This window comes from Pseudomonas sp. GW821-FHT05H12 (assembly GCF_059419385.1).
Genome location: NZ_JBWKRS010000025.1, coordinates 54,825 through 107,541 on the forward strand (window position 1 = coordinate 54,825; position 52,717 = coordinate 107,541).

Genomic DNA, 52,717 nt, shown 5'->3' on the forward strand with positions numbered 1-52,717 from the left:
GGTGATGGCCTGGGGCGTGAGGTCCATGTTGCGCGCCTGGTCGGCACTGATACGGCCTTTGCCCTGGGCCGGTACGCCGTTGTGCCAGTCGATGTGGATGGCTTCCATGCCCCCGAGGCTGATGTGCAAGGTGCGGTCCACCGGCGTGCCGGTGCGCTTGAGGATGCCGACCACGGTGAAGGGTTTGTCGTCGTGTTTCACCAGGCTGACCACGGCGACACCGTGGGCCAGCACGAGCTTGTCGCCGAGTTTATAGTGCAGCGCGTCGGCCACTTCGGCACCGAGCACCACCTCGAAAGGGTCGGTAGCGAAGGCGCGGCCGCTGGCCAGTTCGAGGTTTTGCTTGCGGCCGTACTGGTAATGCTCGAAGTAGGACTCGTTGGTGCCCATCACGCGGTAGCCGCGGTGGGAGTCGCCGAGGGAAATCGGGATCGCCCATTTCACCTGGGGGCTGGCGGCGAAATGCTCGAAGCTGTCCCAGCGAATGTTGTTGGTGGCGTTACCGATGCGGAACACCGAGTACAGCAGCAGGTTCACCGAGCCGGAGCGCGCGCCGACGATCAGGTCGGTGCCGCTGATGGTGCTGGCGAAACTGTTGCGCGCCTCAGTGCGCACACGCTCCACGGCGAGCAGCAAACAGACTGACAGCGCGATGGCGAACGCGGTGAGGATCGCGGTAAAACGGCGGTTAGCCAGGCTGGCCATGGCTAGACGGAACAGATACATCTCAAACCTCTGCGGGCGTGGCGGCGCGATTGAGTTCGGCCAGCGACAGGTTACGGTCGAACAGCGAGGCCAGGCTCTGGTCGTGGCTGACAAACAAGAGGCTGGCGCCGGCTTCGCGGCATTCGGCGAACAACAGTTGCAGGAAGGCTTCGCGGGCGTCGTAGTCCAGGGCCGAGGTGGGCTCGTCGGCGATCACCAGTTCCGGCTGGCCGATCAACGCACGGGCGGCGGCCACCCGTTGTTGCTGGCCGATGGACAGCGAGTCGGCGCGGCGCTCCAGCAGGTCCTTGTCCTTCAAACCCAAGTGCGCCAGCAAGGCAGCGGCAGCTTTGTCGACACTGCCGTGACGCTGCTTTGCCCGTTGTGCGCGCAGCTTGGAGAAGTGACACGGCAATTCGACGTTCTCACGTACTGACAGAAACGGCAGCAGGTTGAACTGTTGGAAGATGTAGCCGGTGTGGTCGACGCGAAAGCGGTCGCGGGCGCCGGCCGACAGCTCGGTCAACTGCTGGCCGAGCAGGCGGATGCTGCCTCGCGTAGGTTTTTGCACGCCACCGAGCAAGCCCAGCAGCGTGGTTTTGCCACTGCCGCTGGGGCCTTTGAGAAACAGGGTTTCCCCGGCTTCCAGGCGGAACGCGGGGATGTCCAGCAACTGGGGGTGACCGGGCCAGTTGAAGGCCAGGTCAGACAGTTCGATCAGTGCTTGAGTCATGTGAAATCAAATTCGCCTGCTGGCTAAATTGGACCCCTGTGGGAGCTGGCTTGCCTGCGATGGCATCGCTGCGATGTGTCTGCTGTACCGAGGCGTCTGTATCGCAGGCAAGCCAGCTCCCACAGGGGTTTACATCAGAATTTCAGGGTAGCGGCCTGTGCCGTGGCTTGCACACCTTGCTGGCCGCTTGGGCCGATCAGTTGTACCTGAATTTTCTGGGTGGCGGGGAAGGTCTTGAACACCTGGGTCAGGTCGAGGTTGCTCAGTGCAGTTGGCGTCGCGCAGGTGAATTGGTAGTGGGCGTGGATTTCGCTGTGATCGTGATGATGCTCGTGGGCGCCGTCTTTGGCGTCGTGATCGTGGTCATCGTCGTCGTCATGGTCGGCTTCCGGCTTGTCACCGAACAGCGGGCTGTTGAGCTCCTGGGTGCTGACCACGCAACCGGCGCCCTTGGGCAGGTTGAACAGGGCGAGCGGGTTTTCCAGTTGTTTGCGCGCGGCGGCGACTTTGGCTTTGTCGGCCGGGGTGGTGGCCAGGTGTTCGAAGCCCACCAGGTTCATCGCCGGGCTGTCCAGTTCAAGCTCCAGGGCCTGGCCATCGAGCACGGCATTCAGGCGACCAACGCCGTGTTCGTGGGCGCCGAGGCTGCCGTGCTCGTGTTCATGTTCGTCAGCGGCGTGGGCGATAGCCAGTGGCAGGAGGGCAAACGGCAAAGCGAGCAACAGACGGCGCATGAGAAGGCTCCAGAACATGAAAGTTTTGTTATGTGATCTTATAACAATAGTGCCAGAGTTTGACCGCCCGCTTGGCGTTGCGCAAGCCGCGTGGGAGCATGCCTGTCAGAAAACTGCAGGAGGAAGGACGATGTTGCGAATCCGTGGAACCGTCGGCGACTGGCCGGTGGACTTGACCCTGGAGCTGGACGAAGGCGATTGGGCACGCCTGGGCGCACAATTGCAGGCGGCACCCGTTCCCGCCGCAACGGCAGCCGCACCGGTCAAGCAGAATGACGGCGTGTGGCAGAGCGCCCAGGATCTGTTGCGCAAGGCTGGGCAACTCACGGGCCTGGAACTGCTGGATCAGTTGGAAGGCTTAGCCGGTGACGCCGCGTCAGGCAAGCGCCTGCTGGTGCGCCTGCGCCACAGTTCAAGCGTGAAAGTGGCCAGCGGCGCAGACACGCCGCTGTACAGCTGGGTCGGCGATTAGTACAGCGCGGCAAACAACTTGCGGCGGTACACGGTCACCAACGGGTGATCATTGCCCAGCAGTTCGAACACCTGCAGCAAGGTCTTGTGCGGCAAACCTTCGCTGTAGCTGCGGTTGCGGATGAACAGCTTGAGCAGGCCTTCCAGCGCCGCGTCGTACTGCTGGCGCGCCAATTGCTGGATGCTCAACTGATAGGCCGCTTCGTCGTCTTGCGGGTTTTGCGCCAGGCGGCTTTTCAAGTCGGCGGCGTCTGGCAGGTCGGCCGCCTGGCGCAGGAAGGTGATCTGCGCCTTGGCGCCGGCGAGGGCGGCTTTGTGATCGTCGCTCTTCACTGCGTCCAGCACGGTCTTGGCTTCGCCCAATTCACCGCGTTCAGCCAGGCAGCGTGCGTACAGGATCAACGCGCCGGCGTTGGTGTTGTCCTCACCCAGCAAGGCCACCAGCACGGCTTCGGCATCGCTGATGCGGCCGTCGGCGAACAGCGCCTGGGCCTGCTCCAGCGGGTCCGCCGCTGCCGGTGGTGGCATCTGTACATGGGGCTCCAGCATCGCCCGCACCGCCGACTCCGGCTGCGCCCCGGCAAACCCGTCCACCGGCTGGCCGTCCTTGAACAGCACCACCGTCGGCAGGCTGCGAATACCGAAGCGCGCAACGATGTCCTGCTCGGCCTCGCAATCGACCTTGGCCAGCAACAACTCGCCTTGATAACTCTCGGCAATCTGCGCCAGCAACGGCATCAACGCCTTGCACGGCGCGCACCACTCGGCCCAGAAATCCACCAGCACAGGTTTGTGGAACGAATTCTCGATCACCGCCTGATCGAAGGTGGCGGTGGTGACATCGAAGATGTACGGCGTGGGCTCACTCATGGGGCGTCTCGAATAAAGCGGGAATGGGGCAACTATAAGGGCTGGCGCAGCTAGCTGAAAGCGTGGCGGTTTCAAGACCGCTATCGCAGGCAAGCCAGCTCCCACAGGGGAGCGCGATCACGCGTAGGAGCCGGCTTGCCGGCGATGCCTTTAAAGGCGGCGCGAATGGTACAGGCTCACCTTGCGAAACTCCCAAGGCTCGGCCAGATCCGGCAACGTCAGCGCATCCAGGATCTCCAGCCGCCGATAATCCGGGTGCTGAAAGTCCCGCACCCGTGAATCCGCCACCAGCGCCTCTCGGCCGCGAGTGAGAAACTGATCCAGCAGCGGCAGGTTCGCCCGGTCATAAAGCACGTCAGCCACCAGGATCAAATCGAAGCGGTCAGCCTCGGCAAAAAAATCTTCCGAGTAACCCAGCGCCACACCGTTAAGCTCGGCATTCGCCCGGCAAGACGCCAGCGCCAACGGGTCCAGATCGCAAGCCACCACTTCCAGCGCACCGGCTTTGACGGCAGCAATCCCCGCCACGCCGGAACCCGCGCCGAAATCCAGCACGCGTTTGCCGGCGACCCACTCAGGATTCGCCGCCAGATACCTCGCCAACGCCAAGCCACTGGCCCAGCAAAAGCTCCAATAGGGCGGCTCGTGCAGGATGCGCCGGGTTTCTTCGGGGCTGAAGGCGCGGTCCATGTTGTCGGCGTCCAGCAGCCACAACGACAGCTCGGTGCCCGGCAGCGGGCAGGGCACCAGGTGCGCATCGCCGATCAGCTCACTGAGCGCGGCTTGCAGGCCCAGCGGTGGCGTCATGGTGCCGGGACGAGTTGCAGAGGGCCGGTGCTCTGGGTGATCGCCTGGGTGATGCGCACCGCAGGCAGGTGCAGGATCAACTGGCCCGACTGGCTGGCGCGGCCGCGCAACTCCACCCGCGCACCGGCCGGGAAGGCCTCGGGGTTAAAGCGCAAACGAAAGGCCAGGGGTTGGTTGTTGCCGCTCAGCACGCTGCTGGCGAGCAGTTGTTGCGGGCGCGAGCGGTCATCGATCACCAGCAGCGCCAGCTCAACTTCGGCACCGGCAGGTACGCCGTTGAGGGTGCCGTTGATTTCACGCTGATACGCCGGCAGCGGGCCGAGGTCTTCAATGCCCGGGACTTTTTTCTCCTGGGCGGGCGTCGGTTGAGGGGTGGTTGGCTTGGGGGCTTCGCTGCTGCAGGCGACCAGGACACTGAACAGGGCGAGCAAAACAAGTGGTCGTAACTGCATGTACGGCTCCAGAAAGGGCAAAATCCGTGACTTGAACACAAAGAAACATATAAGCCAGCCTATATACCGTAAAGGCTATGGCTTGTCTTGCCACAGGGATGCGCTACCATGGCCCTCCCTTTTTTTGTTGCCTGCCAACCATGCACTGTCCCTTCTGCGGTGCCAACGACACCAAGGTCATTGACTCGCGTCTGGTCGCCGAGGGCGATCAAGTGCGTCGCCGGCGCGAATGCCTGGCCTGCGGTGAGCGTTTCACCACCTTCGAAACCGCCGAACTGGTGTTGCCCCGCCTGATCAAGTCCGACGGCAGCCGCCAACCTTTCGACGAAGAAAAACTGCGTGCCGGTATGCAGCGCGCCCTGGAAAAACGCCCGGTGAGTGTCGAGCGCCTGGAAGCGGCGCTGGTGCACATCAAGCACAAACTGCGTGCGACCGGCGAGCGCGAGGTCAAGAGCCTGGTGGTTGGAGAGCTGGTGATGGGCGAGCTGCAAAAGCTCGACGAAGTTGCCTACATCCGTTTCGCCTCGGTGTATCGACGCTTCCAGGACCTCAATGAGTTCCGCGAAGAGATCGACCGCCTGGCCCGTGAGCCTGCCAAAGAATGAATTCGCCTAGCGCTGAACAAGCTGTCCTCGACGCCCACTACATGGCCCGTGCCCTGGAACTGGCCCGTAAAGGCCTGTACACCACCCACCCCAACCCTCGGGTGGGCTGCGTGATTGTGCGGGATGGGCAGATTGTCGGCGAAGGCTGGCATGAACGTACCGGCGAGCCCCATGCCGAGCCCAATGCCCTGCGCGCCGCTGGCGACAAGGCACGCGGCGCCACGGTGTACGTGACCCTTGAGCCCTGCAGCCACCACGGCCGCACGCCGCCATGCGCCGATGCGCTGGTGAGTGCGGGTGTGGCGCGTGTGGTCGCCGGCATGCAGGATCCCAACCCGGAAGTGGCGGGGCGCGGCATGCAGCGTCTGGCCCTGGCGGGTATCGAGACTCGCAGCGGCGTGCTGGAACAAGAAGCGCGGGCGCTGAACCCGGGCTTCCTCAAACGTATGGAACACGGCTTGCCGTTTGTGCGGGTCAAGCTGGCGATGAGCCTGGACGGGCGCACTGCGATGGCCAGCGGCGAAAGCCAATGGATCACCGGCCCCGACGCCCGCGCAGCGGTGCAACGCCTGCGCGCCGAGGCGAGTGTGGTGCTGACCGGTGCCGACACCGTGTTGGCCGACGGTGCTCGCCTGACCGTACGCGCCGCCGAGCTGGGCCTGGATGAAGCAACCACCGCCCTGGCCATGTCGCGTCCGCCCTTGCGCGTGTTGATCGATGGCCGCCTGCGCGTGCCGCTCAACGCGCCGTTCTTCAAGGCTGGCCCAGCGCTGGTCATCACTTGCGTCACCCCGGAAAATCAGTTCCCCCGTGGCCCTGAATGCCTGGTGGTGCCGGGCGTGGATGGCCAGGTCGACCTGCGCTCGGCGTTGGTTGCGCTGGCAGCCCGTGGCGTCAACGAAGTGCTGGTGGAGGCCGGCCCGAGCCTGGCAGGTGCGTTTGCCCAACAGGGCCTGGTGGACGAGTACGTGATATTCGTCGCCGGCAAGTTCCTCGGTTCCGCTGCCCGGCCTTTGCTCGACTGGCCGCTTGAGAAACTGGCCGACGCCCCCCACCTCAAGATCACTGAAATGCGCGCTGTAGGCGACGACTGGCGAGTCACTGCCATCCCTGTGCCAGCAGCGAGCGTATAATTCTGACCGGACGCTCAAGTGTCCCGTACCGTTTTCCAGGAGAAGGCCATGTTCACCGGCATCATCGAATCCATCGGCAGCATCCGCGCCATGACCCCCAAAGGCGGCGACGTTCGCCTGCTGGTTGAAACCGGCAAGCTGGACCTGGGCGACGTCAAGCTGGGCGACAGCATCGCCGTCAGCGGCGTGTGCCTCACCGTCATCGAACTGCCAGGCAACGGTTTCGCCGCCGACGTCAGCCGGGAAACCCTGGACTGCACCGCGATGAACGACCTTAAAGCTGGCAGCCCGGTCAACCTGGAAAAAGCCCTGACCCCGACCACCCGCCTGGGCGGCCACCTGGTCAGCGGCCATGTCGATGGCGTCGGCGAAGTTGTCTCGCGCAGCGAAAACGCGCGTGCCGTGGAATTCCGCATCCGCGCACCCAAAGAGCTGGCCAAGTACATCGCCCACAAAGGCTCGATCACCGTCGACGGCACCAGCCTCACCGTGAACGCCGTGAACGGCGCCGAATTTGAACTGACCATCATTCCCCACACCCTCAGCGAAACCATCATGGCGTCTTACCAGCCGGGTCGCCGGGTGAACCTGGAAGTGGACTTGCTGGCCCGTTACCTGGAGCGCCTGTTGCTGGGCGAAAAGGCCGCAGAGCCTACTGCCGGTAACATCACTGAAAGTTTTCTGGCCGCTAACGGCTACCTGAAATCCTGACCAAGGGGGTGCCACGTGGCGCTCAATAGCATCGAAGAACTGGTTGAAGACATCCGCCAAGGCAAGATGGTCATCCTGATGGATGACGAAGACCGCGAGAACGAAGGCGACATCATCATGGCCGCCGAGGCCTGCAAGCCTGAGCACATCAACTTCATGGCCAAGCACGCCCGTGGGCTGATCTGCATGCCCATGAGCCGCGAGCGTTGCGAGTTGCTCAAGCTGCCGCTGATGGCGCCGCGCAATGGGTCGGGTTTTGGCACCAAGTTCACCGTGTCTATTGAAGCGACCACCGGCGTCACCACCGGTATCTCCGCCGCTGACCGCGCGCGCACCGTGCAAGCCGCCGCCGCGAAAGACGCCAAGGCCGAAGACATCGTCAGCCCTGGCCATATCTTCCCGCTGATGGCCCAACCGGGCGGCACCCTGGCCCGTGCCGGCCACACCGAAGCGGCCTGCGACCTGGCGCGCATGGCCGGTTTCGAGCCGAGCGGCGTGATCTGCGAAGTGATGAACGACGACGGCACCATGGCCCGTCGCGCCGAACTCGAAGCCTTTGCCGCTGAACACGACATCAAGATCGGCACCATTGCCGACCTGATCCACTACCGCATGATCCACGAACGTACCGTTCAGCGGATTGCCGAGCAGCCGCTGGACAGCGAACTGGGCCAATTCAATTTGGTGACCTACCGTGATTCAGTGGAAGGCGACGTGCACATGGCCCTGACCCTGGGCACCATTTGCGCCGAAGAGCCGACCCTGGTGCGCGTGCATAACATGGACCCCTTGCGTGACCTGTTGATGGTCAAGCAACCGGGCCGTTGGAGCCTGCGAGCCGCCATGGCCGCGGTTTCCGAGGCGGGCAGTGGTGTGGTGCTGTTGCTGGGCAACCCGGTGGATGGTGATGTGCTGCTGGCGCATATCCGTGAAACCGCCGAGCACACCCAGGTCAAGACACCGACCACCTACAGCATCGTCGGTGCCGGTTCGCAGATACTGCGCGACCTCGGCGTGCGCAAAATGCGCCTGATGAGTGCGCCAATGAAATTTAATGCGATATCCGGTTTCGACCTGGAAGTAGTAGAATACGTGCCCTCCGAATAAAGGCTGGCGATTTTTGCCCCTTGTTCGCGGTTAACACATCACTGAGGGACGCACTTTTCGCGTCCCTGCTCTTTAAGAGATTTGTCGAATGACCCTGAAGACCATCGAAGGTACCTTCATCGCCCCCAAAGGCCGCTATGCCCTGGTGGTTGGCCGCTTCAACAGCTTCGTCGTTGAAAGCCTGGTAAGCGGTGCTGTGGACGCCCTGGTTCGCCACGGTGTGAGCGAAAGCGATATCACCCTTATCCGTGCCCCTGGCGCCTTCGAGATTCCACTGGTTGCGCAAAAAGTTGCTCAACAGGGTGAATACGCGGCAATCATCGCCCTGGGCGCGGTCATTCGTGGCGGTACTCCGCACTTCGAATACGTGGCAGGCGAATGCACCAAGGGCCTGGCCCAGGTGTCCATGGAGTTCGGTGTGCCGGTAGCATTCGGCGTGCTGACCGTTGATTCCATCGAGCAAGCCATCGAGCGTTCCGGCACCAAAGCCGGTAACAAAGGCGCTGAAGCTGCCCTGTCCGCCCTGGAAATGGTCAGCCTGCTGTCGCAGTTGGAGGCCAAGTGATTTCCGACGAGAGCGACAACTTCAACCCGCGTGAGCCACGCCCTGCCGATGCTGGCAAACCGTCCAAGAACGAGAAGCGTCGCGCTGCTCGTCAACTGGCGACCCAGGCGCTGTACCAGCGTCACCTGGCCGGCGCTTCGTTGAACGAGATCGAAGCACAGTTTCGCGTCGACAACGATTTCACCTTTGCCGACCTGCCGTACTTCCACGACATCCTGCACGGTGTGCATGCCCACCTGACCGAGATCGACACGGCCCTGGCACCTTGCCTGGACCTGACCATCGAAGAGCTGGACCCGGTTGAACTGTGCGTGATGCGCCTGTCGGCCTGGGAACTGCTGTATCGCGTCGACGTGCCGTACCGCGTGGTGATCAACGAAGGCATCGAACTGGCGAAAGTCTACGGTTCGACCGACGGCCACAAGTTCGTCAACGGCGTGCTCGACAAGCTGGCCCCGCGCCTGCGTGAAGCCGAAGTGAAGGCGTACAAGCGCTAAGCGCTTGAGTCCTGAATGGGCGAGTTTGAGCTGATCCGCAACTACTTCGCCGCCGCGCCTTGTGCGCAAGGCGGCGAAGGCATTGCGTTGGGGATCGGCGATGACTGCGCCTTGCTGGCGCTCCCCGCCGGGGAGCAGTTGGCAATCTCCACGGATACCCTGGTAGCCGGCGTACACTTTGCCGACCCTTGTGATCCGTACCTGCTCGGCCAGCGCTCGCTGGCCGTGGCGGTGAGCGACCTGGCCGCCATGGGCGCCCACCCTCTCGCGTTCACCCTTGCCCTGACTACCCCAACGGTCGATGCCGATTGGCTGCAACGCTATGCCCAGGGTTTGAACGCCATGGCGCAAAGCTGCGGCGTGGGCTTGGTAGGCGGGGACACCACGCGCGGCCCGTTGAGCCTGACCCTGACCGTGTTCGGCCGCGTGCCGGCCGGGCAGGCGCTGACGCGCAGCGGTGCACAGCCGGGTGACCTGCTGTGTGTCGGTGGTGAGCTGGGCAATGCGGCCGGCGCCTTGCCGTTGGTCTTGGGGCAGCGCAGCGCCGATGCCGCCGTCGCCGAGCCGCTGCTGGCCCATTACTGGTCACCGCAGCCGCAGTTGGCCCTGGGGCTGGCGCTGCGGGGCAGGGCGACGTCTGCAATGGACATCTCCGACGGGCTGTTGGCCGATTGCGGGCATATCGCCAAGGCGTCGGCTGTCCGCCTGTTGATCGAGCGCCAGGCCTTGCCGTTGTCCCAGGCCTTGCTGGCGTTTGTCGGGGATGAGGCCGCCCGCGTGGCTGCGCTGAGCGGCGGGGATGACTACGTGCTGGCGTTTACCCTGCCGCCGGCCGAACTGGCGCCCTTGTTGGCGGGCGGTTGGCCGGTGCATGTGATCGGCCGGGTCGAGGCGGGGCAGGGCGTGACATTGCTCGATGCCCAAGGGCAGGACATCACCCCGGCCGTGCGCGGCTATCAGCACTTCAGCGAGACGCCCTGATTCGGCGAGCTGCGCTACCCTCTATACGGTTCTCAAGGTGTAGGAGGTTGTCATCATGGATGTGCGCCGTTGGCTGCTGATTGTGCTGTGCGCGGTCGCGACACTTGTGCACGCGGACGAAGCCCCGGTACCTGGCAAGATCATGCTGGCCAGCGAAGAGTGGAACGACTACACCAACAAAGACGGCAGCGGCCTGGCGTGGGATGTGTTGCGTCAGGTGTTCGAGCCGGCCGGAATCACCCTGCAAACCCGCAGCGTGCCCTATACCCGTTCGGTCGGCTTGGCCCAGCGCGGCGAAGTGGATGGCTGGGTCGGTTCCTACCGTGACGAAGCGACTGGCGTGCTGTACCCCCACTGGAACTTCGACTCCGACCACATCTACGCCCTCGGACTGGCCACTGCGCCGACGCCCAGCGTGGCCACGCTGGGCAACTACCGCCTGGCCTGGGTGCGCGGCTACAAGTACGAGGAGTACTTGCCCAACGTGCACCGCTTCAACCAGATCGAACGCCGCGACGGCATCCTGCCGATGCTGCAGCACGGCCGCGCAGACTTCTACATCGACGCCCTCAGCGAAGCCCAGTACGTGCTTGGCCAGGCCGATGACCCGACGCAATTCACGCTCACCCACATCGCCGAACTGCCGCTGTACCTAGGGTTTGCTGATACCGAGCGCGGCCGGGCATTGATGGCTGTATACGACCAGCGCATGGCGGCGCTGGTGAAAAACGGCGAGTTGAAGCCGATTTTCGAGCGCTGGAAACAGCCCTATCCGTTCTGATGGGCATAGAACCGGGATGAAGGCCAATCGAACCGATTGATCTTTATCAGCGATAATTCAGCTTAAGCGTCTGTAGGAACCTGCTGTTACAATGCCCGTCATCGTAAAAACTGAAATCAGGAGCACACGGTGCCCGTCGTTTTCGTCGCCGCTTCCAAGCTGCCTACCCCTTTTGCCACGTTCACCATGAATGGCTTTCTCGAAGAAGCCACCGGCCGCGAGCACGTTGTGCTCAGCCTGGGCGACATCGCTGACGGCGCGCCGGTGCTGGGCCGTGTGCATTCCGAATGCCTGACCGGTGACGCGTTGTTCAGCCAGCGTTGCGACTGCGGTTCGCAACTGGAAGCCGCGATGCGTGCCATCGCCCGCGAAGGCCGGGGCGTTCTGCTCTACCTGCGCCAGGAAGGCCGTGGTATCGGCCTGATGAACAAGATCCGTGCGTATGAGCTGCAAGACGGCGGCGCCGACACCGTTGAAGCCAACGAGCGCCTGGGCTTTGCCGCTGACCAGCGCGACTACGCGATCTGCCTGCCGATGCTGGAGCACCTGGGCGTCAAATCCCTGCGCCTGATGACCAACAACCCACGCAAAGTCAAAGCCTTGACCGACATGGGCATCACCGTGGCCGAGCGCGTGCCGCTGCACACCGGGCACAACCCGCACAACAAACTGTACCTGGCCACCAAGGCCAGCAAGCTCGACCACATGATGGGCAACGAGCATCAGGGCGAGGTCGACCGCGCGTGACCCGTGGCCAGGTGAAACGGAGACTGTCCTTCAATTGGTGGCAGTACCTGGCCCTGGCACTGCTCCCGCTGTTTGTGATCAACCTGGTGTTTGGCCAGGCTGAATCATTGCTTCCCGTATTGGCCATGCCGTTCTTCATTGCCGGCGTGGCCTCTATGTTTCTGAGCCTGCGTTATTTCCATGGCTATAAACACGCACTGATCGCCACCTCCAAAGCCCTCGATACCCCTGAAGAACCGGCGGCCTGGATCACCCTGGCGGCCCGTCGGCGCACGGCGTTGCTGGTTGCCGCCATTCCTGCGTGGATCGGCGCGCTGGCGGTGTTTGTCGGACTGGAAGCGGTGCCGCTGTTTCTGTTGGCCCTGTCGACGCAGGTGTTGTTCTACCTCTATCGCATTCCGCGTCAGCTGGGATGAGGCGTTACTGGCTGGCGCTTCTGCTGGCATTAAGCACCCAGGCGTTGGCGGCCGAACGTGTGATCAGCCTGGCGCCGTCCCTCTCTGAAATCGTGGTTGAACTGGGCGCTGCCGACCTGCTGGTGGGCGTGCTCGACGGCGGCGATCGGCCTGCGGCTTTGGCGAATGTGCCGTCAGTGGGGCATTACGGCCAGTTGGACATGGAGCGCCTGCTCAGCCTTAAACCGGACCTGATCCTGCTCTGGCCGGGCAGCGTTGGCCCGGCCCAGCGCGAACAACTGCAGCACCTGAATATCCCGGTGTACGTCGCCGAACCCCACAGCCTTGAGCAACTGACTACCCAGGTCCAGGCCATCGCCGACCAATTGGGGCGTGCTGAGGCGGGTCGACAACTGGCCGCACAACTGCGCCAGCGACTGGCTGAGTTGCGCCAGCGCTATCAGCGCGCCGAGCCCTTGCGCGTGTTTTACCAGGTGTGGAACCAGCCGCTGTATACCGTGGGCGGCGGGCAAATCATCAGCGATGCGTTGAGGGTGTGCGGCGCGCGTAATGTGTTCGATGACCTCAAGCTACCGGCGCCGCAGGTGAGTATCGAGTCGGTGTTGCAGCGTGATCCCGAGATGATTCTGGTGGGCGATCAGGTGCAGAAGGAGGCCTGGAAGGTGTGGACGGCGATGGCTGGGCGGGTGCGGCTGGTGCCAGACAAGGGCCTGGAGCGACCCAGCGGGCAGATGTTGGAGGCGGTGGGGCGGTTGTGTCAGGTCATAGCGCCGGGCCTGTAATACCGCTATCGCAGGCAAGCCAGCTCCCACATTTGGAACGCGTTCCCCCTGTGGGAGCTGGCTTGCCTGCGATGAGGCCGGACCTGCCAACTCAGATCTCAGGTGTCCAAGTCACCCCAACCCTCCAAACCCGACCCTCTTCACGATAATACTGGTTGTTCTCGAAATCCGGGTCCTGATAGCTGTACATCGCCCGCGCATAGGCCTTGTCCAACACATTATCGACCTTGAACGACACCAGCACCTCGCGGTTCAACACCCAACTGCTGCGCAGCCCCAATAAGGCATACCCGCCGAGGCGATTCCGATTCTCTTCATCGTCATAGCTGCGGCTGATCGCTTGCCAGCTGGCACCCACCCCCAGCTTGTCGAACTGCCGATCCACATCCAGGTTCAGCGTGCGCCGCGCCCGACGGGCCAGGGTATGGCCGCTGTCACGGTCGCGAGGGTCTATGATCGAGACGCCCAGGTTGCCTTGCCAGCCGAACACCTGCTGCTTGAGCGCCGCTTCAAACCCGTTGATCCGTGCGGACGCCACGTTGTGCGGGATGTAGAGGTCCGCCGGCTGGGCGACGATGGCGTCTTTCAGGTCGGTGCGATACAGCGAGGTTTCCAGGCGCGTGGTGTCGCTCAGCTGGCTGCGCCACTGCACCTCATAGGTTTTTGAATGTTCGGGCTTGAGGTCGGGGTTGCTGCTGCCGGGGTAGTACAAGTCATTGAAACTTGGCGCACGGAAGCCTTCGCTGTAGGACAGCAGTACGTCGTTGTCCGGGTTCAGCGGCACGGTCAGGGTGCCACTCCACGTATTCTGGCTGCCGAACTGCTGGTTGGTGTCGTGACGCAGGCCCAGCTCGGTGGAAAACCGCTCGGCCGCGAAGCGATGCTGGATGAACACCGCACGGTTCCAGCGGCTGTCTTCGTCGAAGTCAGTGGTGGCGCGCACGCGGTCTTCATACCAGTCGCCACCGAGGATCAGGCTGTTGCGGTCATCCAGGGTCAGGTCGTTCTGCCAGTTCACCGAGTCGCGGTAGGTGTTGAAGGCGCTGCCCTCATCGCTGAGATGGTCGCGCTTCTTGTCGCGGTTCTCGCTGTGGCCCAGTTCCAGGCGGGTTTGCCAGCGCTCGTTGAGCTTGGCGTCGACATAACCGCTGGCACTGCTCACGGTGTAGTCGGTGTAGGGTTTCTGGCCGACGGTTTCGAAAAAGCTGACGTAGCGCCCGAACGGGTTGTCGTATTCCGACCTACCCCGGCCATCCAACAGGTTGAAGCCGACTTCGAGGTCATCGCTCAACGAGTGGCTGAGGTTCAGGCTCAAGGACTTGTTGCGATAGGCATCATGATCGCCATCGCTGGCAAACGACTCATGGGTCCAGTTGATGCCCTGGGTTTCATCCAGGCTGGCGCCGAGGTTGAAGCGCGTGCGCTCGTCGCCGCCCGACAGGCCGAGGCTGCGTTCCCACGTCTGGTTGCTGCCAAAGCCTACGTGCAGACGCGGATGAACGCCGGCCTGGGCGTTGCGCCGGGTGAAAATCTGGATGACCCCGCCGATGGCATCGCTGCCGTAGATCACCGAGCGCGAACCGCGCAGCACTTCTACCCGCTCAATCTGGTCGACGCTGAGGAACTGCAACCCGCTGTCGCCCGAGGTGGCGTTGGCGATGCGCTGGCCATCCACCAGCACCAGGCTTTGGGCTGATTTGGTGCCGCGAATGAACACCCCCGGCAAACTGCCGCGCCCACCGGTTTGTGCGATTTGCACGCCGGGCACGCGGCTCAGCAGGTCGGTGACGCTGGTGGGTTGCAGGCGGTCGATGTCGTCGCGGGTAAACACAGTGTTGGCGGCGCTGCTGTCATTGCGCGCCTGCACCTGGCGGTTGGCGGTGATGACCACGTCGGGGAGGCTCAGGGCCTGGTCGCGGGTGTCGGCGAGCAGTTCGGGGGCGGGGAGAAGCAGGAGGGGCAGGGCGAGGCGAAGGCGATTCATGAGCTGTCCATAGCATTCAAATGCAATGCAAAACCACTGTGGGAGCTGGCTCGTCGGGTCGCCGCACCGCTGCGATGCAGGCACCTCGGTTTTTCAGGGTGACCGGGGTGATGCTATCGCCGGCAAGCCGGCTCCTACAGGTATGGTGTTTACAGGTTGAGCAAGCCCAGGCGTTCGCGAACCGACGCCTCGATCCCGGCCTCGTCCAACCCGCATTCGGCCAGCATCTGCGCCGGCTTGGCGTGTTCGACGTACACATCCGGCAAGCCCAGGTGCAGCACCGACTTGAGGATGTTCTCCCGCGCCAGGAACTCGCTGACGGCCGCACCGGCGCCGCCCATGATGGCGTTCTCTTCGACGGTCACCAGCAGCTCATGGCTGCCGGCAATCTCACGCACCAGGTCTTCATCCAGGGGTTTGACGAAACGCATGTCGACCACGGTGGCGTCGAGCTTCTCGGCGACTTTCATGGCTTCGGCCAATTGCACGCCGAACACCAGGAACGCGGTCTTGCTGCCTTGGCGACGCACGATGCCTTTGCCGATCTCGATAGGTTCAAGGTCCTTCTCGATCACCGCATTCGGGCCGTTGCCGCGTGGGTAGCGCACGGCGGCCGGGCCGTTGTACAGGTGGCCGGTGCTGAGCATCTTGCGCAGTTCGTTTTCATCGCTCGGCGTCATCACCAGCATGCCGGGGATGCAGCGCAGGTAGGACAAATCGAAGCTGCCGGCGTGGGTCGGGCCGTCTTCGCCTACCAGGCCTGCGCGGTCGATGGCGAACAGCACATCAAGGTTCTGTACCGCCACGTCGTGGACCAATTGGTCGTAGCCGCGCTGCAGGAAGGTGGAGTAGATCGCCACCACCGGCTTGGCGCCTTCGCAGGCCATGCCGGCCGCAAAGGTCACCGCGTGCTGTTCGGCAATCGCCACGTCGAAGTAGCGCAGCGGGAAACGCTCGCTGAAGGCCACCAGGTCGGAGCCTTCCTTCATCGCCGGGGTAATCCCCACCAGGCGCGGGTCGGCCGCAGCCATGTCGCAGAGCCATTCGCCGAATACACCGGAATACTTAGGCCCGCTGGCCTTTTTCGGCGCAGCGGCGGGGGCGTCCAGGGGTTCCAGCTTGGTGATGGCGTGGTAGCCAATCGGGTCGACTTCCGCCGGGGCGAAGCCTTTGCCTTTCTTGGTGACGATGTGCAGGAACTGCGGGCCCTTGAGGTCACGCATGTTGCGCAGCGTGGCGATCAGGGTGGGCAGGTCGTGGCCGTCGATCGGGCCGATGTAGTTCCAGCCCAGCTCTTCGAACAGGGTGCCGGGCACCAGCATGCCCTTGGCGTACTCTTCGGTACGACGGGCAATTTCCCACGCGCCGGGCAGACGCGAGAGCACCTTCTTGCTGCCTTCACGCATGCTGGCATAGGTGCGGCTGGAGAGGATTTTTGCCAGGTAATTGGACAGGCCACCGACATTGCGCGAGATCGACATGTCGTTGTCGTTGAGGATCACCAGCATGTTGGCGTCCACTTCCGGCGCATGGTTCAGCGCTTCGAACGCCATGCCGGCGGTCAACGCGCCGTCGCCAATCACCGCAATCGCCTTGCGATCGCTGCCTTGCAGGCGGGCGGCAATGGCCATGCCCAGCGCTGCACTGATGGACGTGCTGGAGTGGCCGACGCCAAAGGTGTCGTACTCGCTCTCGGAGCGACGCGGGAAGGCGGCAATGCCGTCCTTCTGGCGCAGGGTGCCCATCTGCTCGCGGCGACCGGTGAGGATCTTGTGCGGATACGCCTGATGGCCCACGTCCCACACCAGCCGGTCATCCGGGGTGTCGAACACGTAATGCAGGGCGATGGTCAGCTCGATGACGCCCAGGCCGGCACCGAAATGCCCACCGGTCTGGCCGACCGTGTAGAGCAATTCCAGGCGCAACTCATCGGCCAGGGTTTCCAGCTCGGCTTCACCCAGTCGACGCAGGCCGGCCGGCGTGACAGCACGGTCAAGCAGGGGCGTGGACGGGCGCTTGCGGGGAATCTCTTGAAACGTCGTGGGCATCAGGCGAATCGTTATAGGTATAGAAGAGGCGGCAGTTTACCTCAAGCATCGCAAACTGCCCACGCAGAGCGCCGAACTTGGCCGATATGCGGCCGTAAAGGCCACCGTTATCAGTGGCGGCGTTCGACGATATACCGCGCCAGGTCACGCAGTGGCTCGGCCGCCGCGTCGAAAGGTCGCAGGGCGTCCAGGGCCTGGTCGCGCAGTTCCAGGGCGTAGGCCTTGGCCGCGTCCAGCCCAAGCAGCGCAGGATAAGTCGGTTTGTCCCGTGCGATGTCGGCACCTTGGCGTTTGCCCAGGGTGGCGGTGTCACTTTCTACGTCGAGAATGTCGTCCTGCACCTGGAAGGCCAGGCCGATGGCGCGGGAGTAGGTCTGCAGGGCGGCCAATTGCGCAGCGGTCGCTTGGCCGCTGGCCAGTGCGCCCAGCTCCACGGCGGCTTCGATCAGCGCGCCGGTCTTGTGGCGATGCATGTACTCCAGGGCTTGCTGGTCGAGCTTGAGGCTGACCGAACCCATGTCGATGGCCTGGCCGCCGACCATACCGGCCGGGCCCGCTGCGTGAGCCAACTTGGTGACCATGCGCAGGCGAATCTCGGCATTGACGCTGCTCAAGGCCGGGTCCAGCAACGCGCTGAACGCCAGGCTCTGCAGACCGTCGCCGGCCAGGATCGCATAGGCTTCATCAAAGGCTTTGTGGGTGGTGGGCTGGCCGCGACGCAGGTCGTCATCGTCCATCGCCGGCAGGTCGTCATGCACCAGGGAATAGGCGTGAATCAGCTCCACTGCACAGGCGGCGCCATTGGCCTCTTCGGCCGGCGCACCCAGGGCTTCGCACGCGGCATAGGCCAGCAACGGGCGCACGCGCTTGCCGCCGTTCATCACGCTGTAGCGCATGGCCTCATAGAGGCGGTTCATTTCCGGGCTTGGCGGAACAAACAAGGGCGCAAGCGCCGCATTGACCCGGGCTTGGCTACTGGCCTGATACGCGTCGATCATTCTGGCTGTTCCGCATCGAAAGGTTCTTCGGCCAACTCCCCGTCACGTTCGAGCAGTACTTGCACCTTCTGCTCCGCCTGCGCCAGGGCACTTTGACAGTCACGGGTCAGGCCGATGCCTTGCTCAAACGCTGTCAACGAGTCTTCCAGCGACAACTCGCCGTTCTCCAGACGCTCGACCAGGGTTTGCAGGTCGGCGAGGGATTGTTCGAAATCGAGTGCAACTTTTTTGCGGGCCATGGCGGCTATTCCGGTAGACGGTAAACGGGCGCGACACTAGCAGACATGGGGGTTCTGGGCAAATGAGCGGGGTGGTCGAGCAAGGTCATGAGCCGAATAAAAAAGTTATTCGGCTCACTAAATGAGCCGATTAGCGACTTTATTCGGCTCACGGTTCTTTCAGGCGCTGGTCCGAAATCGTACTTGAAACCCGTCATCAAGTTACGCGGCGCGAATACACCCCGGCGCGTGTGCAGGCCGTTCGAGCAAGCGCCAGAGCATCTCGGCATTTTTGTAGGCGTTGGCAATCAGAGGGGCCACGCGCCACAGCTCGAACGCATTGCGCTCGTGGGCGGTGACGTCATCGTTGCGCAGTCGTGTCCACCAATCCAATGCTTGCTGATCGCGTTCGGAGGTTGGGGGGGGGCTTGGCTGACTGCTCATCGGGACTCGTTGGCTTGCATAACCACCGCGCAATGGGCCATGGCCTTATTGCCCTGCAGCGCGGTTGGCGTCGAGTGTTGCCCTTGCGCATCCTTAAGTTGTGCCTCAAAGGCCTGTAACCCTTCGTGCATTTTCTGCAAGGTCGCAATCTGCGTGGCCAACGCTTGTTTCTTGGCAGCGATGGCCTGGTCGGCACGTTCCCATGGCAGCACATCGCCCGGGTGGTCCTGCAGGGTTTGCTGCAACTCCTTGAGCTTGAAGCCCAGTTGCTGCGCACACTTGATAAACATCAACCGCTCGACACTCTGCGCAGAATACACCCGGTACTGCCCCTGGCGTTGCGGCGTGGGCAGCAGCCCGATCGCCTCATAGTGACGGATCGCCTTGACGGTCGTGCCCGACAGTTGCGCGGCTTTGCCGATGTACATGAAAACTCCCTTTTTCAACGAGTGTGCCCGCTTGCTTCAACCACTTTGTTCGCTGCGCCGGCGTAGAGCCCAGCACCGGCCCGAACAGCAGCGTCTTGACTGGCTTGATGCCACAAAACGCCAGGGTGGTCTTGCGCATCTGGTGGACGCCCGGCATGCGATAGAACCAGCGGTAATACCACGGCGGCGTGTCCAGGGTCACCAACAAATGTGCAGTGCGGCCGAGCAACAGCTTGTCGGGGAAAGCCTTGCCCTTGCGGTATTTGAAGGCGAAGCCGGGTAGGAAGATTCGGTCAATGAAACCCTTCATCAACGCCGGAATACCGCCCCACCAGATGGGATAGATGAAGGTCAGGTGGCTCGCCCATAGGATGTCGGCTTGGGCGCTGAGCAGGTCGGGTTCCAACGGTTGGAGTTGGGTGTAGCCGCTGTGCAGATTGGGGTCGAAAACCAGCTCGCCCAAGCGTAGGACGCGGACTTCATGGCCGGCGATTTTTGCGGCCTGGATGTAGGTATCGGCCAGTGCGGAACACAAGCTGGACGTTGAAGGATGGCCAAGGATAACCAGGGTGCGCGGCGTCATGGGTGGATCCTGAAATAGAGTATTTCAGGGTAAGGGCTGCCGTATAGGGGAGAGTCAAGGCGTAGGGCCGCCATGGCCAGCAGGGCATTTCGGTATTGTTTGAAAGGTTCTTCCTTGAGCGTTCTTGGCCCCTTGTGGCCGTCAATGCCCCTGACTAGCCTGCCTCAACACTCAAAGAGCGAAACGGCATGAGCGAACCCGGTATCGGCTTGACCACACCGCCTGCGGGCTACAGCGACTGGTTGACGGACTTGAAAGGCCGAATTCACACGGCGCAACAACGTGCAACACTGGCCGTGAATCGGGAATTGGTGTTGCTCTATTGGCAGATTGGCCACGACATTTTGACCCGCCAGGCGGAGCAGGGCTGGGGTAGCAAAGTTATTGATCGACTTGCCCAGGATTTGCGCGTGGCGTTTCCCAACATGAAGGGGTTTTCGCCGCGTAACCTCAAGTACATGCGCGCTTTTGCCGAGGCGTGGCCAGACCCTGAATTTGTGCAAGAGGTGCTTGCACAATTGCCCTGGTATCACCATCTGGCATTGCTCGACAAACTCCCAGGCCCCGAAACCCGCCGCTGGTACATCGCCCAGGCGATAGAAAACAATTGGTCGCGTAACTCGCTGGTGGTGCACATCGAAAACCGCTTGCTGGAGCACAGCGGCAAAGCTGTCAGCAATTTTGAAAGTCCCCCCAATTTGCCAAGCATCGAGCAGATTGCGCGGGAGTTGGCGGCGCACTAAACAAAAAGCCTGCTTTTCAGGGCAGGCTTTGTGTGCGGTTTTTAATCAGTCCTTACGCGCCGTCAGCGCCGCGTACCCATTCATCAAGTTGCGATAGTTGGGAATACGTTGGGACAACAGGTTCCCCAAGCCTTCGATGTCGTTGCGCCAGTCGCGGTGCAGCTCACAGGCCACCGAGAACCAGTTCATCAGTTGCGCGCCCGCTTGGGTCATCCGGCTCCAGGCCGCCTGTTGCACCGTGGTGTTGAAGGTGCCCGAGGCGTCAGTCACCACGAACACTTCGAACCCTTCCGCCAGCGCCGACAAGGTTGGGAACGCTACGCACACATCGGTGACCACACCGGCAATGATGATCTGCTTACGGCCGGTGGCCTTGATCGCCTTGACGAAGTCTTCGTTGTCCCATGCGTTGATCTGGCCAGGGCGGGCGATGTACGGCGCGTCCGGGAACATCTCTTTCAGCTCGGGCACCAGCGGGCCGTTGGGGCCTTGTTCGAAGCTGGTGGTGAGGATGGTCGGCAGGTTGAAGAACTTGGCCAGGTCCGCCAGGGCCAGCACGTTGTTCTTGAATTCGTTTGGCGAGAAGTCCTGCACCAGTGAGATCAGGCCGGTTTGGTGGTCGACCAGCAATACGATGGCGTCGTCTTTGTTCAAGCGGTTGTAGGTTGGAGTGCTCATGGTTGAAATCCTTTTTTGTTTAAGTGGGTTTGGCGTTGCGTTCAACATGGGCACAGATTAATGGGCAGGCGATGAGGGATAAATCGGCTGGAACAGGTAATATCGTCAACTCAGAAGAGACAATTGCCAGGCTACTAGCGGTTCTGATGGTGTTCGTCGCGGGGAAATGTGAGACAAAAAATCTCACGCGTGAGCTATTGAGCATTGTAAAAATTGCCTGTAGATTTTCTCACGCGTGAGTTTTTCACAACGAGGTCAGCACCATGAAAAGCAGCTCTCCATCGGGCCAGCCCGCAGGGCCCGATACCGATTCAGCAAGCCTTCAGGGAGAGCGCTTGAAACCGTCCGCGAAAAAACCATCGAGCTTCTACATGAAGCAGATGCGCGCGGGCCTGGCGGCCGCCGGTTATGTGAAACACGAGACTTGGGTGCTTCCCGAAAACCGAAGCCTGCTCAAGCAGATGGAGAAACAGCTCCGCCAGCCGATTCTGGCTGGCTCAATCATGTCGGAGATTTACATGAGCGCAGGCACTAACTGGAACATCGATCGACTGTTCACGGCGCTGCAGGCCCTGGACGAAGTGGTTTCCAACGACATCACGCTTTCTCTGGTTCAAGGCTCGGAGTCCAGCATCAAGCTGGAAATGAACGACTTCGGCGGCTTGCCGATTTATATCGCGGTGGTGGGTGAGCAGATCATCGTCGACACCGTGCTGGTCGACGTCGAGTCCATCAACAACGTCGAAAAATTCAATGACGCCGTGCTGCGCAGCCGGGAAATGTTCCCGCTGTCGTCGATCGGCATCGAGTCCATGCCCAACGGGCAAGTGGTTTACAACATGTTCGGTGCGCTGAGTTCTGACTCCAGCCTCACCAACATCGTGACCGAGGTGAAAACCCTCGTCGACAACGTGCAGCGCGCCAGCGAAGCCTTCGAACGTTTCTTCAATTAAGTATTCGGGAGTATCTGATGACTCAGTCCATCTGGAGCAAACTGTTCACCGCGCTGCGTGGCGGTGCCAGCGAAGTCGGCGAAGCGATCGTCGACCAACAAGCCCTGCGCATCCTCGACCAGGAAATCCGCGATGCCGACACCGCGCTGGCCAACGCCAAGCGTGAGCTGGTCAGCATCATGGCCAAGCACAAGTTGGCCAATGACCGCGTCGGCGAGTACGACGCCAAGATCACGGACCTGGAGACCAAGGCGATGGCCGCCATCCAGGCCAACCGCGAAGACCTGGCCCTCGAAGTGGCCGAAGCCATTTCGACCCTGACCAACGAGCGCGACGCCGAGCAGAAGCAAGCCGCCGAATTCGGTGGTTACGCCGACAGCATGCGTAAGGACATCACCAAGGCCGAAAGCCGGATCAAAAGCCTGCGCCAGCAAGTGGACATGGCCAAGGCGCGTGAAAGCGTGCAAAAGGCTCAGGTCAGCGCGTCCATCGCCAGTGGCGGCGCCAACGGCAAGTTGGAGACGGCCGTTGGCACGCTGAACCGCTTGCAAGCCAAGCAGCAGCAACGCGCCGCTGAACTGGAAGCCCAGGACGAACTGGCCGAGGCCTCGACGGGGACTGACCTGGAACGCAAGTTGCGCGAAGCCGGCATCACGCCGAACGAAGGCAGCGCCAATGCGATTCTGGAGCGCCTGAAGCAGAAGTCGGCTGAGTAAATAATGCCGCAACAGGGAGGGCCTATTCTCGGCCCTTTCTTTTTACGTCGAGGTCAGGATGGACGCCCTCAAGGGTTTCAAGATGATCGCAGGCCTTGCCCTGCTGATGGTCGCACTGCAGCTGTTCAATGTGGCGACCGGTTACAGCCTCATGGCCTTTGGCTTGATCCCCAGGACGGTGCCGGGCCTGTTCGGCATCCTCACTTCACCGTTTTTACACGGGTCCTTGGCTCACCTGAGCGCGAACCTGATTGCCTTTTTGGTACTGGGCACGCTGGTGATGATCGAAGGGTTCAACCGATTCGTGACCGTCAGCATGATCATCATTCTGCTCGGCGGCGCGCTGGTCTGGCTGTTCGGTTTCAGTGGCGTGCACATCGGCGCCAGCGGCTGGGTATTCGGGCTGTGGGCCTACCTGTTGTCGCGTGCCTGGTTCCACAGGAGCTGGACCAACCTGATCACGGCCGGGGTCGTGGCACTGCTGTATGGCGGGCTGGTCTTTGGCTTCCTGCCGCGCCAGGGCGTTTCGTTCGAGGGGCATCTGTTTGGTGCGCTCGCCGGATTTATTGCAGCCAAGGTACTTCTCTCTGCACCGCGCAGCAGGTTTAATGCCGGCTGAGCGCACTGGAGCATCCAGGCGCCGAGACGATGGCAACTACCCAGGGAATCAGGGGCAAAATGTCGATTTTTCTTTTGTTGCGCCTGTACGCCTCCTCCCTCTTTCACCGTTTCGGCTGGGCAGGTCTGGTCATCGCCTTGGGCGTACACCTGAGCACCGCGTACCTGGGCCTGGTGCTACTGGGCGAACGGCACCTCACCACGCTCGCTACGTTTATTTACTTCTATCTCACCACCACCCTCACCGTCGGTTATGGCGACCTCGCGCCGCAGACCTCAGCCGGACGAGTGTTCGTGGCCGCCTGGATCATGCTCGGCGGCATTGCGCTGCTGACGGCGGCCATCGGCAAAACCACCAGCAGTGTCATCGATGCATGGAGAAAAGGCATGAAGGGCAAAGGCGATTTCACCGGCAAGATCGGCCACACGGTGCTCATCGGCTGGGAAGGCGCGCCCAGCGAGCGGGTCATCGAGTTGTTGCTGCAAGACGAAACCTCGAACGACAACCTGATCGTCATTTGCGACTGCACCCTCGAAGAAAACCCCATGCCCGGCAAAGCGGCGTTCATCCGTGGTGAAAGCCTGTCGTCCACCGCGTTATTGCTGCGTGCGGGTGTGCCCGGTGCCGAACGTGTGCTGGTGCGAACCCCGTCGGACGACCTGACACTCGCCACCGTGCTGGCGGTGAACCAACTCAGCCCCGTCGGCCATGTGGTCGCCCACTTCAATGAAAGTGAAATCGCCGCACTCGCCAGCTCCTACGCGCCGCGCCTGGAGTGCACCTCAAGCATGGCCATCGAGATGTTGGTGCGTGCTTCCCAGGACCCGGGCTCGTCAGTCGTCATCAATGAGCTGTTGTGCGTAGGCCAAGGCGCCACCCAATACCTGATGAAATTGCCCGAGGCCTTCGAAGCCACGTTCGGCGATCTTTACAGCCGCATGAAGGAGCATCACAACGCCACCCTCATCGGCTACCGCGCCAAAGGCGCCCAGCAACCTTCGATCAACCCGCCCAGCGCCACACGCGTTGAGGGCGGCGAACTCTTTTACATCGCCTCCACCCGCCTCAAGGACATTTCCAATGGGATGGTTTAAACAGTTGATGGGGCTTGAAGCCCCGAACGCGCGTCCTGAGTCGCACCAGGCGGCCGGCCAAACCCTGCCGAACACCGGCCCGCTGGGCCTGGCACCGGGCAAAGGCGTGATGTTCGACTCCAGCCTCAAATTGCTGCTCGACGAGAAAACCTCGGTCGTCATCCCCGGCTCCCAGGAAATCTGGAGCAACGGCACCGTCGACCTCGGGCAATCGACCTGGCTGTCGCGCTATTACATGAACGACGAAGACTACTGGCTGCAAGTGCACACCACCGGCGAAATCGCCGGGCAGGTGGAGTCGGTTATCCTGTTCAACTACCTGAGCTACGTCACCCTCAGCAGCGAAGCGGAACTGCGCCGGCTGGCCGGCCCACAAAGCCCGATCGGGCTGCCGACCTACACCCACAACGGCGTCGAGTTCACCCGTGTGTGGGGCAGCGAAGCGGGCCAGACCGAACTGGTGGCGATGACCGAACACGTGGTCAATCCCGAAGAGGCCTACAGCGTCGAGCACCGTTCGATGCTATACGCCCGTGACACCGGCCTGACGGACCGCCGCGAGTTCCTGCTGTTTTCCGTCGAAGAAGACGCCGAAGGCACCATCAGCCTGAGCACGTCGCTGGGCATTTCGCTGTACACAACCGACCTGACCGCGCTCTAAACAAGGAAGCCATTCATGCTAGAAGCTCTCTCCATCTCCCTGAACAAAGCCGCCGTGCTCGGGTTTGTCCTCTACATCCTCGGGGCTGCCGTCCTGTTCGTGCTGTTCCAGTTCCTCTACACCCGCATCACCCCGCACAAAGAGTTCGAGCTGATCCGTGCGGGCAACGTGTCTGCGGCGGTCGCCCTGGGCGGCGCCATCGTCGGCTTCGCCATTCCGGCCAGCAACGTGATCGCCTACTCGATCAGCCTCCTCGACTTCGTCGTCTGGGCGGTGATCGCGGCGGTCGTGCAACTGCTGGCGTTCCTGCTGACCAGCCTGGTGCTCAAGGGCACGTCCGAGCGCATCAAGAACGGCGAGCTGGCGGCCGGCATCTACGTGGCGGCCGTGGCCATCAGCGTCGGCATGTTGAATGCCGCGTGCATGACGCCAACCTCGAACTGATCGCCCACGGAGCTCCCGATGAAACGAAGCAAGTACGTCCAGCTGTCGCTGGCAGCGTCGGTCGCCATGGCGATATCCGGCTGTGGGCCAACGGAAAAAACCTACGATTTGCAGAAGAAGTACAACTTTCAGTCGGTGCAGCAATGCGCCGATGAAAAACTGCCGGTGGACGTCTGCTCGGACGCCTACATGACCGCCATGGCCGAACACCGCCGCATTGCGCCGGTGTACGACAACCAGGCCGATTGCGATGCCGACTTTGTCGCCGACTGGTGCCAGCAAGACTCCACCGGCAAATTCATCCCCCGGCTGGGCGGTTTTGAACTGACCGCCGAAGGTCGGGTGACGCAGTCCCAGGTCGACGCGGCCAACGCCCAAGTCGGCGGCGCGCAAGCCAACAGCGGCGGCTCGGGCTTCTCCACCAGCAGCCTGCTGACCGGCCTGCTGATCGGCAACATGCTGAGCAACAACCGCAACAGCTACCGCTCCGAGCCGGTGTACCGCTACCGCGATGACCGTGGCGACTACGGTTCTTCAACGCTCAGCCAGCGCGTCTCCAAAGGCTCGACCTTCAGCCGCTCGAACCAGGCCCGATACGGCAGCAGCAGCTACTCGAACACCCTGCGCTCCTCCAACAAATCCAGCACCGTTGCGTCGGCCACTTCCCGTGGCGGCTTCGGCAGCAAGGCCAGCGCACGCAGCGGCTGGGGCGGCGGCGGGTCGAGCAGCTAAGGAAAGCGAGCCATGAAGAAAATCCACTGCGCAGAACGTCACGACTGGAAACAGACCGCCGACAGCCTCGGCTTTCTGTTCCACACCATCGACGACGAACCCTACTGGGACGAAAGCGCGTACTACCAGTTCACGCTCAAGCAAATCGAGCACGACCTGGAAGACCCAACCACCGAGATCCATGACATGTGCATGGACCTCGTCGCCCGCGTGGTCCAAAGCGAAGAACTGTTGGAACGCCTGAGCATTCCCGCGCCGTTCTACGACATGATCCGCACCTCATGGCGCGAAGGCCACCCGCACCTGTACGGGCGCATGGACTTCTCCTACAACGGCGCCGGCCCCGCCAAACTGCTCGAACTCAACTACGACACCCCCACCAGCCTCTACGAAGCTGCCGCGTTCCAATGGGGCTGGCTGGAACAATGCATCGAACGCGGCCTGCTGCCCAAACACGCCGACCAGTTCAACAGCATCGACACCAAACTGCACCAAGCCTTCGCCCAACTGCAGATCAACCAACCGTTCTACTTCGCCTCGATGAAAGACTCGGTCGAAGACAAAGGCACCACCGACTACCTGCGCCTCGTCGCCGAAAAAGTCGGCATCGAATCCCGCCACATCGACATCGAAGACATCGGCCTCACCGCCGAAGGCCGCTTCGTCGACCTCGAAGATCGCTGGATCCCCCACCTGTTCAAACTGCACGCCTGGGAATTCATCTTCCACGAACCCTTCGGCACCGCGATCGCCCAGAGCGACACACAGTTCTTCGAACCCGCGTGGAAATCCATCCTCTCCAACAAAGGCATCCTGCCGCTGCTGTGGGAATACAACAAAGGCCACCCCAACCTACTCGCGTCGCACCTGGATACCGACCCGGGCAAAGCCGTGCCGAAAGGCTGGGTGCGCAAGCCGTTCTTCTCACGGGAAGGGGCGAACATTGAACTGCAAACGGCAGACGGGCTGATCGTGAAAGAGGACGGGCCTTACACCGATGCGCCGTTCATCCTGCAGGAGTTTGCTCCGCTGCCGAAGTTTGGGGACAGCTATACGCTGATTGGGTCTTGGGTGATTGGGGACCAGGCGGCGGGGATTGGCGTGCGAGAAGACAATAGTTTGATCACCAAGGATTCGAGCCGGTTTTTGCCGCATTTGATATTGGATTGAGGACGTTAGTAAGGATTATTTCGGACATTAAAAAGCCGGCTTGTGGCCGGCTTCTCGGGGACTGCTTCAGCTTGTTTTTGACAAACCTCACCAGCCTTCAAATCGCTCAGCCCACGTTGCGTCGGGCTGAATAGTAAGGGCATCCGCGGGAACTCCTCCGCTTCGCCGAGCAGGGTGGATAGCGCAAAGTCACCCCCTGCCAAAGGTGGGCCGCATGATACCCACATTCACCTCAAATGCCCACCTCCGGATCCGATTTAGAGCCTTCCCAGCCCAATAAATGCTCATCCAGCGGCACGGGTGGGCGGCGGTTATTCAGCGTGGACCACCAGAACACCCAGCCCACGATCTGGAAGTTCTGTTCGAAGCGTTGCTCGTAGGTAAGGTATTCGTCGGGGTGTTCGCCGGCGTTGTGGCTGCGCATGCGCAGGCCACCGCCTGGGCGGTTGTAGAGGTATTTGATGCGCAGCATGCCGTCGTGTTCTACGGCGTAGATTTCGCCGTCGATGATTTGGGTGCGGCCTCGGTCGATGGCGAGGGTGGCACCTTGTTGGATGATGTCGATCATGCTGTTGTCGACCATATAAGCGCCCAGGGCGCGGTCGGGGTTTACGTTGAGGGCCTGAAGGGTGTGCAGGGTGACGCGGATGCATTCGGTGGAGGTGAAGGAGGGGTGGAGGTCGATCTCCACGTCGATTTTTTCCGGGCTGGGGGCGGGGCCTGTGAGGTATTTGCCGGCGTCTTCGCGGGCAGAGAGCGCGTTCCTTGCGTTGGGGCCTTCCAGCAAAAAGTTGGCCGGTGGGTGTTTGGGGCCTTCGCCGGTGCGCAGCCAACGGCTGGAGATGCACAGCAGTTCTGCGATCTCGTTGAGTCGGCCCATGGGCACGCCGCGCTTGAACCAGTTGTTCACGTGTTGGGGCGTGACGCCGCGGTTCTTGGCGAAGTCGGAGGCGGAAAGGTGGACTTCCCGTAGTAGCGCTTTTAAGCGATCACCTGATGTATTCATAAACGCAGAGCTTACTGACCGGGGGAACAGATCAAATAAACCATGCGTTGAGCGGCGCCTGTAGGTCTTTGCTTAGTTGTAGCCCGATACTTCTATTTGAGATGGCAATTAAACATCATCTATAAAATGTTGAACTTGCCGTTTAATTTTTCCCACAAAAAAAGCCCCGAATGATCGGAGCTTTTTTTATTGCCGGGGCAATGAGGAGCGGGTATCAGCCTTTGTAGGCAGCGACCGACTTCAGGATCTCGGCGCGGGCGGCGTCTGCGTTGCCCCAGCCTTCGATTTTCACCCATTTGCCTTTTTCGAGGTCTTTGTAGTTCTCGAAGAAGTGCTTGATCTGTTCCAGCAGCAGTGGCGGCAGGTCGGTGTATTCCTTCACGTCCACGTACAGCTGGGACAGCTTGTCGTGTGGTACCGCGATAACCTTGGCGTCGCCGCCGCCGTCGTCGGTCATGTTCAGGATGCCGACTGGACGTGCGCGGATCACCGAGCCTGGCGCAACCGGGTAAGGGGTTACGACCAGTACGTCGAGGGGGTCACCGTCGTCGGCCAGGGTGTTTGGGATGAAACCGTAGTTGGCCGGGTAGAACATTGGGGTGGCCATGAAACGGTCAACGAACAGGCAATCGCTGTCTTTGTCGATTTCGTATTTGATCGGCGCGTGGTTGGCCGGAATCTCGATGGCGACGTAGATGTCGTTCGGCAGGTCTTTGCCAGCCGGAATCTTGCTGTAGCTCATTGGGCGTTGCCCCCGTTAATTGGCCATGAAACATGGCCGGATTGGCCTAAAAGTGGCGGCGATTATAGGCATATTCTAACGCCGATGCCATGCGTCAGACGTCGTACGGCGCCTGGGGTTCAGTCCGGTACCGCGCGTCGCTGGCTTGCAGTTGGGTCAAGCGGGCCAGGGGATCCTGGCGGTAAAAGCGGCTGAGCTGCGCGTACACCTGTGGATAACTATTGACCAGTAAATCCGGGGCGCTGAAGAAGTATTCGCTGGTGACGGCAAAGAACTCGGCCGGGTTTTCGGCGGCGTAGGGGTCGATCTCGGTTTCGACGTCCGGGTTGGCGTCGAGCTGGCGATTGAGGTCGTCGTAGGCGCTCTGCATCACGCTGGCCCACTCTTGCACGCGCATGTCGCTGTGCAGCGGCGGCAGGCCGTTGGCGTCGCCGTTGAGCATGTCCAGCTTGTGGGCCAGCTCGTGGATGACCAGGTTGTAGCCTTCCCACTGGCCGCTTGCTAGCACGCCGGGCCAGGCCAGGATCACCGGGCCTTGTTGCCAGGCTTCGCCGCTGTGTTCGCCGTCCCACTCGTGTTCGATACCGCTGCTGTCGCGGTGGCGTTGTGGGCTTAAGAAGTCGTCGGGGTACAGCACGATTTCGTGGAAGCCCTGGTACCAGTCGAGGTCGCCCAGGTTCATCAGCGGCAGTTGCGCTTGGGCGGCGAGCAGCAGGCGTTGTTCCTGATGCAGCTCGACGCCGGGCAGGGCGGTGAGGTGTTTTTCGTCGAGGAATACCACGCAGGCTTCACGCAACCAATGGTCTTGCTCGGCGCTGATGCCGTCGAGGAAGGTCAGGTGGTGGCGCACCCGCTGCCAGGTGTCCTCGGCAATCGGGTGCTTGGCCAGCAGGCGCCGGCGACGCCAGGCGCTGAGGGACCACATCGTAAAATTACTGCGACTTGGCTTCGGAGGACGCGCGACCAAAGCGGCTGCGGGCCACGCCAATGATCATCGGCACCAGGGACAGCAGGATGATGAACACCACCAGCAGCGACAGGTTTTTCTTGATGAACGGCACGTTGCCGAAGAAGTAACCCAGGGTCACCAGGCCGCCGACCCAGATGATGGTGCCGAACACGCTGAAGCCGAAGAAGCGTGGGTAGGGCATTTTGGCGATGCCGGCGACGAACGGGGCAAAGGTGCGCAGGATCGGCAGGAAACGCGCCAGGGTCACGGTTTTGCCGCCGTGTTTGTCGTAGAAGTCGTGGGTCTTCTGCAGGTAGTCGCGGCGGAAAATTTTCGAGTTCGGGTTACTGAACAGCCGTTCTCCGGCCGTTCGGCCTATCACGTAGTTGGTACTGTCCCCGAGGATCGCCGCCAACATCAACAGACCGCCCAGCAGGATCGGGTCCATGCCGCCGCCCGCGGCGATGGCGCCTGCAATAAACAGCAACGAATCACCCGGCAGGAACGGCATGACCACCAGGCCGGTCTCGCAAAAAATCACCAGGAACAGGATGGCGTAGATCCACACGCCGTAATTCCTCACCAGCGTATCGAGATACACGTCGAGATGCAGGATAAGGTCTAGCGGGTTGAAATCCATGGATGGCACCTGTGTGAATGGCCCGGCTCAGCAGGCCTGTGCGGGGGCGTCGGGAAATAAGGCTACAAGTCTATGTCGCGATTCTTACAACCCTGAGAGGTCCGCATTATACGGATTGAGAGGTGAAAAGCGTGTTGGTTTTGTAGCGGGGGATGTCGCGATGCAGCGGCTGTCACCGTTCACCTGTCGGCATTGGTTTGTGTAGGAGCTGGCTTGCCAGCGATGCAGGCACTTCGGTGTATCGGTGAGACCGAGGTGATGCTATCGCCGGCAAGCCAGCTCCTACAAAAGCCAGTTCGCCCAGGGGATTTGCGGTGTTTGGGCTTAGTCTTCGCTGATCGGCAACACGTAGTTCTTGAACTCCGTGTCCTCGCGAAACCCGATCGACTCGTACGTCTTCTGCGCCACTTCGTTGTCACTGCTGGTCGACACCCGCAGCCGTACCGCGTGGGTTTCCTTGGCCATCTTCTTCGCCGTGCGCATCAGGTTGTCTGCCACCAATTGGCGGCGGGCGTCTTCGGCCACGTAGATGTCGTTGAGGATCCACACGCGCTTGAGCGACAGCGACGAATAGCTCGGGTACAACTGGCAGAAGCCGAGCAGCTTCTTGTCGTCATCATCAGCCAGGGCCAGGTAGATCACCGATTCCTTGCGGCGCAGGCGCTTTTCCAGAAAGGCCCGCGACGAGTCCGGAAAGGGCAGGGCACCATAAAACTCTCGGTATTTGACGAACAGCGGGGTCAACAGGTCCAGGTGTTCCAGGGTCGCTTGAGTAATCCGCATGCCAGGCCTCAACTTCCAAAGGGGGAATGACCACACAAGCGGCCGTGACTCGATGCTGCCTAATGGCGCGAAAAAGCGCAATCATGCAGCAATCAGTCATCCGGTGAACTGAGCAGGAAATTGCCTTTCATCAGGTCAGGATCATCCGATTCGATGGTCTGAACCTGCGCCTCGTCCTTGAGATTGACCCCCGACAGCTGCCGACGACACGCCTCTCGCATCAAGTAAAGCAGGCGATGCGCGGCCATGCCGTAGCTCAGGCCTTCCAGGCGCACATTGGAGATGCAGTTGCGGTAGGCGTCGGTGAGGCCGACCTTGGGGTTATAGGTGAAATACAGGCCCAGGCTGTCCGGTGAGCTGAGCCCCGGCCGTTCGCCGATCAGAATGACGGTCATCTTGGCCCCCAGCAGCTGGCCCACTTCATCCGCCACCGCCACGCGGCCCTGTTCCACCAGGATGACCGGCGACAACGACCAACCGTCGGCGCTGCTCTGTTCCTCCAGGCGCGTCAGAAACGGCAAGGTGTGTTTATGCACCGCCAGTGCCGACAGGCCATCCGCGACCACCACCGCCAAGTCCACGCCACCGGGATTGGCCGACGCATGATCGCGCAGTAACTGGGCCGACTCATCGCTCAAGCGCCGCCCCAGGTCTGGGCGTTGCAGGTACAGGTGACGGTCAGTGGCCGCACTGTGCAGCAACAGGCTGTCGCGCCCGCGCTCGGCCAACTGGCTGCTGAGGCCGGCATGGTCGAAGGGCAAATGCACTGCGTCCCGCGCCTGGGCGTGGGCAAACTGGAAGTCCAGCTGTGCGCTGGTGGGAATGCTGGTGCCGGTGCGGCCCAGGGCAATACGCGCCGGGGTCAGGCGGCGCAGTTCCAGCCACGGGTTGTCAGGCAGGTCGAGTTGCACGGGCGGCTCCTTCATCCCAGTTGCGCCAAGGCTTGGCGGAAGGCCGGTGGCAGGCTGTTGCCAAACTGCACCTTACCGTCGGCTTGCGTGAAAATGCCCATTTTGGCCAGCCACTGTTCAAACTCCGGCGCCGGCTTTAAACCCAATGTTTGGCGGGCGTATAGGGCGTCGTGAAACGAGGTGGTCTGGTAGTTGAGCATGATGTCATCGGAGCCCGGGATGCCCATGATGAAGTTGATCCCGGCAACCCCCAGCAGGGTCAGCAGGGTGTCCATGTCGTCCTGGTCGGCTTCGGCATGGTTGGTGTAGCAGATGTCACAACCCATCGGCACGCCGAGCAACTTGCCGCAGAAGTGGTCCTCAAGGCCGGCGCGGATGATCTGCTTGCCGTTGTACAGGTACTCGGGGCCGATAAAGCCTACGACCGTATTCACCAAAAACGGTTTGAAATGCCGCGCCACCGCGTAGGCGCGGGTCTCACAGGTTTGCTGGTCGACGCCAAAGTGCGCGTTGGCCGACAAGGCGCTGCCCTGGCCGGTTTCGAAGTACATCAGGTTCTGGCCCAACGTGCCGCGCTTGAGGCTCAAGCCCGCGTCGTAACCTTCCTGCAGTACGCTCAGGCTGATGCCGAAACTGGCGTTGGCCGCTTCAGTGCCAGCAATCGACTGAAACACCAGGTCCAGCGGTACGCCGCGGTTGATCGCCTCGATCGAGGTGGTGACGTGGGTCAGCACGCACGCCTGGGTCGGGATCTCATAACGCTGGATGATCGCGTCGAGCATCTCCAGCATGGCGCAGATCGAGGCGATGCTGTCGGTGGCCGGGTTGATGCCGATCATGGCGTCGCCGTTGCCGTAGAGCAGGCCATCGAGAATGCTCGCGGCGATGCCGGCCGGTTCGTCCGTCGGGTGGTTGGGTTGCAGGCGCGTGGATAAACGCCCGCGCAGGCCGAGGGTGCCGCGAAACTGCGTGACCACGCGGATCTTCTGCGCCACCAGCACCAGGTCCTGCACGCGCATGATCTTGGACACGGCGGCGGCTATTTCCGGTGTCAGCCCGGGCGCCAAGGCGCGTAGGGAATGTTCGTCAGCCGCGTCACTGAGCAGCCAGTCGCGCAGGCCGCCGACGGTCAAATGGCTGACCACCGCAAACGCCTGTTTATCATGGGTATCGATGATCAGCCGAGTGACTTCGTCGCTTTCATAGGGGATCAGCGCTTCTTCGAGGAAGTGCTTGAGCGGGATATTCGCCAGCGCCATCTGCGCCGCCACCCGCTCACCGTCGTTCTGCGCGGCGACGCCGGCCAGGAAGTCCCCCGAACGTGCGGGGCTGGCCTTGGCCATCACGTCCTTGAGGCTGTCGAAGCGGTAGGTTTGAGCGCCTACCGCGTGGGAAAAGCTTGCCATACAGTGTCTCCTTGGCGATGCGGGCCCAATGTGATCAAGGGGCCCGCGTCGAGGTTTACGGCATTCAGTGCAAGGCGGCCTCTGCGGCCTGGATCGCCGCGAATTCCTCTTCGGGCGTGCCTGCTACCAAGTGATGCCGGCTGTAGAAAGCAAAGTAAGCAATTAATACTCCATAGATGATCGCGGCGCCAATCACCACCCGTGGGTCCACCAGAAAGCCCGCCACCACGGCCACGCAGGCCAGTACCAGGGCGATGCCGGACGTAAAGATACCGCCTGGCGTGCGGTACGGACGCTCCATTTTGGGGCGACGGATACGCAGCGTGATGTGCGCGGCCATCATCAGCACGTAGGAAATGGTCGCGCCAAACACCGCCACCAGGATCAGCAGGTCGCCCTGGCCGGTCAGCGACAGGCCAAAGCCGATGATGCCGGGGATCACCAGGGCCAGTACCGGCGCCTTGCTCTTGTTGGTCTGCGACAGTTTGCGCGGCAGGTAGCCCGCGCGGGACAAGGCGAAGATCTGCCGCGAATAGGCGTAGATGATCGAGAAAAAGCTCGCGATCAGGCCGGCCAGGCCCACCAGGTTGACGAAGCTGCCCATCCACGTTGAACCGCCGTAGGACAAGGCCAGCGCTTCAACCAGCGGGTTGCCGGATTTGACCAGTGCGTAGGTGCCGGCGCCGCCCGGTGCGATCACCAGGATCAACAGGGCAAAACTGGTCAGCACCACAATGGCGCCGATCAGGCCGCGGGGCAGGTCGCGCTTGGGGTTCTTGGTTTCTTCGGCAGCCAATGGCACGCCTTCCACCGCCAGGAAAAACCAGATGGCGTAGGGAATCGCCGCCCACACGCCGACATAACCGAACGGCAGGAAGGTGCTGGCGCCCTTAGCCTCGGTCACTGGAATGTCCAGCAGGTTGGCCACGTTGAAGTGCGGCACCATCGACACCAGGAACACGCCCAGCGCAATCGCTGCAATGGCGGTAATCACAAACATCAGCTTCAAGGCTTCACCGACGCCGAAGATGTGGATGCCGATAAAGATGATGTAGAACGCCAGGTAGATCATCCAGCCGCCGATACCGAACAGCGACTCACAATACGCGCCGATAAACACCGCGATGGCGGCGGGGGCGATGGCGTATTCGATCAGGATGGCGGTGCCCGTGAGGAACCCGCCCCAGGGGCCAAAGGCGCTGCGGGCAAAGCCGTAGCCGCCACCGGCGGTAGGAATCATGGAAGACAGTTCGGCCAGGGAAAAACACATGCACAGGTACATGGTGGCCATCAGCAATGTGGCGAGGAACATCCCGCCCCAGCCGCCTTGGGCCAGGCCGAAGTTCCAACCGGCGTAGTCGCCGGAGATCACGTAGGCAACGCCAAGGCCTACCAACAGCACCCAGCCGGCGGCGCCTTTTTTAAGTTCGCGTTGTTGGAAGTAGTGGGAGTCAACTTTTTCGAAGTCGACAGAAGATCCAGTCGGTTCGCTAGGCATGGGAAAGTACCGTCCGTTGTTATTGTTTTATTCCGGCCTCTTTGTGCCGAATGCGTTTTGCAAGTACTTATGAAGATCTAAAACTGTGGGAGCTGGCTTGCCTGCGATAGCGGAGTGTCAGCCAATGCATGGCCAACTGGCCCGCCGTTATCGCAGGCAAGCCAGCTCCCACATTTGATTGCATTTCAAATGTGGGAGGGGTTATTGGTTAGAAGAACCCGAGTGGATTAATGTCGTAGCTCACCAGCAGGTTCTTGGTCTGCTGGTAGTGATCCAACATCATCTTGTGGGTCTCACGGCCCACGCCGGACTTCTTGTAACCCCCGAACGCGGCATGCGCCGGGTACAGGTGGTAGCAGTTGGTCCATACGCGGCCGGCCTTGATCGCCCGGCCCATGCGGTAGGCGCGGTTGATGTCACGGGTCCACACGCCGGCACCCAGGCCGAACTCGGTGTCGTTGGCAATCGCCAGGGCTTCGGCTTCGTCCTTGAAGGTGGTGATGCTCACCACTGGGCCGAAGATTTCCTCCTGGAACACGCGCATTTCATTGGTGCCCTTGAGCAGGGTCGGCTGGATGTAATAACCACCCGCCATGTCGCCTTCGAGCTTCTCGACCTTGCCACCGGTGAGCAGCTGCGCGCCTTCGCCTTTGGCGATTTCCAGGTAGGACAGGATCTTGTCGAATTGCTGCTCGGATGCCTGGGCGCCGACCATGGTGTCGGTGTCCAGCGGGTCGCCGCGTTTGATCGACTCGATCTTCTTCATGACCACTTTCATGAACTCGGGGTAGATCGACTCCTGCACCAGCGCGCGGGATGGGCAGGTGCACACTTCGCCCTGGTTGAAGAACGCCAGTACCAGGCCTTCGGCGGCTTTCTCGATGAAGGACGGCTCGGCCTTCATGATGTCGTCGAAGAAGATATTCGGCGACTTGCCGCCCAGCTCAACAGTGGACGGAATGATGTTCTCGGCCGCCGCATGCATGATGTGCGAGCCCACTGGCGTGGAGCCGGTGAAGGCAATCTTGGCGATGCGTTTGCTGGTGGCCAGGGCTTCGCCGGCTTCTTTGCCGAAACCGTGCACCACGTTCAGCACGCCCGGTGGCAGCAGGTCGCCGATCACTTCCAGCAGCACGTTGATGCCCAGCGGGGTTTGCTCGGCAGGCTTGAGCACCACGCAGTTGCCCGCCGCCAGGGCCGGCGCGAGTTTCCAGGCGGCCATCAGCAGTGGGAAGTTCCACGGGATGATCTGGCCCACCACGCCCAGCGGTTCGTGGAAGTGGTACGAGGCGGTGTGTTCGTTGATCTCGGCGCTGGTGCCTTCCTGGGCGCGGATGCAACCGGCGAAGTAGCGGAAGTGGTCGGCGGCCAGCGGGATGTCGGCGTTGAGGGTTTCACGCACGGCCTTGCCGTTGTCCCAGGTTTCGGTGATGGCCAGCAGTTCGAGGTTCTGTTCGATGCGGTCGGCGATTTTCAGCAGCACCAGCGAGCGGTCCTGGGCCGAGGTCTTGCCCCAGGCGTCAGCGGCGGCATGGGCGGCGTCCAGCGCCTTGTCGATGTCTTTGGCCGTGGAGCGAGGGAATTCTGCGATGGGCTTGCCGTTGACCGGCGAGGTGTTGGTGAAATAGTTGCCATCGACCGGCGCAACGAATTCGCCACCGATGTAGTTGCCGTACTTGGCCTTGAACGAAACGATGGCGCCTTCAGTACCGGGGTGTGCGTAACGCATGGTGGGTATCTCCTGGCTCTTATGTTTATTGGGAGTGCAGCGCAACGAGCGCGTTATCAAGCGTAGAGCAAAGGTTGGGCCACCGCTTTGCAGGCCAGGTAAATCAAGGGGTTAGGGTTTGTTGCAAAGGTCTGCTGTGGCAGGGCTGGTACAACGGGTGTGACAGTTTGTGCCACCTTCGGTACAGCTCGTGACCGGTGAGTCCATCCGGGATTGCATTGGCTCAAGGCCTGGGGGATGCTGGGGGTTCTCACGCAGGGAGAATAATAAGAAATGCACAACGATCATTTCAGTCGCCATGCCCAGCAAGTCCTCACTGTGGCCCATGGTCGCGACCCGTCCAGCGATCCCTCCATTGCCCGGTCCTGGCTGCGTTGCCTGGAGGACTACCACCTCGACCCTGCGCAAACCATTGCCCCCACCGTGCTTGAGCATGGCCGCCTGCTGGAAAGCCGCGAGCGCCTGCAACAGGTGCTGCACATTGCCGGCAGCGAGATGAACAGCCTGCATCAGCAACTCTCGGGCGCCGGTCATGCGGTATTGCTGACCGATGCACGGGGCGTGATCCTCAACTGTGTCACCGCGCCGTCCGAGCGCAAGATCTTCGAGCGCGCCGGGCTGTGGCTGGGCGCTGACTGGAGCGAGGCGTGCGAGGGCACCAACGGCATCGGCACTTGCCTGGTGGAACGCCAGTCCCTGACCATTCACCGTGATGAGCATTTTCGCGGACGACATACTGGCTTGACCTGTTCGGCCAGCCCGGTGTTCGACCCCCATGGCGAATTGCTGGCGGTGCTGGATGTGTCCTCGGCTCGCGAGGCGGTGTCGCGCCAGAGCCAGTTCCATACCATGGCACTGGTGAACCTGTCGGCGAAGATGATTGAGAGCTGCTACTTCCTGCGTCACTTCGAAAACCACTGGCTGCTGCGTTTTCACCTGCAGGCCGAGTCGGTCGGGTTGTTCAGCGAAGGGTTGCTGGCGTTCGACGGCGAAGGGCGGATCTGCGCGGTAAACCAGAGCGCCCTGAACCTGCTGGGGCAACTGCGCGGCGGTTTGCTGGGGCAACCGGTGGAAGCGTTTTTCGACTGCTCCCTGGACCAATTGCTCGGCCGCGCCAGCGCCAATGCCACGGCCAGTTGGCCGCTGCGCACCCGCGATGGACGGCCATTGTTCGCTGCATTGCGCGGTCAGCCGCGCAGCGTGCCTGCCCCCATCATGGCCAAGCCGGCGCCGCCTCAGTTGTCCGGCATTTGCCTGGGCGATCCGGCGCTGCAAAATGACTTCCGCAAGGCGTTGCGGGTGTTTGAGCGTGATGTGCCACTGCTGATCAATGGCGAAACCGGCTCCGGTAAAGAAGCCTTCGCCAAGGCTGTGCACCGCGCCAGTCAGCGCGCCGATAAAGCGTTTGTGGCGCTCAATTGCGCGGCCATTCCGGAAAGCCTGATCGAAAGCGAGTTATTCGGCTATCGTGGCGGCAGCTTTACTGGTGCCCTCAAGGATGGCATGCGCGGCAAGCTCCAACAGGCCGACGGTGGCACGTTGTTCCTTGACGAAATTGGCGATATGCCACTGGCTTTGCAGACCCGTCTATTAAGGGTGCTGGAAGATCGCCTGGTGGTCCCCATCGGCGGCGAGCCTCAAGCCGTGAATGTCCGAATTATCAGCGCTACGCACCGTAATTTGCATGAACGCGTACGGGACGGCAGCTTTCGCGAAGACCTGTATTACCGGCTTAACGGCCTGGAAATCGGCCTGCCGGCGTTGCGCGAGCGCAGTGACAAGTCGCAACTGCTGGACTTCCTGCTGGGGGAGGAGGCCGGAGATCAGTCGATCAGTGTGGAGCCCGAAGCGCGCGAGGCATTGCTGGCCTTCGCCTGGCCGGGCAATGTCCGTCAGTTGCGCACGGTATTGCGCACACTGGTGGCACTCAGCGATGACGGGCGGATAGAGTTGTTGGATCTGCCCGCTATGGTGCAATGCCCCCCTGTTCAACACGCCAGCGAGTCACTCCTAGATAATGCCGAGCGCCAGACGTTGCTGACAGCATTGGAGCAACGGCACTGGCATATGACGTACACGGCGCAAGCGCTGGGTATCAGTCGTAATACGCTTTATAGGAAATTGCGAAAATATAAAATTAAACGGTGTGCGGCAGTGCCTAGTTAATGTGAGCGTGCCCTGAGGTCTTTAAGGCAGTATTTAAACTCGGGTGGAGGGGGCTTTTCAAAAGGCTGTAGGGAACTGTTTTGTTTTTGGTGACCACGTAATGAGCAGAAGCCATGAGGCTTCACTGTTGGGTTTAATGCCCGTTCATTATGAGGTGACTATATGCCGATAATCAAACCGCCTACCGTTCATGTACCTAAATCTATACCGGCGCCGGCTAGACCGATTCCGCATTACGCGCCTTCAGGCAGTTATTATAATAAGCAAGGGCACCTGGTCAATAAGCAGGGTCAGTTGCTCAATGACAAAGGGCAGGCGGTTAACAAACAAGGGTTTCTGGTTAATCCGAATAACCAGCGGATTAATGAGCAGGGGCAGCGGGTTAATAACAGCGGTCAGGCAATCGATAATAAGGGCCGTCTGATCGATGAAAAGGGGCGATTGATAAATACCCAAGGAAAACTTATCAATGAGAACAATCATCTCGTCGATACCCAAGGCCGCTTGGTCAATCACTCGGGCCGCTTGGTCAACGCTCAGGGGCACTTGGTCGATAAGGACGGAAAGCGTGTCAATCGAGAAGGCCTTCTGATTGATGGCACTGGAAGACCGCTCGATAAGAACGGCAAGGTAGCAAGGGATCAGGCCAGTGCGGTCAAGGGCAATAACGAACCTCATGAGCAACTGCTTTCGCCAAAAATCAACCAAAAGATTCTCGATTGGAAGAACAAGGTCCCAGCGCCCGCGGCTACGCCTAAAATGACGATTGCGGAAGCCACGACCCGGATGATGAATGCCGAAAAAATGGTCAAGTCGGGCGTGATTCCATCGTCGCCATCTGCGGCGCGTACTGCGCGCGATGCGGCGATCAGTGCCGGGATAACGGGGGTAGTGTCTGCGCCAATTAACATTGGGGCATATGCCGGGTCTACGGCGGCTTCCGAACAAATCAAGGCGTCGTATCTGCCTCAACCCATGATTCCTCCGACGCCGATCGGTAAGTCATCGGTCGAACGTCCAGAGGCGCCGGCGGCCCCAGAACTCAATAAGCTCTACGCAAGAATGGATGACGCTCAGATCCAGGCGTTCACGTTGGCGAATCAGTCGATGGTGCTCAAGTTTGGGGATACCGAAACGGGTTTTGTGCCGAGTCAAAATTGGTCGAAAGACCCGCTTGAACGCATGAGCCAACTTGAGAATCTGTTGGACTTCGCTGAACAACATACGAAGGACGTTGCCGATCAATATGAGGTTTTCTTCAAGCCTCATCTGGCTGCTCAACCGGCTGCCCAAGGCCTTGATGGGCTGGAAAGTCGTATGGCTACACTCGAACAGCGAATAGCAAAGGTGAATAAGGCACAAGCTGATATTTTGCTGAAAATGGAAAAATCCGTGACTAAACAGTGAGCGGGTCAGTGCCAAGTTTCATAGTTGGCTTTTGCAGTGCATGTTAATTCTCAATGTCGATAGGGGGTAGTCGACGGATATTGGTAATAAGCCTGGCGCTGAATGGAGTATCTGTGACAGGCTTTTCTGAAAGGTTGCCCGGTAACGCGCAATAGCTTTCGGGGTATTGCAATGATTTCCAATCATTTGAGTTCATCACGTTTTATATCGTTCTACCCTCAGTCTGAATCGCCGATAGATAATAAGTCTAACAGTGCAACTCCTCCAAATATATCCACAGCTTTCCCACCTTCACGCTATCGACGCAGTGCGGCGTCTTCTTCATCTCCACACGCGGCTGATTATGGCGGGCTGCTAACTAAAGACGTCCCTTTGGCGGCTGACGCCCAGGCCAAATTACGCCAGGTAGTTGCCACTTGGAAAGCCGCTCAACCCAAAGCAAACACCGATGATGCCAGCGGTGTGCCGAGTCTAATCGAATGCTTGCGGCTTACCCTTCCTGAGCCTTTACGGTCTGGTAAGGATGAACCTGAAAAAACCCTTAAAGCCATTCTCGATTCTCCAGAAGGCCTTGCGTTGGCCAGGTTACTCCAGGACAGCATCGACGCAGTACCTACGGCCACCAGCCTGCAGGAAGTACTGCTTAGCGCGCTATTGTTGGATGTGGATTCGGCAGGAGGCCTGGAGCGTAATAATCTGGCTGGGTACGCGTTGCGTCAGCCAGGTAACTGGGGTTACAGCGCAGCGCAAATGGTCACGCGTTTTGAAGCGCACCTGGCCACCCGCTTCGGCGACGCCAATGCCAAAATCATCGCTTTTCAACTGTTGTCGGTTTCCGCCCCCGAGTTTCTGGTAAAGGATCTGCCCTCATCGCTGGTGTATGGTTCCCACCAATGGGCCTCCTTCAGTGCAGCGGTGGCTCGCCAAGAGGCGAGTCACCCGGGATCAACGCATGCGAAAACCTATGCACAGATCATGAAACTCGATGAGATAGCGCCTGTTTCTGAATTTGAAAAGCGTCAGCAACAACTCGCTCAGATGACGGCCGTTATCGACTGGGGTATTGCCAACGGCGTCATTGTTGAAAAAAACGATGATGCGTACACCCCCGAAGAAGTCGAAAGCGCGTTGAAGGCCATGCAAGCACAGCATAAGACCTTGGCTGATTCCGTTGATGCATTGTCGACGCCGATGCCAACCCGGCGAGAGTTGGCGCTCGTTGAGCTGCGGCGCGTGTATGGCGTCGAAAATGAAGCTTTTTTTGAGCAGAAGCTGCTGGGGAATATCCCGCCGGGGTCGCCCGGCCGAAAAGCCTATTCGCTGCTGGACATTTACATGTCAGGCGACCTGGGTAAGCACTTCTGGATATCCAGCGACCCTGACTTCAATACCGTCAAAGTGAATCTGGGTTTTCCGAAGTTGCCAAACATCAAACAGCAGTTTGATGAAAGCTTCGACAAATACACCCAAGGGCTCAAAGATGGTTTTGCCGCGCAGTTCAAGTATCAACTCTCATTGCTTGCGCTCGAAGACCGGCGGCTGATTGAGTACGGCAAGGTCACGACATTCAACCTCCAGACGCCCAGTGCCAATCAGGGCCCTGTCAGCGCCGATCATAAAATTCAAGCGTATATAGGCAGCGGTGCAGTAATTATCAGGGCTGAACGTGATGGGAAGGTTTGTCATTATCTGTATTCACCGGCGCAGGGCCGAATCATCAAGGACGCCGACCCTTCCAGGCCTGGCCTGCAGTTTCCAGGCTCTCGTTTGTACTTCTCCATGTCGCTGCCTGATTCGCCGGGCGGTAAAGAACCGCCGGTCACTATCCTGTGGCAGACAGTCGGTAGTGCATCGCCGAAAAACGATCCGGTGAACTTTTTCGCCTATCGTATCTACCCGTCCAAATCGTTGGAGGCCGGTATACCCGGAGAGCATCCCTCCCCGCCGCCGACTTTTTTTTCGCCTAAAACCGATGAACTGTCAGCCGCTGTCGGTGCTTATTTCACGCGAGGTTTGGATGAGGCGAAAGCAACGGCCAATGGCAGCACAGAGCAAGAGCGGGAAAGCGCGCGTTCAAAGGCCGTCAATGCGTTCTTTTTAGGACTGATTCCTTTCTACAATGCGGTTGAAAGTTTTATTAATGGCAGGCCCGCTGAAGGTTTTTTCAATGTGGTGCTGGATGTGTTTGGCTTTTTTATTCCGGGGCTAAAAGGCGGGGTCCAAGGCGTCAAGCAGGGTGTCAGAGCCGGATTGGGCACGACGCTGAACTTCATCAAGGGGGTTGGCAAGGCCGGTGTGAAGGCGCTTAACCCTCTAGCAGGTATTTATGACGTGGGCCGTGGTGTATTTAAACTGGGTAAAGCAGGCTTTAAAAAAATAAGCCGTCTTGGCGGGCGTGGGCGCAGTTTTGATCTTCCCCAACTAGGCAACAAAGACGGGATTGCCGAGGGCCTCTACAGGCCGTTGGGCGCTAATAGCGATGCGGTTCACGTCACCGCCGTGGAACGCAACGGAAAATGGTATGCCTTCGACCCTGCGACTCAAACGCCATACGGCGCGCCATTGAAAGGTTTTGCCCAGTACCCTTCTTCCGATTTTGTCGGTCAGGTCAAGCAGTGGGCAATGGAGGCGGTGACCGATGTTGGCATTGGGGCTGCTGTCATTGCGACGCAAAAAGCGCTTCAAAAACACTATGAGCGTCCTGCTGCTCCTGGCGGCGGTGTTAACCCCGGCGACGTAGAAGTCGCGGACCTGGGGCCGGTAGTTGAACCCGTTGATCCTGCCCTTCGAGTTCGCCTCGACGCTGCAACGCGGGGCGCCAATGAGTTGGGTAAGTTATCGTTGCAATTGGCGCCGGGTGCTGTGGTGGACATCCCGAAATGGTCCAGCGAGCCGCAGCAGGTCGTCAACCAGCTGGAGGCTTTCCTGGCGTTGCTCGAGGAACTCACCATTGATCTTGCACAGGCTTATGAGGTTTTTTTCAAACCGTACACACACGAAGGCTCCGTCAGTCAGGGCGACGGGGGTGTTGCGGATCGATTGAACACCATTGAGAAAAAAATAGCTGCCATACGTGGTGCGTTGACGCAGGTGTCGGCTCGGCATAAACAGGCCGTCGCATAGTGGGGGCGGCTCACCTAAAGAGTGCGATTTCCCCCTCCCTGCGCTAACCTGCCTCGATGTTTTACGAGGTCGACTATGCACATTCATATTCTTGGTATCTGCGGCACTTTCATGGGTTCGATGGCGGTTCTGGCCAAAGAACTGGGCCATCACGTCACCGGCTCCGATGCCAATGTCTACCCGCCCATGAGCACGCAGTTGCAGGCCCAGGGCATTGAGCTGACCCAAGGTTACGACCCGTCGCAGTTCGACCCGGTGCCGGACCTGGTGGTGATTGGTAATGCCATGTCCCGTGGCAACCCGGCCGTCGAGTATGTGCTCAACAAAGGTTTGCCTTATGTGTCTGGCCCGCAGTGGCTGGCAGACCACGTACTGCAAGGCCGTTGGGTGCTCGCTGTTGCCGGTACCCATGGCAAGACCACCACCAGCAGCATGCTGGCCTGGGTGCTGGAACATGCTGGCATGGCCCCGGGCTTCCTGATTGGTGGCGTGCCGCAGAACTTCTCGGTCTCGGCGCGCCTGGGCGACACGCCGTTTTTTGTGATCGAGGCGGATGAATACGACAGTGCCTTCTTCGACAAACGTTCCAAGTTCGTTCACTACCGCCCACGCACGGCGATCCTGAACAACCTGGAATTCGATCACGCCGACATCTTCCCCGATCTGCCGGCCATCGAGCGGCAGTTCCACCACCTGGTGCGTACCATTCCAAGCGAAGGCCTGGTGATCCACCCGACCACCGAGCCCGCCTTGCAGCGGGTGATTGAGATGGGCTGCTGGACCCCGGTGCAAACCACCGGCGCGGGCGGGCAGTGGCAGGTCAAGTTGCTCAGCGACGACGGCTCCAAGTTCGAAGTGCTGTTTGAAGGCGAGCCCCAAGGCATTGTCGAGTGGGGCATGACCGGCCAGCACAACGTGGCCAACGCCCTGGTCACCCTGGCGGCCGCACGGCATGTGGGCGTTGTGCCGTCCATGGGCATCGCCGCCTTGAGCGCCTTCAAGAGCGTGAAACGCCGCATGGAAAAAGTCGCCGACGTGAATGGCATTACTATCTACGACGACTTTGCCCACCACCCGACGGCAATCGCCACCACCCTGGATGGCCTGCGCAAGCAGGTGGGCGATGCGCCGATCATTGCGATCATCGAGCCGCGTTCCAACTCCATGAAACTGGGCGCGCACCGCGATGGTTTGCCGGAAAGCGTCAACGATGCCAACGAGGCCGTCTGGTACGCACCGGCCAACCTCGGCTGGGACCTGCCGGGCATTGCCGCGCGGTGTACGGTGCCGTCCACGGTGTGTGATTCCATCGAAGGCATCATCGAACACGTCAAGCGCCAGGCCAAGCCGGGCACTCACGTAGTGGTCATGAGCAACGGCGGCTTCGGCGGCCTGCATGGCAAGTTGGCCGAGGCGCTGAAATGAGCGGCCCGGAACGCGTCACCCTGGCGATGACCGGCGCATCGGGCGCGCCTTATGGGTTGCGCCTGCTCGATTGCCTGGTGCGCGAAGACCGCGAGGTGCATTTTTTGATCTCCAAGGCCGCGCAGTTGGTACTGGCCACCGAGACCGACGTCGCGCTGCCGGCCAAGGTGCAGATGATGCAAGCCTTCCTCACCGAGTACACCGGTGCGGCGGCGGGGCAGATCCGGGTGTACGGCAAGGAAGACTGGATGTCGCCGGTGGCCTCGGGCTCGGGCGCACCGGCGGCGATGGTGGTGGTGCCATGTTCCACCGGCACCTTGTCGGCGATCGCCACCGGTGCGTGCAACAACCTGATCGAGCGCGCGGCGGACGTGACCCTCAAGGAGCGTCGCCAGTTGATCCTGGTGCCGCGTGAAGCGCCGTATTCGAGCATTCACCTGGAGCACATGCTCAAGCTGTCGAACATGGGCGTGACCATTTTGCCGGCATCGCCGGGCTTCTATCACCAGCCGCAGACCATCGATGACCTGGTGGACTTTGTGGTGGCGCGCATTCTCAACCTGCTGAACATCCCTCAGGACATGCTGCCACGTTGGGGCGAACACCATTTGAGCAGCGATGAATAAACTCGTGATGGTACTGGTGGCGCTGCAACTCGCCGGCTGCGCGACCGCCCGCACGCTGGACGCCGCGCAACCTGGTGCACCCGTGGTGTATGCCGGTACGCGGCTCGACTTGTATGCGATCAACGGCGGCTGCTGCGCCAAAGACCGCTTCGGTGCCGAGGCGCCGAGCTATCCCCATGTCGACCTGCCAGCCAGCGTGTTGCTCGACACGCTGCTGTTGCCGCTGTCGGTGTTGACGGTGTTGGGGGTAGGGTTTAACGCCACGGGCGGGCTATAGACCCATTTTGAATGCATTCCAACGTTTGGGCTGATGGTGCCGGGGCTGGCCTCATCGCCGGCAAGCCGGCTCCTACAATTGGAATGCATTCCCCTGTAGGAGCTGGCTTGCCAGCGATAGCGCCAGTCCAGTCAGCAAAGAATTATTTGCCGAGCTTGCGCAACTCATCCGACTCCACCACCCGCACCCCGTCCTGCTCTTCCAGCGCCAGGCGCCACATGGCCCGGGCCAGTTCGCACACTTCGATGCCGCGGTACTTGCCGGGGATCAACTTCGACAACGGCCCCGCCAGTTGCTCGGCCAGACGCGGCTCCAACCGCTCGCCCAGCAGCAGCGAAGGCCGCACGATGGTCAGTTGCGGCCAGTCTTGCGCCTTCAGCGCCTGCTCCATTTCGCCCTTGACCCGGTTGTAGAAGATCGAGGATTTCGGATCGGCGCCAATTGCGCTGATCACGATCAGGTGGCGTGCGCCCATTTCCCGTGCGCGCTTGGCAAAGGCCACGACCATGTCCAGGTCCACGGCGCGAAACGCTTCTTCAGAGCCCGCTTGTTTGATGGTGGTGCCCAGGCAGCAGAAGGCAATGTCCACGCGGCCGCTCAGTTGCGGCAGGAAGACCGCCGGGTCGCCCACCGGGTTTTCCAGGTGCGGGTGTTCGGCCAGCGGCTTGCGGCTTGGTGCCAGTACGCGGGTCACCGTGGGTTCGTTGAGCAGGCGGTCGAGCAGGTGTTCGCCGGTCAGGCCGGAGGCGCCAGCGAGCAGGATATGCTGAGGTGTCAGGTACATGGTGTTTCCCCCTTGTTACACAGTTCAGCTTAGTTGCCTTTGGCTTCCTTGCTATTCATTGAGACGCTTTCGAGCGCCTTTCGTGCCTGCTGTTTGCGTAAAAGTTGCCAGTGGGCGATCACGCCCTTGGGGGCCCAGATCTGCGGCTCGGAGGCTTCGAAGTTGTCCGCCTGTTCGCGTTCGGCCACGTGCTGCTGCGCCAGCTTGAAGGCTTGCTGCAAGTCGTCGGTCTGGTTGAAGGCTTGGGCGAAGAGGGCGTCGCCGAAGTAGGTGAAGTCGGCCTCTTCGGAGCAGCCGAAGGACACGCGGTCGGCGCGCGAGGCGGTCATGATCAGGGTGCGCTCGTCTTTGAGCGCCGGGATGAAACCCCCGGAGTAGCAGGCGGAAATCACGATGATCTTGTCGCGGTTCTTCAACGGCGCGAGCACGGCGGCCAGTTCGTCGGCGGGCAGGTCGGCCAGCTCCATGCGTGGCTGGTCCAGCACCAATTCGTGTTCGTGGGTGCCGTGGCTGGTCATATAAATGAACACCAGGTCTTCCGGGCCGGTGCGTTCGGCCAGGGTTTGCACGGCGCGGCGCAGGCTTTCGCGGGTCGCGAGGGGGCGGTCGGCGATATGGTCGCGGTGGTTGACCAGGCGGATCTGCCCACGCGCACCAAAACGGGTGGCGAGCATGTTGCTGACGTAATCGGCTTCGCGCAGGAACACGCTTTGCTTGCCATCACCGGCCAGCACCAGGGTGTACAGCTCGACAGCAGGGGTGGACGGAGGCACCGCGGCGAGGGCGGCCTCCAACAGGCGGCCTTGAGCCAGTATTCCGGTTTCCAGCGGATCGGGCAGCAGCTTGCCGTCGGCATCGCGCACGCGCATGCCATTGACCCAGGTGCCTGCTTGCACCGTGCCATCGGTGAGCACCAGGGTGCCCTTGCCTTGGTAGCTGTCGCTGTCGAAACCGCCGATATAGAAGCTGCCGTCGGTAAGGTTCAGGCGGCCTTCGCCGGTAAAGCGCCAATCGCTGAATTGGCCCACATAGTGGCTGCCGTCGATGCCAATCAACTCGCCTTTGCCGCTGAGGGCGCCTTCCTTGAACTGGCCGATCCACACGTCGCCGTCGGCGTTTTCGTAGCGGCCCTTGCCGTTGAGCTGGTTTTGTTTGAACTGGCCGACATAGATGTCGCCATCGGCGCTGTTGAACGTGCCGTTGCCTTCAAGCTGGCCATCGACGAAGTGGCCGCTGAACTGGTTGCCGCTGTCGTCATTGCGCTGGCCTTCGCCATTGGGCTTGCCGTGGGCGAACTGGCCCTGGTACTGGCTGCCGTCGGCCAGCTCCAGGCGGCCGAGGCCGGAATACTGATCGTCCTTGAACTCGCCGCGATAGGTCATCGCCCCTTCCTTGAGGGTGCCTTCGCCATTGCGTCGACCGTTCTTGAAGCCGCCCACATAGCTGCTGCCCGAAGTGGTCAGGCTGCCCTGGCCGTCGAACAGGCCTTGCTGGAACTGGCCTTTATAGACCTCGCCGTTGCTGCCATGCCATTCGCCCTGGCCGTGCCACTGGCCCTTATCGAACTGGCCGGCGTACCAACTGCCGTTGGGGTAGTCCACCCGGCCCTGGCCTTGCAGCAAACCGTTGACCACATCGCCCCGGTAGCGGCCGCCGTCGGGCAGGCGCGCATCGGGCGGCAACAGCGATTCGCCGTCTCCGCAAGCGGTGAGCAACAGGGCAAGGGCAAGAGGAGCGAGTGGGCGCATAGCGGGATCCGGATAATTGAGCGCCGAGTATGCCGCAGCTGCGAGATTCATACATAAATTTACATACATTGTGGCGAGGATTTTGCCCCGCCACTCACCTGTAGAAGCCGGCTTGCCGGCGATGCAGCGTCGCTGCGTTTATCGCTGGCAAGCCAGCTCCTACGGGGGGCTGGGCGTTACACGAAGCAGAGTGACAACGACTCTGCGATGTAAGCCGGTTTTTCCTGGCCTTCGATTTCCAGGGTAGCGGTGGCCTTGAACAGCCATTGGCCTGGCTTTTTCTCGGTGACGTCAGTGAGCGTGACGTTCAGGCGGACCTTGGAATTGACTTTCACGGGTTGGATGAAACGCACGCTGTCCAGGCCATAGTTGACCGCCATCTTCAGGCCTTCGGGCATGATCAGGATGTCTTCCATCAGCTTGGGCATCAGCGACAGCGACAGGAAACCGTGGGCGATGGTGCTGCCAAACGGCGTTTGCGCGGCCTTGACCGGGTCGACGTGGATGAACTGATGATCGCCAGTGGCTTCTGCGAACAGGTTGATACGGGCCTGGTCGATGGTGAGCCATTCGGAACGTCCCAGTTCCTTGCCGACATAATCTTTGAGCTGCGCTACAGGTACATAGGGCATTGCGACTCTCCTTGGTTCATCGGTTTTTATAGGTGTGCGAAATCCATCTTAGATCATCATGGGCACCCCGCCCGGTCAAGCCACCATGCTTTTGGCGAATGCCTGAGCATAGGGCGGGCGTGCTTATAATGCCGGGACGTTTCGAGGGGGAAGAACGGATGCTGCTACGTGGCCTGACCTGGCTGGTGCTGTTTCAATTGATCGGCACGGCGATCAACCATTTGCTGTTGCCCATCTTGCCGGGGCCGATTATCGGGCTGCTGCTGATGCTGGGCTTTCTGATCTGGAAGGGCGAAGTCGGCGAGCCCCTGAGCCTGGCGGCCAGCAGCTTGCTGCGCTATCTGCCGCTGCTGCTGGTGCCACCTGCGGTTGGGGTGATGGTGTACGCCAAGGACATCGCGGCGGACTTCTGGGCCATCGTCGGTGCGCTGGTGCTGTCGCTGGTGATCGCCATGGGCTTTGTCGGCGTGCTGATGCAGCAGATGGTCAAGCGCAAGGAGAAGGATCAATGATCTTCGACTGGCAGGGTGCGTGGACCGCCGTGATTCATCACCCCTTGTTCGGCATCGGCATCACCCTGGGCGCCTATCAACTGGTGCTGGCGGCGTTTGAGAAAACCCGCTGGATCTTCCTGCAACCGGTGCTGGTGTCCATGCTGCTGGTGATCGGTGTGCTGGTCAGCTGTGGCCTGACGTACGCCGAGTACCGCAAGAGCACCGAGATCATGGGCATCCTGCTGGGCCCTGCGACCGTGGCCCTGGCCGTGCCGCTTTACTTGAACCTGCGGCGCATTCGTCAATTGTTCTGGCCGATTTTTACTACGCTGGTGGTAGGCGGGGTGTTGGCCACCGGGCTGTGTGTGCTGCTGGGTTGGTGGTTTGGCGCCGAACACATGATGTTGATGACCATGGCGCCCAAATCGGTCACCTCGCCGATTGCCATGCTGGTGGCCGAGCAGATCGGCGGCGTGGCTGCGTTGGCGGCGGTGTTTGTGCTGATCACCGGCGTGATCGGTGCGATGATCGGCCCGGCCTACCTGTCGCGCCTGGGCGTGCACAGCCCAGAGGCGCGCGGCATGGCGCTGGGCATGACGGCCCACGCCGTCGGCACCTCGGTGGCCCTGCAAGAGAGTGAAGAATGCGGCGCCTTTGCCGCGCTGGCGATGAGTCTGATGGGCGTGGCCACGGCGGTGTTCCTGCCGTTGGCTGTGTCGGTGATCGTTTAATCCGGGTTTGAAGGAAACCTTTATGAGTCTGGCGCTGTTCCCGCTCAACACCGTGCTGTTCCCGGGTTGCACCCTCGACCTGCAACTGTTCGAAGCGCGCTACCTGGACATGGTCGCGCGCTGCATGAAAAAGGGCGAAAGCTTCGGCGTGGTGTGCATCCTCGACGGCAACGAAGTGGGCACGGCCCCGGATGGTTACGCGCTGATCGGCTGCGAAGCGCTGATCCGTGATTTCAAGCAACAGAACAATGGCCTGCTGGGTATTCGTGTCGAAGGCGGGCGGCGTTTTCGTGTGCGCGACGCCGGCGTGCAGAAGGACCAACTGCTGGTCGCCGAGGTGCAATGGCTCGAAGAACTGCCGGACCAGCCGCTGGAAGAAGAGGACGCCGACCTGCTGGCGTTGCTCCAGGCCCTGGCCGAACACCCGATGGTGGCCTCGTTGGACATGGACGCCCATGCCGACGGGCAGCAAGCCTTGGGCAATCAGTTGGCGTATCTGCTGCCGTTCACCGAGGCCGACAAGATCGACCTGCTGCAACTCGATGACCCACAGCAGCGCCTGGATGCGATCCAGATGCTGCTCGATGAACTGCAGGGCGAGCTGTTTACTTAATAGGCATAACGCAGCAGGGCGTGGGGCGTGCCGGTAAACGCGATGACCCCCATCACGGCGACCAGTGTCGGCAACAGCAGCCACCAGGTTTTTTGCGACAGGGCCGGCAGCGGGCTTCGATACTGGCTCACGCCCAGGCTGAACGCGCACACCGTCATCGCCAGCAGCGTGCCGGCCAGGATGTCCGTGGGCCAGTGGGCGCCGAGGTAGACCCGCGACAGCGCGATGAAGGCCGCCGGGATACAGCCCAGCAGCATCCAGGTCAGGCGCAGCCGGATGGGTTGCCCGCGACCGGCCAGTACGGCCAGCGCCAGGAAAAACGCAAACGCGCCGGAGGCGTGACCGCTGGGCATGCTGAAACTGGTCAGCGGGTCGGTGAGGATTTCCGGGCGGCCACGGGCGAAAAACAGCTTGGTCCCGGTGTTGATCAGCGCTGAACCGGCCAGGGTCGCGCCGACAAACAGCGCATGGCGCCATTGCCGCGCCAGTAGCAGCAGGCCGGTGAATACGGCGCTGGCCACGAACATCTTCTTGAACTCACCCAGCTGAGTGATGCGCACCATCACTTCGTCCAGCCAGGGGCTGCGGTGTTCTTGCACCAGGGCGCTCAGGCCTTGGTCGAAGTCATTGAGGTGGGGGTAGCCGATAAACAGGGTGATCAACACGGCGAGGCTGGCGCAGCCAATCCACAGCGTGGCGCGGCGATGGCCGCGCAGGCTGCTGTTCAGGCTCAGTCCCACTACCACCGCGATACAGGCCGCAACGATGCCGGCCTCGGGCCAGAAACCCTCGGGCAACGGCAGGCGAAACGCAGCGCCGGTCGCCCAGCCCGGCAGCAGATAAGCCACCGACCAGCCCGCCGCCGCAACGATGCTCACCGCCGCGAAACGGGGGAAGGGCATGTCGCACATGCCGGCCACCATGGGCAACATGGGCCGCAGCGGGCCGATGAAGCGCCCGACCAGCAGGCTGGCGATGCCGTATTTGTGGAAGTAGGTTTCGGCGCTGTTCATCCATTCGGGGTGGTGGCGCAAGCCGGGCAGGCGCCGGATGTTCTGATGGAAATGTCGCCCCAGGTAGTAGGACACCGCATCACCCAACAACCCGCCGAGAAAACCCAGCAGCAGGGTTTCGCTCAAGGACAGCGCGCCGCTGCCGGCAAGGGCGGCAATGGCGAATAACAATACCGTGCCTGGCACGATCAGCCCGGCAATGGCCAGGCACTCCACGCAAGCGACGATGAAGACCGCCACCGCCAGCCATTCGGGGTTCAGGGTCAGCCAGCCGGTAATGCTATCGAGCCATTGGCCCATACAATCCTCTCCATCCAAGGTTGTACACCCTGTAGGAGCCCGGGGGGGGGGGGGGGGGGGGGGGGGGGGGGGGGGGGGGGGGGGGGGGGGGGGGGGGGGGGGGG

56 protein-coding genes and 1 pseudogene (1 of these 57 running past the window's edge) are annotated in these 52,717 nt (G+C 61.2%); 30 read left to right on the plus strand and 27 right to left on the minus strand.

The window, feature by feature from the left end; translation table 11 throughout:
- The 3 genes from AC07SU_RS20895 to AC07SU_RS20905 form a co-directional block, all read right to left on the minus strand.
- A protein-coding gene (locus AC07SU_RS20895) for an ABC transporter permease (protein ID WP_178924267.1) crosses the window boundary here: on the minus strand, window positions 1–726 show its 5' portion. Its footprint begins 540 nt before the window's first position; 726 of the gene's 1,266 nt are visible here — the first part of the coding sequence; it begins with the start codon at window positions 724–726; the stop codon falls past the left edge of the window.
- 1 nt (window position 727) lies between these two features.
- Window positions 728–1,438 (minus strand): ABC transporter ATP-binding protein, encoded by a 711-nt coding sequence (locus AC07SU_RS20900; protein ID WP_176999271.1) that lies wholly within the window; start codon window positions 1,436–1,438, stop codon window positions 728–730.
- A gap of 134 nt (window positions 1,439–1,572) precedes the next feature.
- A complete protein-coding gene (locus tag AC07SU_RS20905) occupies window positions 1,573–2,172 on the minus strand; it encodes a DUF2796 domain-containing protein (RefSeq protein WP_494998101.1) in 600 nt (199 codons plus the stop codon).
- 130 nt (window positions 2,173–2,302) lie between these two features.
- On the opposite strand from AC07SU_RS20905, the gene AC07SU_RS20910 reads away from it, so the two are divergent.
- Window positions 2,303–2,644 (plus strand): hypothetical protein, encoded by a 342-nt coding sequence (locus AC07SU_RS20910; protein WP_494998102.1) that lies wholly within the window; start codon window positions 2,303–2,305, stop codon window positions 2,642–2,644.
- Here AC07SU_RS20910 and trxA read toward each other — a convergent pair.
- From trxA to AC07SU_RS20925, 3 genes are all read right to left on the minus strand, one after another.
- Window positions 2,641–3,513, minus strand: a complete 873-nt coding sequence (gene trxA, locus AC07SU_RS20915) for a thioredoxin (protein WP_494998103.1) — start codon at window positions 3,511–3,513, stop codon at window positions 2,641–2,643. The two genes, AC07SU_RS20910 and trxA, sit on opposite strands and share 4 nt — an antisense overlap.
- Window positions 3,514–3,663: 150 nt before the next feature.
- A complete protein-coding gene (locus tag AC07SU_RS20920; RefSeq protein ID WP_494998104.1) occupies window positions 3,664–4,320 on the minus strand; it encodes a class I SAM-dependent methyltransferase in 657 nt (218 codons plus the stop codon).
- Entirely contained in the window at window positions 4,317–4,772 is a 456-nt protein-coding gene (locus AC07SU_RS20925; RefSeq protein ID WP_494998105.1) for a YbaY family lipoprotein, read from the minus strand. The genes AC07SU_RS20920 and AC07SU_RS20925 overlap by 4 nt, the downstream gene beginning before the upstream one ends.
- Before the next feature lie 140 nt (window positions 4,773–4,912).
- Here AC07SU_RS20925 and nrdR point away from each other — a divergent pair, with 140 nt between their 5' ends.
- The 11 genes from nrdR to AC07SU_RS20980 all read left to right on the plus strand — a co-directional run bounded on the left by nrdR (window position 4,913) and on the right by AC07SU_RS20980 (window position 13,097).
- Complete coding sequence (nrdR, locus tag AC07SU_RS20930) at window positions 4,913–5,377, plus strand: transcriptional regulator NrdR (protein ID WP_010206843.1); 465 nt, start codon at window positions 4,913–4,915, stop codon at window positions 5,375–5,377.
- On the plus strand, window positions 5,374–6,510 hold the full coding sequence (gene ribD, locus AC07SU_RS20935) for a bifunctional diaminohydroxyphosphoribosylaminopyrimidine deaminase/5-amino-6-(5-phosphoribosylamino)uracil reductase RibD (protein WP_494998106.1): 1,137 nt from the start codon (window positions 5,374–5,376) through the stop codon (window positions 6,508–6,510). Before nrdR ends, ribD begins: the two co-directional genes overlap by 4 nt.
- A 48-nt stretch (window positions 6,511–6,558) precedes the next feature.
- Complete coding sequence (locus AC07SU_RS20940; protein WP_016973956.1) at window positions 6,559–7,221, plus strand: riboflavin synthase; 663 nt, start codon at window positions 6,559–6,561, stop codon at window positions 7,219–7,221.
- A 15-nt stretch (window positions 7,222–7,236) separates the two neighbouring features.
- Window positions 7,237–8,328, plus strand: coding sequence for a bifunctional 3,4-dihydroxy-2-butanone-4-phosphate synthase/GTP cyclohydrolase II (ribBA, locus tag AC07SU_RS20945; RefSeq protein WP_176999278.1), 1,092 nt, complete (start codon window positions 7,237–7,239; stop codon window positions 8,326–8,328).
- 88 nt (window positions 8,329–8,416) lie between these two features.
- On the plus strand, window positions 8,417–8,893 hold the full coding sequence (gene ribH, locus AC07SU_RS20950; protein ID WP_003194576.1) for a 6,7-dimethyl-8-ribityllumazine synthase: 477 nt from the start codon (window positions 8,417–8,419) through the stop codon (window positions 8,891–8,893).
- On the plus strand, window positions 8,890–9,390 hold the full coding sequence (gene nusB, locus AC07SU_RS20955) for a transcription antitermination factor NusB (protein ID WP_010206836.1): 501 nt from the start codon (window positions 8,890–8,892) through the stop codon (window positions 9,388–9,390). Before ribH ends, nusB begins: the two co-directional genes overlap by 4 nt.
- Before the next feature lie 15 nt (window positions 9,391–9,405).
- Window positions 9,406–10,371 (plus strand): thiamine-phosphate kinase, encoded by a 966-nt coding sequence (thiL, locus tag AC07SU_RS20960; RefSeq protein WP_494998107.1) that lies wholly within the window; start codon window positions 9,406–9,408, stop codon window positions 10,369–10,371.
- Window positions 10,372–10,426: 55 nt separating this feature from the next.
- Entirely contained in the window at window positions 10,427–11,152 is a 726-nt protein-coding gene (locus AC07SU_RS20965) for a substrate-binding periplasmic protein (protein ID WP_494998108.1), read from the plus strand.
- A gap of 129 nt (window positions 11,153–11,281) precedes the next feature.
- Window positions 11,282–11,899, plus strand: coding sequence for a GTP cyclohydrolase II (ribA, locus tag AC07SU_RS20970; protein WP_095013680.1), 618 nt, complete (start codon window positions 11,282–11,284; stop codon window positions 11,897–11,899).
- Complete coding sequence (locus AC07SU_RS20975) at window positions 11,896–12,315, plus strand: MFS transporter (protein ID WP_494998109.1); 420 nt, start codon at window positions 11,896–11,898, stop codon at window positions 12,313–12,315. The genes ribA and AC07SU_RS20975 overlap by 4 nt, the downstream gene beginning before the upstream one ends.
- Window positions 12,312–13,097: a cobalamin-binding protein gene (locus AC07SU_RS20980; RefSeq protein ID WP_494998110.1), complete on the plus strand. Its 786-nt coding sequence runs from the start codon at window positions 12,312–12,314 to the stop codon at window positions 13,095–13,097. The genes AC07SU_RS20975 and AC07SU_RS20980 overlap by 4 nt, the downstream gene beginning before the upstream one ends.
- A gap of 91 nt (window positions 13,098–13,188) precedes the next feature.
- Here the strand turns inward: AC07SU_RS20980 and AC07SU_RS20985 are convergent, their stop codons facing one another.
- From AC07SU_RS20985 to AC07SU_RS21015, 7 genes are all read right to left on the minus strand, one after another.
- Window positions 13,189–15,081 (minus strand): TonB-dependent receptor domain-containing protein, encoded by a 1,893-nt coding sequence (locus tag AC07SU_RS20985; protein ID WP_494998111.1) that lies wholly within the window; start codon window positions 15,079–15,081, stop codon window positions 13,189–13,191.
- Window positions 15,082–15,230: 149 nt separating this feature from the next.
- Window positions 15,231–17,129, minus strand: a complete 1,899-nt coding sequence (dxs, locus tag AC07SU_RS20990) for a 1-deoxy-D-xylulose-5-phosphate synthase (RefSeq protein ID WP_494998112.1) — start codon at window positions 17,127–17,129, stop codon at window positions 15,231–15,233.
- Between the two features lie 110 nt (window positions 17,130–17,239).
- Entirely contained in the window at window positions 17,240–18,127 is an 888-nt protein-coding gene (gene ispA, locus AC07SU_RS20995; RefSeq protein WP_494998113.1) for a (2E,6E)-farnesyl diphosphate synthase, read from the minus strand.
- Complete coding sequence (locus tag AC07SU_RS21000; protein WP_003176346.1) at window positions 18,124–18,366, minus strand: exodeoxyribonuclease VII small subunit; 243 nt, start codon at window positions 18,364–18,366, stop codon at window positions 18,124–18,126. The genes ispA and AC07SU_RS21000 overlap by 4 nt, the downstream gene beginning before the upstream one ends.
- Window positions 18,367–18,567: 201 nt before the next feature.
- A complete protein-coding gene (locus AC07SU_RS21005; protein ID WP_494998114.1) occupies window positions 18,568–18,789 on the minus strand; it encodes a FecR/PupR family sigma factor regulator in 222 nt (73 codons plus the stop codon).
- On the minus strand, window positions 18,786–19,217 hold the full coding sequence (locus tag AC07SU_RS21010) for a MerR family transcriptional regulator (RefSeq protein ID WP_494998115.1): 432 nt from the start codon (window positions 19,215–19,217) through the stop codon (window positions 18,786–18,788). Before AC07SU_RS21010 ends, AC07SU_RS21005 begins: the two co-directional genes overlap by 4 nt.
- A complete protein-coding gene (locus AC07SU_RS21015; RefSeq protein WP_494998116.1) occupies window positions 19,156–19,800 on the minus strand; it encodes an NAD(P)H-dependent oxidoreductase in 645 nt (214 codons plus the stop codon). The genes AC07SU_RS21010 and AC07SU_RS21015 overlap by 62 nt, the downstream gene beginning before the upstream one ends.
- A gap of 188 nt (window positions 19,801–19,988) precedes the next feature.
- Between AC07SU_RS21015 and AC07SU_RS21020 the strand changes: the two are divergent.
- Window positions 19,989–20,528 (plus strand): annotated as a pseudogene (locus AC07SU_RS21020) (DUF1016 N-terminal domain-containing protein); the annotation flags it as partial.
- 60 nt (window positions 20,529–20,588) lie between these two features.
- On the opposite strand, the gene ycaC reads toward AC07SU_RS21020, so the two are convergent.
- Window positions 20,589–21,221 carry an isochorismate family cysteine hydrolase YcaC gene (gene ycaC / locus AC07SU_RS21025; RefSeq protein ID WP_176999289.1) on the minus strand — a complete coding sequence of 211 codons (633 nt, stop codon included), beginning with the start codon at window positions 21,219–21,221 and terminating at the stop codon, window positions 20,589–20,591.
- Between the two features lie 371 nt (window positions 21,222–21,592).
- Here ycaC and AC07SU_RS21030 point away from each other — a divergent pair, with 371 nt between their 5' ends.
- The 8 genes from AC07SU_RS21030 to AC07SU_RS21065 are packed head-to-tail and all read left to right on the plus strand — an operon-like array spanning window position 21,593 to window position 27,610.
- The gene (locus AC07SU_RS21030; protein WP_494998117.1) at window positions 21,593–22,174 is read left to right on the plus strand and encodes a YjfI family protein; all 582 of its coding nucleotides are present in this window, start codon (window positions 21,593–21,595) and stop codon (window positions 22,172–22,174) included.
- 17 nt (window positions 22,175–22,191) lie between these two features.
- A complete protein-coding gene (locus AC07SU_RS21035; protein ID WP_176999290.1) occupies window positions 22,192–22,890 on the plus strand; it encodes a PspA/IM30 family protein in 699 nt (232 codons plus the stop codon).
- Between the two features lie 58 nt (window positions 22,891–22,948).
- A complete protein-coding gene (locus AC07SU_RS21040) occupies window positions 22,949–23,509 on the plus strand; it encodes a rhomboid family intramembrane serine protease (RefSeq protein WP_494998118.1) in 561 nt (186 codons plus the stop codon).
- A gap of 59 nt (window positions 23,510–23,568) precedes the next feature.
- Window positions 23,569–24,603 carry an ion channel gene (locus tag AC07SU_RS21045; protein WP_494998119.1) on the plus strand — a complete coding sequence of 345 codons (1,035 nt, stop codon included), beginning with the start codon at window positions 23,569–23,571 and terminating at the stop codon, window positions 24,601–24,603.
- Window positions 24,590–25,264: a DUF2491 family protein gene (locus AC07SU_RS21050; protein WP_494998120.1), complete on the plus strand. Its 675-nt coding sequence runs from the start codon at window positions 24,590–24,592 to the stop codon at window positions 25,262–25,264. The genes AC07SU_RS21045 and AC07SU_RS21050 overlap by 14 nt, the downstream gene beginning before the upstream one ends.
- Window positions 25,265–25,279: 15 nt before the next feature.
- Window positions 25,280–25,708, plus strand: coding sequence for a DUF350 domain-containing protein (locus AC07SU_RS21055; RefSeq protein ID WP_178924304.1), 429 nt, complete (start codon window positions 25,280–25,282; stop codon window positions 25,706–25,708).
- A gap of 18 nt (window positions 25,709–25,726) precedes the next feature.
- On the plus strand, window positions 25,727–26,440 hold the full coding sequence (locus tag AC07SU_RS21060) for a DUF1190 domain-containing protein (protein ID WP_176999295.1): 714 nt from the start codon (window positions 25,727–25,729) through the stop codon (window positions 26,438–26,440).
- A 12-nt stretch (window positions 26,441–26,452) separates the two neighbouring features.
- Window positions 26,453–27,610: a glutathionylspermidine synthase family protein gene (locus tag AC07SU_RS21065; RefSeq protein ID WP_494998121.1), complete on the plus strand. Its 1,158-nt coding sequence runs from the start codon at window positions 26,453–26,455 to the stop codon at window positions 27,608–27,610.
- Between the two features lie 232 nt (window positions 27,611–27,842).
- On the opposite strand, the gene AC07SU_RS21070 is transcribed toward AC07SU_RS21065, so the two are convergent.
- From AC07SU_RS21070 to exaC, 9 genes are all read right to left on the minus strand, one after another.
- On the minus strand, window positions 27,843–28,616 hold the full coding sequence (locus tag AC07SU_RS21070; RefSeq protein ID WP_494998122.1) for a LexA family transcriptional regulator: 774 nt from the start codon (window positions 28,614–28,616) through the stop codon (window positions 27,843–27,845).
- A gap of 214 nt (window positions 28,617–28,830) precedes the next feature.
- Complete coding sequence (gene ppa / locus AC07SU_RS21075; protein ID WP_176999304.1) at window positions 28,831–29,358, minus strand: inorganic diphosphatase; 528 nt, start codon at window positions 29,356–29,358, stop codon at window positions 28,831–28,833.
- Between the two features lie 94 nt (window positions 29,359–29,452).
- Window positions 29,453–30,283 carry a M90 family metallopeptidase gene (locus AC07SU_RS21080; RefSeq protein WP_494998123.1) on the minus strand — a complete coding sequence of 277 codons (831 nt, stop codon included), beginning with the start codon at window positions 30,281–30,283 and terminating at the stop codon, window positions 29,453–29,455.
- 7 nt (window positions 30,284–30,290) lie between these two features.
- Window positions 30,291–30,947 (minus strand): DedA family protein, encoded by a 657-nt coding sequence (locus AC07SU_RS21085; protein ID WP_176999306.1) that lies wholly within the window; start codon window positions 30,945–30,947, stop codon window positions 30,291–30,293.
- Window positions 30,948–31,271: 324 nt separating this feature from the next.
- Window positions 31,272–31,730 carry a GNAT family N-acetyltransferase gene (locus tag AC07SU_RS21090; protein ID WP_176998552.1) on the minus strand — a complete coding sequence of 153 codons (459 nt, stop codon included), beginning with the start codon at window positions 31,728–31,730 and terminating at the stop codon, window positions 31,272–31,274.
- A gap of 92 nt (window positions 31,731–31,822) precedes the next feature.
- Window positions 31,823–32,656, minus strand: a complete 834-nt coding sequence (gene eutC / locus AC07SU_RS21095; protein ID WP_494998124.1) for an ethanolamine ammonia-lyase subunit EutC — start codon at window positions 32,654–32,656, stop codon at window positions 31,823–31,825.
- Window positions 32,653–34,047 carry an ethanolamine ammonia-lyase subunit EutB gene (locus AC07SU_RS21100; protein ID WP_494998125.1) on the minus strand — a complete coding sequence of 465 codons (1,395 nt, stop codon included), beginning with the start codon at window positions 34,045–34,047 and terminating at the stop codon, window positions 32,653–32,655. Before AC07SU_RS21100 ends, eutC begins: the two co-directional genes overlap by 4 nt.
- A 64-nt stretch (window positions 34,048–34,111) precedes the next feature.
- Window positions 34,112–35,545, minus strand: coding sequence for an ethanolamine permease (gene eat / locus AC07SU_RS21105; protein ID WP_494998126.1), 1,434 nt, complete (start codon window positions 35,543–35,545; stop codon window positions 34,112–34,114).
- A 208-nt stretch (window positions 35,546–35,753) separates the two neighbouring features.
- A complete protein-coding gene (exaC, locus tag AC07SU_RS21110) occupies window positions 35,754–37,274 on the minus strand; it encodes an acetaldehyde dehydrogenase ExaC (RefSeq protein ID WP_176998548.1) in 1,521 nt (506 codons plus the stop codon).
- 273 nt (window positions 37,275–37,547) lie between these two features.
- Here exaC and AC07SU_RS21115 point away from each other — a divergent pair, with 273 nt between their 5' ends.
- From AC07SU_RS21115 to AC07SU_RS21140, 6 genes are all read left to right on the plus strand, one after another.
- A complete protein-coding gene (locus AC07SU_RS21115; RefSeq protein WP_494998127.1) occupies window positions 37,548–39,440 on the plus strand; it encodes a sigma-54-dependent Fis family transcriptional regulator in 1,893 nt (630 codons plus the stop codon).
- Window positions 39,441–39,602: 162 nt separating this feature from the next.
- Window positions 39,603–40,847 (plus strand): hypothetical protein, encoded by a 1,245-nt coding sequence (locus AC07SU_RS21120; RefSeq protein ID WP_494998128.1) that lies wholly within the window; start codon window positions 39,603–39,605, stop codon window positions 40,845–40,847.
- Between the two features lie 171 nt (window positions 40,848–41,018).
- Complete coding sequence (locus AC07SU_RS21125; protein ID WP_494998129.1) at window positions 41,019–43,970, plus strand: hypothetical protein; 2,952 nt, start codon at window positions 41,019–41,021, stop codon at window positions 43,968–43,970.
- A 75-nt stretch (window positions 43,971–44,045) separates the two neighbouring features.
- Window positions 44,046–45,395 (plus strand): UDP-N-acetylmuramate:L-alanyl-gamma-D-glutamyl-meso-diaminopimelate ligase, encoded by a 1,350-nt coding sequence (mpl, locus tag AC07SU_RS21130; RefSeq protein ID WP_494998130.1) that lies wholly within the window; start codon window positions 44,046–44,048, stop codon window positions 45,393–45,395.
- Window positions 45,392–46,021, plus strand: a complete 630-nt coding sequence (ubiX, locus tag AC07SU_RS21135; protein ID WP_071485426.1) for a flavin prenyltransferase UbiX — start codon at window positions 45,392–45,394, stop codon at window positions 46,019–46,021. The genes mpl and ubiX overlap by 4 nt, the downstream gene beginning before the upstream one ends.
- A complete protein-coding gene (locus AC07SU_RS21140) occupies window positions 46,014–46,298 on the plus strand; it encodes a YceK/YidQ family lipoprotein (protein ID WP_494998131.1) in 285 nt (94 codons plus the stop codon). Before ubiX ends, AC07SU_RS21140 begins: the two co-directional genes overlap by 8 nt.
- Window positions 46,299–46,440: 142 nt before the next feature.
- Here the strand turns inward: AC07SU_RS21140 and AC07SU_RS21145 are convergent, their stop codons facing one another.
- The 3 genes from AC07SU_RS21145 to AC07SU_RS21155 all read right to left on the minus strand — a co-directional run bounded on the left by AC07SU_RS21145 (window position 46,441) and on the right by AC07SU_RS21155 (window position 49,462).
- A complete protein-coding gene (locus AC07SU_RS21145; protein ID WP_494998132.1) occupies window positions 46,441–47,082 on the minus strand; it encodes an oxidoreductase in 642 nt (213 codons plus the stop codon).
- 29 nt (window positions 47,083–47,111) lie between these two features.
- Window positions 47,112–48,830: a C13 family peptidase gene (locus AC07SU_RS21150; protein ID WP_494998133.1), complete on the minus strand. Its 1,719-nt coding sequence runs from the start codon at window positions 48,828–48,830 to the stop codon at window positions 47,112–47,114.
- Between the two features lie 176 nt (window positions 48,831–49,006).
- Window positions 49,007–49,462 (minus strand): MaoC family dehydratase, encoded by a 456-nt coding sequence (locus tag AC07SU_RS21155; protein WP_003194496.1) that lies wholly within the window; start codon window positions 49,460–49,462, stop codon window positions 49,007–49,009.
- 158 nt (window positions 49,463–49,620) lie between these two features.
- Here AC07SU_RS21155 and AC07SU_RS21160 point away from each other — a divergent pair, with 158 nt between their 5' ends.
- The 3 genes from AC07SU_RS21160 to AC07SU_RS21170 are packed head-to-tail and all read left to right on the plus strand — an operon-like array spanning window position 49,621 to window position 51,300.
- Window positions 49,621–49,974, plus strand: coding sequence for a CidA/LrgA family protein (locus tag AC07SU_RS21160; RefSeq protein ID WP_178919383.1), 354 nt, complete (start codon window positions 49,621–49,623; stop codon window positions 49,972–49,974).
- The gene (locus AC07SU_RS21165) at window positions 49,971–50,687 is read left to right on the plus strand and encodes an LrgB family protein (RefSeq protein ID WP_176998539.1); all 717 of its coding nucleotides are present in this window, start codon (window positions 49,971–49,973) and stop codon (window positions 50,685–50,687) included. The genes AC07SU_RS21160 and AC07SU_RS21165 overlap by 4 nt, the downstream gene beginning before the upstream one ends.
- A gap of 22 nt (window positions 50,688–50,709) precedes the next feature.
- Window positions 50,710–51,300: an LON peptidase substrate-binding domain-containing protein gene (locus AC07SU_RS21170; protein WP_494998134.1), complete on the plus strand. Its 591-nt coding sequence runs from the start codon at window positions 50,710–50,712 to the stop codon at window positions 51,298–51,300.
- Here the strand turns inward: AC07SU_RS21170 and AC07SU_RS21175 are convergent.
- The gene (locus tag AC07SU_RS21175) at window positions 51,297–52,613 is read right to left on the minus strand and encodes a bifunctional DedA family/phosphatase PAP2 family protein (RefSeq protein ID WP_494998135.1); all 1,317 of its coding nucleotides are present in this window, start codon (window positions 52,611–52,613) and stop codon (window positions 51,297–51,299) included. The genes AC07SU_RS21170 and AC07SU_RS21175 overlap by 4 nt on opposite strands.
- Window positions 52,614–52,717 lie beyond the last annotated feature (104 nt).

Bases quoted from the DNA above. Each gene is read 5' to 3' on its own strand.
- AC07SU_RS20965 (WP_494998108.1), top strand. From the start codon at position 10,427: ATGGATGTGCGCCGTTGGCTGCTGATTGTGCTGTGCGCGGTCGCGACA.
- AC07SU_RS20925 (WP_494998105.1), bottom strand. From the start codon at position 4,772: ATGCAGTTACGACCACTTGTTTTGCTCGCCCTGTTCAGTGTCCTGGTC.
- AC07SU_RS21080 (WP_494998123.1), bottom strand. From the start codon at position 30,283: ATGTGGTCCCTCAGCGCCTGGCGTCGCCGGCGCCTGCTGGCCAAGCAC.
- dxs (WP_494998112.1), bottom strand. From the start codon at position 17,129: ATGCCCACGACGTTTCAAGAGATTCCCCGCAAGCGCCCGTCCACGCCC.
- AC07SU_RS21150 (WP_494998133.1), bottom strand. From the start codon at position 48,830: ATGCGCCCACTCGCTCCTCTTGCCCTTGCCCTGTTGCTCACCGCTTGC.
- AC07SU_RS21170 (WP_494998134.1), top strand. From the start codon at position 50,710: ATGAGTCTGGCGCTGTTCCCGCTCAACACCGTGCTGTTCCCGGGTTGC.
- AC07SU_RS21015 (WP_494998116.1), bottom strand. From the start codon at position 19,800: ATGACGCCGCGCACCCTGGTTATCCTTGGCCATCCTTCAACGTCCAGC.
- eutC (WP_494998124.1), bottom strand. From the start codon at position 32,656: ATGAAGGAGCCGCCCGTGCAACTCGACCTGCCTGACAACCCGTGGCTG.
- ribD (WP_494998106.1), top strand. From the start codon at position 5,374: ATGAATTCGCCTAGCGCTGAACAAGCTGTCCTCGACGCCCACTACATG.
- AC07SU_RS20900 (WP_176999271.1), bottom strand. From the start codon at position 1,438: ATGACTCAAGCACTGATCGAACTGTCTGACCTGGCCTTCAACTGGCCC.
- AC07SU_RS21175 (WP_494998135.1), bottom strand. From the start codon at position 52,613: ATGGGCCAATGGCTCGATAGCATTACCGGCTGGCTGACCCTGAACCCC.
- AC07SU_RS21040 (WP_494998118.1), top strand. From the start codon at position 22,949: ATGGACGCCCTCAAGGGTTTCAAGATGATCGCAGGCCTTGCCCTGCTG.
- mpl (WP_494998130.1), top strand. From the start codon at position 44,046: ATGCACATTCATATTCTTGGTATCTGCGGCACTTTCATGGGTTCGATG.
- AC07SU_RS20985 (WP_494998111.1), bottom strand. From the start codon at position 15,081: ATGAATCGCCTTCGCCTCGCCCTGCCCCTCCTGCTTCTCCCCGCCCCC.
- ispA (WP_494998113.1), bottom strand. From the start codon at position 18,127: ATGATCGACGCGTATCAGGCCAGTAGCCAAGCCCGGGTCAATGCGGCG.
- ppa (WP_176999304.1), bottom strand. From the start codon at position 29,358: ATGAGCTACAGCAAGATTCCGGCTGGCAAAGACCTGCCGAACGACATC.
- AC07SU_RS21090 (WP_176998552.1), bottom strand. From the start codon at position 31,730: ATGCGGATTACTCAAGCGACCCTGGAACACCTGGACCTGTTGACCCCG.
- nrdR (WP_010206843.1), top strand. From the start codon at position 4,913: ATGCACTGTCCCTTCTGCGGTGCCAACGACACCAAGGTCATTGACTCG.
- AC07SU_RS21005 (WP_494998114.1), bottom strand. From the start codon at position 18,789: ATGAGCAGTCAGCCAAGCCCCCCCCCAACCTCCGAACGCGATCAGCAA.
- AC07SU_RS21160 (WP_178919383.1), top strand. From the start codon at position 49,621: ATGCTGCTACGTGGCCTGACCTGGCTGGTGCTGTTTCAATTGATCGGC.
- AC07SU_RS21000 (WP_003176346.1), bottom strand. From the start codon at position 18,366: ATGGCCCGCAAAAAAGTTGCACTCGATTTCGAACAATCCCTCGCCGAC.
- AC07SU_RS20940 (WP_016973956.1), top strand. From the start codon at position 6,559: ATGTTCACCGGCATCATCGAATCCATCGGCAGCATCCGCGCCATGACC.
- ubiX (WP_071485426.1), top strand. From the start codon at position 45,392: ATGAGCGGCCCGGAACGCGTCACCCTGGCGATGACCGGCGCATCGGGC.
- AC07SU_RS21165 (WP_176998539.1), top strand. From the start codon at position 49,971: ATGATCTTCGACTGGCAGGGTGCGTGGACCGCCGTGATTCATCACCCC.
- AC07SU_RS21035 (WP_176999290.1), top strand. From the start codon at position 22,192: ATGACTCAGTCCATCTGGAGCAAACTGTTCACCGCGCTGCGTGGCGGT.
- AC07SU_RS21070 (WP_494998122.1), bottom strand. From the start codon at position 28,616: ATGAATACATCAGGTGATCGCTTAAAAGCGCTACTACGGGAAGTCCAC.
- AC07SU_RS21100 (WP_494998125.1), bottom strand. From the start codon at position 34,047: ATGGCAAGCTTTTCCCACGCGGTAGGCGCTCAAACCTACCGCTTCGAC.
- ribH (WP_003194576.1), top strand. From the start codon at position 8,417: ATGACCCTGAAGACCATCGAAGGTACCTTCATCGCCCCCAAAGGCCGC.
- AC07SU_RS20910 (WP_494998102.1), top strand. From the start codon at position 2,303: ATGTTGCGAATCCGTGGAACCGTCGGCGACTGGCCGGTGGACTTGACC.
- AC07SU_RS21065 (WP_494998121.1), top strand. From the start codon at position 26,453: ATGAAGAAAATCCACTGCGCAGAACGTCACGACTGGAAACAGACCGCC.
- AC07SU_RS21115 (WP_494998127.1), top strand. From the start codon at position 37,548: ATGCACAACGATCATTTCAGTCGCCATGCCCAGCAAGTCCTCACTGTG.
- AC07SU_RS21085 (WP_176999306.1), bottom strand. From the start codon at position 30,947: ATGGATTTCAACCCGCTAGACCTTATCCTGCATCTCGACGTGTATCTC.
- AC07SU_RS21050 (WP_494998120.1), top strand. From the start codon at position 24,590: ATGGGATGGTTTAAACAGTTGATGGGGCTTGAAGCCCCGAACGCGCGT.
- trxA (WP_494998103.1), bottom strand. From the start codon at position 3,513: ATGAGTGAGCCCACGCCGTACATCTTCGATGTCACCACCGCCACCTTC.
- AC07SU_RS21145 (WP_494998132.1), bottom strand. From the start codon at position 47,082: ATGTACCTGACACCTCAGCATATCCTGCTCGCTGGCGCCTCCGGCCTG.
- AC07SU_RS20905 (WP_494998101.1), bottom strand. From the start codon at position 2,172: ATGCGCCGTCTGTTGCTCGCTTTGCCGTTTGCCCTCCTGCCACTGGCT.
- AC07SU_RS21125 (WP_494998129.1), top strand. From the start codon at position 41,019: ATGATTTCCAATCATTTGAGTTCATCACGTTTTATATCGTTCTACCCT.
- exaC (WP_176998548.1), bottom strand. From the start codon at position 37,274: ATGCGTTACGCACACCCCGGTACTGAAGGCGCCATCGTTTCGTTCAAG.
- AC07SU_RS21155 (WP_003194496.1), bottom strand. From the start codon at position 49,462: ATGCCCTATGTACCTGTAGCGCAGCTCAAAGATTATGTCGGCAAGGAA.
- AC07SU_RS21140 (WP_494998131.1), top strand. From the start codon at position 46,014: ATGAATAAACTCGTGATGGTACTGGTGGCGCTGCAACTCGCCGGCTGC.
- AC07SU_RS21045 (WP_494998119.1), top strand. From the start codon at position 23,569: ATGTCGATTTTTCTTTTGTTGCGCCTGTACGCCTCCTCCCTCTTTCAC.
- AC07SU_RS21055 (WP_178924304.1), top strand. From the start codon at position 25,280: ATGCTAGAAGCTCTCTCCATCTCCCTGAACAAAGCCGCCGTGCTCGGG.
- AC07SU_RS21120 (WP_494998128.1), top strand. From the start codon at position 39,603: ATGCCGATAATCAAACCGCCTACCGTTCATGTACCTAAATCTATACCG.
- AC07SU_RS21060 (WP_176999295.1), top strand. From the start codon at position 25,727: ATGAAACGAAGCAAGTACGTCCAGCTGTCGCTGGCAGCGTCGGTCGCC.
- thiL (WP_494998107.1), top strand. From the start codon at position 9,406: ATGGGCGAGTTTGAGCTGATCCGCAACTACTTCGCCGCCGCGCCTTGT.
- AC07SU_RS20980 (WP_494998110.1), top strand. From the start codon at position 12,312: ATGAGGCGTTACTGGCTGGCGCTTCTGCTGGCATTAAGCACCCAGGCG.
- ycaC (WP_176999289.1), bottom strand. From the start codon at position 21,221: ATGAGCACTCCAACCTACAACCGCTTGAACAAAGACGACGCCATCGTA.
- AC07SU_RS21030 (WP_494998117.1), top strand. From the start codon at position 21,593: ATGAAGCAGATGCGCGCGGGCCTGGCGGCCGCCGGTTATGTGAAACAC.
- eat (WP_494998126.1), bottom strand. From the start codon at position 35,545: ATGCCTAGCGAACCGACTGGATCTTCTGTCGACTTCGAAAAAGTTGAC.
- AC07SU_RS20920 (WP_494998104.1), bottom strand. From the start codon at position 4,320: ATGACGCCACCGCTGGGCCTGCAAGCCGCGCTCAGTGAGCTGATCGGC.
- AC07SU_RS21010 (WP_494998115.1), bottom strand. From the start codon at position 19,217: ATGTACATCGGCAAAGCCGCGCAACTGTCGGGCACGACCGTCAAGGCG.